Genomic DNA, 57671 nt, shown 5'->3' with positions numbered 1-57671 from the left:
GTAATCGATGTGAATTCCAGTCCCACAAAGCTCAATCAAAAGGTCATTCAAGATATACTAACGGAAGCCTACGAGAAAAGCCAGCGTGATCAGAATTTAGATTCACAAGAAGTCGTGAATGAAATGGTCAAGCAATTAAAGCAAGCTATGTATCATGCAGGCAGAGAGCATTCATTAGTCTAGGGTGCATTTCGTCAACTGTTGATGATGGTAGTCTCTTTTCTTTATCAATTTTAATTGCTCCGTCTCATCCAGACAGCTGTCTATGAGATTTTGGTGAAACTGCCCCCAAAAACGATGCCATGTGTGGTGAATGGTTGTAAAGATCTCCATCATTAACATCTCCTATTCAAGTGTAGATAAAATCTCATTATAGTCTATTATATTTTGTAAGCGCTTCATATTCAATGGGACAATGTTCTCAAAGTTACCATAAACATACATCTGCATTCTTATGTGTAAAGATACAGGGAAAGTTCTTATGAAGGGCAATCTTCCCGGGTAGATCAGCCCACAGCCCAAACCGCTTCAGCCCGACAAGCCCTAGAAAACGAGCTAGAGCTACCACGGCACTTTATCCCATTCATCCCCACGTACAATCGGCAATATTTTGCTTTTTAACGGTTCTGGAACCTCTTTTAATTTCAACTCTTCCATGTTTAAAATCTCCATATGATCCATCTTCAGTTTAAAAGTCAATTCCTTCGTCGTATATCCCATATCCTTGCGCAGTTCTTTTATGGTTCGATTTCTGTTGCGAAATGGCCAAAACATAATTGACCTCCCCATCGTATTTATCTATACCTTGTCTTATAGGTGAGTTCCTGATCCTGCTGGGTAGTCTTTTGAGAGCCAACTATAACTCGTTGGCTCTCTTTTTTTCTACCCGTTCTTCTTTATTGAAAATCCGCTGCAGCCTTCTTGGCAGGTAAGCCATGTCTTCGGCATTGATTCCATCTTTATAGACCAGCAATCCAAAGTAAATCGGGAAGCCCACCAGCGCTGCAGCCAAACAGATCAGACCATAACGGACAAAGACGGGCCATGCGGAAGAAATCCAGGCTTCTAGACCCAGATGAACGAATCCGACGGAGACCATTAACCCTATGGCAGACAGAAGAAAGCCTGGCCAGCGTTCGGATAAGATCTTCAGAGGAACCAATCTTTGTATAGCCATCCAATTCAGCGAAAAAATGATCACAAAGCTTACGGTCGTAGAAAGGATGATGCCATAGATGCCTAGCCAAGGAGCAAGTGCTAGGTTGAGTCCCCATTTGACTATGATCGCGGCAAAGACGTGCCACATCGGCAGCGTTGTTTTTCCTAAGCCTTGCAGGATGGCCATCGAGGTCATCATCATCATTTGAAAAATGCTCCCCAAACAAAGTGCGGCAATGACCCAGGACCCTTCCAGATTTCCAAATAGCAACCCATTTACGGGAAAGGCTGCTGCCGTTAAATACAAAGCCAAGGGGGCTCCTGTTACTAAGGTCAGCCTTAGGGAAAGGGAGCTCATCTGGCTGACCTGGTCCATGTTCCGATTCGAATAGGCGGAGGCTACAGCCGGCAGAACCGCTGAGCTGAGCGCAATCGCTAAAATCGGAGGGATCGCTGCTAAGGCTTGGGCTCTTCCTGTTAGGATCCCCAGGGTGTTTTTGGCTTCCAGGAAACCCATATGGGGTTTCAATAGCGAAATGACCGTAGAAGAGTCGATAAAATAAATAAACGGAATAGCCGTCGAAGCTAAGCTGATCGGTATGGCGGTACGAAGCAGCTTCTTATAGATTTGCTTTCGGGACAATGTGCTGATCGGCTCCTGCTGGGCTAATTCCTCTTCGCGTTTAATTTTCGTTTTTTGAAAGAAATAGATCATCACCGCAATCGCTCCAAAGCTGCCAGCCACCGCGCCGAACGAGGCCCCAGCGACGGCTACTTCCCTGGAGTACCCGGCAGAAAGCAGGTACAAGGGAAGGAGTAAGGCCACCCCGACACGCAGAATTTGCTCGGAAACCTGGGACAGTCCCGTAGGAGACATAAATTGCAGACCTTGAAAGTATCCCCGCATAATCGAGATCAAAGGAAAAAGAAGCAAGGCGGGGGCGATCGCACGAATCGCTAACGCGGACTCGGGATCATGGCTAATATACATGGCGTAATAGGGAGCAATGGCATAGAGCAATAGGGCAGCTGCTACACCGGCCACGATGGAGAAGTCCCGCGATGCCTGATAGGTTTGCCTGGCTTCATGAAATTGCCCTAGGGCATGGTATTCGGCAATTTGCTTGCTTAAGGCACTAGGAATTCCCACCGTCGCGATGATCAGTAGAATCCCGTAGATGTTATATGCGATGCCATAGGTGGCCATCCCTGCATCATCTAAGATGCGCTGCAAGGGAATTCGTTGGGCGACACCCAAGACCCTTGTAACCAAAGCAGCGGCAGTCAAAATTAACGTTCCCCGAATCAGGGCGTTTTTGGACATCGGTCTTCCCTCTTCTTTCTGACTAAGATGCATGTGTAAGATGATTTATTATAACATACTCCGTCGGGACTTCTATGAAGAGCGTAACCCACCGTTTTCGGTTTTTATGCCTCATTTTCTTATGTTAGAATGAATAATACATTATGACAGGAATGGTTGGTGTTAGAAAACGTGAAATCGATGCGAACGGTTGTACTGATCGTCCTCGTGGCCATCCTGGTCGGAGGGCTTATGTTTGTTGTAAAAAAAGAATATGGGGAATACGTGTATATCAAAGAACATACGGTCACCTCAGTAGAAGAAACAGAGGGGCTTCCCTCGTTTCAAATCCACTTGATGAATGCCGACTTTAGGCTGAAGGAGCAAAAGGAACAACACCTGAAGGAGGAAAAGCCTCAGTTGAAAAGAGAAGCCAAGTCCTGGATCGTCAGACATGGGGAGCAGGACATGGGAAAGCTTACCTACGAGGGAATATGGTTTGAAACCACAGGCGACTACTATTATTTTCTTCGCTATGAGCCCATGGTCGCTTACAGGCAACCGATCACCCTGCAAGCTTCCATTGCTTCGACAGCTCGATCTGTGACGGGCCGTCACCTGGTTTATCCGTCGGTTCCCGAACCCTTGTCCCCTTTCTCAATCGGGAATAGTACCTGGACGGAGCCATTTCGCTTAGGCAACGAGGGCGGGCTTCCCAAGCATAGCCTTTATCTGGAGGCAGAGGATTTCAGCTTCCATGCGAACCTGATCAACAGCTATGAGCCTTTAGGGAATGGGGTAAGAAAAGAACATTATGAAGAAGCCCCAGCGATGGTTTACAAGTCGGGGGAAACGGCAAAGCTCCTGACCATCGAGCTTCCGCACCTCGAGGGAAGGCAAATCGAGCAGTGGGGAATGGTGGGAAAGGAAGGGCTATTCGATTGGGAGGACGAGGGACAAAAGGAACTCATGACACGAGCGAATTTGGATCGCATCCGAAAGTGGACGCCCGGCGGTGTGCAGTATATTCCGGATCCCTCCTACGTTCCTTACGATGAATGGGGCTTCTGGATCGTTCCTGCCCAGCATGTCGGGAGCAAATTCCTCCTATATGGAAAAACACGGTTTGCCGAGAACTTCTCGATGATGTCTTTAGAAGGAGCGCTTCATACGCAAAACGAGCAGGGCTTTTGGAACACGGAGCCCAAATCCTCTTGGCTGGAAAAGGATTACGGGATTAAGGAAGGGTTTTATGATACCCGCTTCAGCACCGATGCGGCTTTGTTTCTTCTGGAGGGCTATCGAAAGTTTAAGGACCCTGCCTATTTGGAAGCGGCGAAAAATTATGCGACTTTTTTCTTAGATTATGCCAGGCAGCATCATGATTCAACGAAAAACGGGGGTTACCTGGTCTATGACTACCGGCAAGGAACTGGCGATGAGCAGAAGATCAAAACCCACGTGTCTTTAAACCATCTCGTCGCTGAAATGAATTTTCTCTATGAACTCTATTTGGAAACGAAACAGGAAAGCTATTTACAGACGGCGGACAAACTGAAAGTTGCGGTATGGGACACGATCCCCCATTGGGTGAAACCGGAAGACGGGGATCTCTGGTATGCTTATATGCCTGATGGGGGCTTTGGGATGAAGGACTACATGCATCTCACCTTAAAGGATCTGCGCTACAGCCAGGAGATATTCAAGCGACTCAATCAAGGTGTGGATGAAAACTTTCAATATTTAATTGATACCAAAGAAAAATATCTGAGTAAAATGGGCTATCCCCTCTATGATTGGGAAGATTTGATGTTTCGCATAGAGGGGGCTTCCCTCGTGTCAATAGAAAAGTAATGGTATAAAAGTAAATAATACACACTAGTTCTAGTAATATGGAACTAGTTATAATAAGAAAATCAAAAGGTGGACACCTAAACGTTTTTCCATCTTCAACCATGACTTCAAATTTGCAGGAAATTGATGAATCTCCGGAGGTAATGTCGTATAATGTAAAAGTGGTTTTTCTAGGCAGAAATACATAGTATAAGGAGACGGTCATGGAAGAGACAACTATTGAGCTTAGAGAGTATTTTGAAATCCTGATGAAGCGGATATGGATCGTTGTAATGGTCACTCTCATCGCAACGATTACAAGTGGAATCATCAGTTTTTTTGTTATAACACCAACTTATGAATCCTCCACTCAATTATTAGTGAACCGCAGTGAAAGCAAGAGCGAATTTGTCGTCCCGAATATGGGGGATATTCAAACCAATTTGAAATTAATAGAAACGTATAATGTGATCATCAAGAGTCCGCGGATCCTTGAATCAGCCATCACCAACATGGGTCTTGATATGACAGCAGGTCAACTGGGAAGCAAGATTAAAGTAAATGCGGTACAAAATTCCCAAGTCATGTCGATCACAGCGACGGATCCTGATCCAGCCATGGCGGCGAAAATTGCTAATGGAATCGCAAACACGTTTAAGCAAGAAATCGTCAGCATTATGAATGTGGACAACGTACAAATCTTAGCGGAAGCCAAGGTGGGAGAGAATCCATCGCCAGTGAATCCTAAGCCGTTATTGAATATGGTCATCGCCTTTGTTGTGGGTCTCATGACATCTATCGGAATCGTCTTCCTTTTAGAATATCTCGATAATACCATTAAGACGGAACAAGATGTGGAAAGGGTACTAGGGTTATCTGTACTCGGTACGATCGCGAAAATAGACCCGAAACAGGAAGGCAAAATAGAGAAGGATCCATCGACGAGTGCAGTAGGAGGGAAACAGCTTGAAATCTAACCTGCAGAAAACGCAAAGAAGTGTTATTACTTTCACCAATCCGAAATCGCCGGTTTCCGAAGCTTATCGAACGCTTCGTACGAATATTGAGTTTTCTGGAATCGATCGGGAGTTAAAAACGGTCATGGTAACGAGTACGGGGCCTTCAGAAGGAAAATCGACGACTGTTGCCAACCTAGCTGTCGTGACAGCACAAACGGAAAAGAAAACCTTGCTCGTAGATGCTGATCTAAGAAAGCCAACCGTTCATCATACGTTTGATTTAAATAACCGTCAAGGACTGACGACCTATTTAGCTGGACAGGGAACGCTTGAATCTGTCATCCAAAAAAGCCATGTCCCTCATTTGGATATTATCACAGCAGGGCCCATTCCCCCGAATCCTGCTGAGATGCTTGGTTCGAAGGTGATGTCGAGGTTCATTGAATTGGTGTCCGAGCAATATGACCAAGTGCTCTTTGATTCACCTCCTGTCATTGCTGTAACGGATGCTCAGGTTTTGGCTTCTAAGCTAGACGGAGTGATTCTCGTCATCGATTCCGGAACAACGAATAAGGATGTTGCGGTAAAAGCCAAGGGTCAATTGGAGAATGTAAAAGCCAATATTTTAGGTGTCGTATTAAACAATAAAAAAATGCAAGGCGACAGTTATTATTACTATTATTATGGAACAAAAAAATAAGTAGAAATAGAAGTTTCTACTTATTTTATATTCATATAAGATATGATTTTTATCGAGCTGCTTGGCGGAAGCCAAGTTTTCTTTGGACCTATCATTTTACAAAAAACTACAAACTAAGCAAAAAAAGTATTGTTAACAAATGTTGCGCAGACTATAATGAAAATGCAGGACAAAAATCATAGATAGGACTTTTGGTTTATAGGGGAGGGGTAGAGTGATAGATTTGCATTCGCATATCTTGTATGGAGTGGATGATGGAGCGCGGAATTCAGAAGACACCTTGGCCATGGCTCGACAAGCAGTCGGTGATGGCATTCGGACCATCGTCGCTACTCCCCATCATAAGGACGGAACGTACTTGAATCCTCCAGAGAAGATACTCACCCGTTGCCAGGAAGTTCAATCCTTATTGGATGAGCATGAGATACATATTGAAATTCTGCCAGGCATGGAGCTTCATGTCCATGGCGGTGTAACGGAAGACCTAGTGGAAGGTCAGATCATGACTTACAATCAGCAGCAGCGATACATCCTTTTGGAATTGCCGCGAGATCATGTTCCGCGATACATAAATCAATTAATCTTCCAGCTTCAGATGAAAGGGGTCATTCCAATTATCCCTCATCCTGAGAGGAATAAAGAGATTAGTGAAAACTTAAACGCCCTGTATGGCTTGATTAAGCAAGGCGCCATGGCTCAATTGACGGCAGCGAGCGTCTGTGGGAAATTCGGAAAGAAAATCCAAAAAGCCTCACAGGAAATGATCAAACATCATCTTGTCCATTTTGTTGCAACGGATGCGCATAATACAGGCAGTCGAGGTGTCGTGCTAAGTGAGGCTTACGACGAAATAGCTAGACGCTTCGGCATGGATTATGTAGAGCTCTATCAAGGATATGCCAAGAAAGTGATAGAAGGTAAGGATTGCGAAATTATTCCGGCTGAGAAAGTCAGAAAGAAGCTTTTCGGAATTTTTTAAGGATTAAACAAAGTACCAGGTGATGTCTACTAACCTTTATCAATGTAGGCACTCGATCGAGCTGTGGGTGTATGAGACACCTTAGACTTGGATTGTCGATGGTTTGATGTGAGGTTGGGTTAGATGCCCATTATAAAAAAGGGTGTAGAAAGGGTGTGAAAACCCTTTCTTTTTCTCTATTTTCTTACAATGGTCAACTAAAGTCAATGTGGAAATGTGCCTAAAAAAATGAACGAGTGAAGATTTGGTTTGAAGGGGATGGATAGACTTCTAAAGATAGTAGGGAAGTTGCTAGTTTTAGAAGGAGATTTATCTTCTTAATTTTTATATCAATTTTATACATATCATTCAGAAACAAAAAGAGACAGAAATCTATAGTGAGGAGGGATGAATGTTGTCGTACCAAAAGAGAATAGCGTTCTTGATGATGATCGACTCGATTATCGTAATAACATCCATTTACGTATGTAATTTCATTTTGGTTCCATCTCGAACCGTCTTTACCGCCACACTTTTAATTAGCTCGATTACTTTATTCGTTAGTCATCATATTTTAGCTCATTTTTACAAGCTGTATAAAAGAGTATGGAAGTATGCAAGTGTGGGTGAATTGATCTCGATCTTCAAAGCGATCACACTGTCTATCATGATCACGGCAGCGATGCAATTTGTGGTTACCGGTGGTGTTTATTATCGAACCCTTGCTATTACCTGGATGATGCACATTATCCTGATTGGTGGAGTACGTTTCTCCTGGAGGTTATATCGAGATAATCATGTATCCAGGATGGATGGCATTAATAAGAAACGAGCCCTGATCATTGGGGCAGGTGCGGCCGGCACCATGGTGGCCAGACAGCTAAGGCATAATCCGGATACGGAATTATTCCCTGTGGCCTTTATCGATGATGATCCAGGGAAACAAAAACTAGAGATATTAGGTCTTCCCGTATTAGGGGGGAGAGAGAAGATTGAAGATGTAGTAAGAGAGTTGGATATCAAAAACATCATTATTGCCATACCGTCACTTAAAAAGAAGGAATTAAAACAAATTGTCGATGAATGTAATAAAACCAAGGCCAAAGCCCAGATCGTCCCTATGATCGAGGATCTGATGACAGGTAAGGTCTCGGTGAGTGAATTCCGTGATGTTCAGGTGGAAGACTTGCTAGGGAGAGAACCTGTAGAGTTGGATTCGGAGTCCATTGCTTTTTACTTGACTGGTAATGTCATCTTAGTTACTGGTGCAGGAGGCTCTATTGGTTCTGAGGTGTGTAGACAAGTATCCAAGTTTAATCCCCGTACCGTGATTTTGCTAGGTCATGGCGAAAATAGTATCCATTCCATTGAATTGGAACTCAAAGCTAATAATGTTAACGGCGGCATAGAATACTTTACCGAAATCGCGGATGTGCAAGACCGAGACAAAATGTTCAAGATTATGGAGAAGCATCAGCCTCATGTAGTGTTCCATGCTGCTGCACATAAGCACGTTCCGTTGATGGAGAGAAACCCGGAAGAGGCTGTGAAGAATAACATTATTGGGACGAAGAATGTGGCAGAAGCCGCAGATCATTATGGAGTAGAAACATTTGTGATGATCTCCACGGATAAGGCCGTGAATCCTACGAATGTGATGGGGTCAACAAAGCGTTTGGCTGAGATGATTATCCAAGATTTAGATAAAAAGAGTGAAACAAATTTTGTGGCTGTTCGTTTTGGGAATGTTTTAGGTAGTAGAGGAAGTGTGATTCCTCTATTTAAGGAGCAACTTAAAAAGGGTGGTCCTTTAACCGTAACGGATCCAGAGATGCAGAGATACTTTATGACGATACCGGAGGCTTCCAGATTGGTGCTCCAAGCTGGTGCTTTAGCAAAAGGTGGAGAGATCTTTGTGTTAGATATGGGAGAGCCGGTTAAAATCGTAGATTTAGCCAAGAACTTAATTAGGCTGTCAGGTTATACGGAAGAGGAGATTGGCATCCAGTTTACTGGGATTAGACCTGGTGAAAAGCTGTTTGAAGAATTATTGAATGAGAATGAAGTTCATGAGGAACAGGTGTATCCGAAGATTTACATAGGGAAGACGGCGAATCTCTATATTGAACATATCTATGATATTATTGAAACTTTAAATGAAATCGAAAAAGAAGAGTTAAGAAACAGGCTGTTAGATTTAGCGAATAACAGAGTAGAAGCTAAAAAACTAGTGTCGATAGCAAACTAGATGTTGAGGAGAGATCAATCATGAAAGTAAGAAAGGCAATTATTCCAGCAGCTGGACTGGGAACCAGGTTTCTTCCTGCAACAAAAGCGATGCCGAAAGAGATGTTGCCGATTGTAGATAAACCGACCATTCAGTATATTGTAGAAGAAGCGGTAGAGTCCGGGATTGAAGATATCATTATTGTTACGGGAAAAGGTAAACGTGCTATTGAAGATCATTTTGATAACTCTTTTGAATTAGAGCAAAATCTATTAGAAAAAGGGAAAATGGATCTATTAAATGAAGTGCAAAAGTCTTCTCAAATGGTAGATATTCATTATATCCGTCAAAAGGAAGCCAAAGGCTTAGGACATGCGATTTGGTGCGCACGAAAGTTTATAGGGGATGAGCCGTTTGCTGTACTATTGGGTGATGATATTGTCCAAGCGGAGAAGCCTTGCTTGAAACAGATGATTGAACAGTATGATCGCTATAGAGCATCCGTAATCGGGGTTCAGCATGTGGCTGATGAAGAAGTTTCAAGATACGGGATTGTGGATGGTAAAGAGATTCATGAAAGATTTTATAGTGTGAGCCATTTGGTAGAGAAGCCGAAAAAAGAGGTTGCTCCTTCCAACCTAGCTATTATGGGAAGATATATTTTGAGTCCGAAGATTTTTGATATCTTGGATAACCAGAAGCCTGGAGCTGGAGGAGAGATTCAGCTAACAGATGCGATTGCCGAGTTAAACAAGATCGAAGCGGTGTATGCTTATGATTTTGAGGGGACCAGGTATGATGTAGGGGAGAAGTTGGGGTTTATAAAGACGCAGGTGGAGTTTGCTTTAAAAAGAAATGATTTAAGGGCGGAATTATTAGAGTATCTTCATGGGATTGTGAATGAGAGTTTGGTTAAGTAATGGGTGAGGAGTCTCTTTATTTGAGGCTCCTTTTAATTAGTTTGTTTAGAGGGTTATTAGTTAAAATGCAAACGAAGAAAGAGGTCTTAGCACAATGGGAGATAGAATCTTTCTTTCATCACCACATATGAGTGATGAAGGGTTTGAGATGGAATATGTTAAGGAAGCTTTTGATACAAACTGGATTGCGCCTCTTGGGGAAAATGTTAATGGATTCGAAAGAGAATTGGCAGCTAAAGTTGGATCTAAAGCGGCTGCAGCCTTAACTTCTGGTACGGGGGCCATCCACTTAGCGCTAATAGCAGCTGGTGTTGGTGAAGGAGATATTGTTTTTTGTCCAACACTCACTTTCTCAGCTACAGCAAATCCCATCATCTATCAAAATGCCGTTCCTGTTTTTATAGATAGTGATTACAAGACTTGGAATATGTGTCCTAAGGCATTAGAAGAGGCTTTTAATAAGTATCCAAATGTGAAGGCTGTAATCGTAGTTCATCTCTATGGAATGTCAGCCGATATGGACAAGATAGTAGATTTATGTAGAAAGTACAATGTAGCTTTAATTGAAGATGCTGCCGAGAGCTTAGGTACTTATTATAAAGGGAAACATACCGGTACTTTCGGAGATTATGGTGTCTTCTCCTTTAATGGAAACAAGATCATTACCACATCAGGTGGTGGGATGCTAGTTTCTGATAATGAAGAGAGAATAGCCAAAGTAAGATTTTGGGCTACACAAAGCCGAGATCAAGCCAGACATTATCAGCATAGTGAGCTAGGCTTCAACTACCGTATGAGCAATGTGGTTGCTGGGATCGGAAGAGGACAGCTTAAAGTATTAGATCAGAGAGTGGCAAAGAAAAAGTACATATTTGAGTACTATAAAAGAGAATTAAGGTCACTTGATGGTGTGGAGTTCATGCCGATCAATGAGTGGAACGAGCCGAATTATTGGTTAAGCTCGATGACGTTGAACGGGCCGGTTAGACCGTTTGATATTATGGTAGCTCTTGAAAAAGAGAATATTGAGTCAAGGCCTATTTGGAAGCCGATGCATATGCAACCGTTCTTTGAAAAGTATGATTTTGTTGGCACGGATGTAGCGGAGAAGTTGTTTGAGAATGGGGTTTGTTTGCCAAGTGATACGAAGATGATGGATGGGGATTTGGAGAGGGTTGTAGGGATAATTAAGAAGTTGTGGTGTGAATAATGTATAGAAAATATTTTAAAAGGCCAATGGATTTTATATTGTCTTTGGTTGCTATTTTAGTTTTAAGTCTAGTACTTTTGATAGTAGCTATCTTAGTTAAAACAAAGCTAGGAAGTCCAGTGATTTTTAAGCAGCAAAGACCTGGGCTTAATGAAAAGATTTTTATGATGTATAAGTTTAGGACAATGACGGATGAGAGAGATGAGAATGGGGAGTTGCTTCCTGATAGTGTTAGGTTGACGAGGTTTGGGAAATTCCTACGTTCTACGTCACTGGATGAGCTACCTGAGCTTTTTAACATTTTAAAAGGTGATATGTCCATCATAGGTCCTAGACCATTATTGGTACAGTATCTGCCTCTTTATAATGATCATCAAAAACGTCGCCATGAAGTAAGGCCTGGTCTATCGGGGCTAGCACAGGTAAATGGAAGAAATGCAATCAGTTGGGAAGATAAGTTTGATATGGATGTAGAGTATGTTGATAGCGTGAGTTTTATTGGGGATTGGAAGATTATTTTCCTTACAATTAAAAAGGTGTTTGTAAGGGAAGGGATTAATTCAGAGACTTCTGTAACTATGGAACCATTTAAAGGGAATTAATAGAAAATATGCGGAGGAAAGTATATGAATTCGTTTTACTCTGAGATGGAATTAAAAGAAATTGGATTTAAATCAATAGGGAAGAATGTTATGGTTAGCCGTAAAACAAGTATTTACATGCCAGAAAATATTAAGCTCGGTAATGATGTACGTATAGATGACTATTGTTGTTTAGTTGGAGGAAAAAAAGGAATAGAAATAGGATCGAATGTCCATATTGCATTCCATTGTATTATCTTAGGGAATGGTGGAGTTATAATTAATGATTTTGCAGGTTTGTCCTCGAGAGTAAGTATTTATAGTGCTACAGACGATTACTCAGGAGAATCACTTACTAATCCAACTATCCCAAGTAGGTTCAAAATTATAACTGAAGGTGAAGTTTGTTTAGGGAAACACGTAATCATTGGTACTAATTCAACGATACTACCTAATGTTAGTATAGGTGAAGGGTGTTCAGTTGGAGCTAATTCATTAGTTACGAAAAGCTTGAATGAATGGGGAGTATATTTTGGCTCCCCAGCTAGGAGAATTAAAGATAGGAGCAGAAAAATGCTTGAATTAGAAAAAGATTATATCGATTATAAAGAATTAAAGTAAATTGTAAGTTTGTGATAAAGTGAATGGTAGATAATGTTTGTCATCACAACTCACATGTGGTCGTAACATAGAGAAAGTCAGGGGGAAATATATACAATTTTATGGGGTTTATGGTCTTTAATGGATAAAGAGCGGATATAGTGAGTATCAATTGAATTAAAATCAGAAAAGAGGCATTATTAACACGGATGCTGCGATTAGGTCATAGAAATAATTTGTGGTTTTGTTTATATAGCACTTGATATAAAAATTGATGAAACAGTATAAGTGTGATAAAGGTCTTGTCTTGATTAGATATTTGTAGTGTAGTAAATAATAAATTAAATATTATTGGCGAGTGCAATTAGGTTACAGGTGTTGTATGTGTTAAGGATAACTAAAGCTGAAATTTGTGTAGGGGTTTCGACAGGGAGAGTAAAAATGGCAAAAATTCTGATATTAACTAATAATGATGTTGGTTTATATAAATTCAGGAAAGAACTCATAAAGGAATTAGTAAAGAAATATGAAGTGTATGTGTCGCTACCGTATGGTGATTTAATACCTAAACTAGAAGAATTGGGCTGTAATTTTATTGAGACACCCATTAGCAGGAGAGGAACTAATCCAATAACTGATTTTAAATTGTTAATGAATTACAGAAAAATAATTAAGAATATTAAGCCTAATGTGGTTTTAACATATACGATAAAACCTAATGTTTACGGTGGTTTGGCTTGTAGGATGAGTGATGTCCCTTACATAGCGAATATTACAGGTCTGGGAACGGCAGTTGAAAATAAAGGGGTACTCCAAAAAATTACTTTATTTTTATATAAGGAATCATTAACAAAAGCGAATTGTGTCTTTTTTCAGAATAGAGATAATGAAGCTTTTTTTTATGAAATGAAGATTACTAGTGGCAAACATAGGTTAATACCAGGATCTGGTGTAAATCTACAACATTACTCGCTATTAGATTATCCATCAGATAAAATCATCAATTTTCTTTTTATTGCTCGCGTAATGAAAGAAAAAGGAATTGACCACTATTTGGACGTAGCTAAATATATAAGAGGGAAGTATCCAAATACAGCTTTCCACATCTTAGGTTTTTGTGAAGATGTGTATGAAGAAAAACTGAGAAGTTTGCATGATAAAGGCATTATTCAATATCATGGAATGCAGAATGATGTGAGAAAATTCCATGAATTTTCTCACTGTACAATTCATCCCACATATTATCCTGAAGGTATGTCAAATGTATTGCTTGAAAGTGCTGCTTGTGGAAGACCAATTATAACAACTAATAGAGCAGGATGTCGAGAAATAGTTGATGATGGGGAAAATGGATATGTTGTGGAACAGCAAGACAGCCAAGATTTGATAGAGAAGGTTGAGAGGTTTTTAAAATTAGATCAAGAAACTAAAATGCAGATGGGCTTGGCTGGTAGAATAAAAGTTGAGAATGAGTTTAATAGACGGATTGTGGTGGATGCATATTTAGAAGAGATAGTTAAGAGCTTAAGTGTTTAATAACTTATGACATTAATGCAAAGGTGATATCTATGAAAAGAAAGAGAGAAATAACTGAAAAACTATCAGGGTTAATAAGTATCATTATAAGTATATCAAAAATTCTACCCAAAAGTTTTTATCTTTTTTTGTTGAAATTCACAAGACATCATGATAACTATATAGCAATGTTTGTGAGATATATATGCCTTAAAAATTGTGCGAAAAATTGTGGAAATAATGTAGCGATATTTTCAAGTGTATATTTGTATAGAGTTCATCAACTGGAAATAGGTGATAATGTAAGTATTCATCCAATGTGCTATATCGATGCTTCGGGAGGTATTAACATTGGTAGTGATGTTTCTATAGCTCATAGTAGTACAATTATATCTGAAGAGCATAGATTTTCAGATCTTAATTTAAATATTAGAGATCAGGGCTGTGAAATGAAACAAACAGTAATTGAAAATAATGTATGGATAGGTGCGGGATGTAGGATACTAGCAGGTAGTACAATTAAATCAGGTAGCATTGTTGCTGCAGGAGCTGTGGTAAAAAATGAGGTTAAACGGAATACGATAATAGGAGGAGTTCCTGCTAAAATTATTAAGGAAAGGAGATAACTATGAAGCTTATATTTGCACATGATCATATTTTTTATAAGTTTAATAATCAATATTATAGCACTGGTGGACTTTCTAAAGAAATGTTAGAGAGATACACTTCTGTTTTCGAAGAGGTCATCGTTTTAAGCAGACAAAAGCAAATAAACACAAATAATGAAAAGCTTACATTGGCTTCAACTGAGAGAGTTAAGTTTGTAGAGATCCCAAATTTTAAATCAATTAGAAATATGAGCAGAATATTTGAAGTTAAAAAAATTATCAACAAAGAAGTTAGTGGTTGTGATTCATTAATAGCGAGATTGCCTAGTTCTATAGGATCATTAGCAGTTTCTGCAGCTAAAAGAAATAGGAAGCCCTATTTGGTAGAAGTTGTTGCTTGTCCATGGGATGCACTTTGGAATCACAGTCTCAAAGGAAAAATAATTGCCCCTTTTGAGTATTTTAAAACAAAAAAGCTTATTAGGGAAGCAATGTATTCTGTATATGTAACAAATAAATTTTTACAGAATAGATATCCTACTAAAGGAAATTTTGTAAACTGTTCTAACGTGGCATTGAAAGAGTTTAACGACTCTATTCTTGATGTTCGATTAGATAGAATTCGGGATAATAAAAAAGATAGTAAATTAGTTATTGGTACAACTGCAGCAATAGATGTAAGGTATAAGGGACAGCATTATATTATTGAGGCACTTGGTAAGTTAAAAAAACAAGGAAATATGAAATTTGAATATCAGTTAGTGGGTGGGGGCGATCCAACGTATTTAAAATCCATAGCTGAGAAATACGGGGTTACTGAGCAAGTTAAGTTTTTAGGTTCTCTCTCACATAATAAAGTTTTTAAGTGGTTAGATACAATTGATATATATGCTCAGCCAAGTCGACAGGAAGGGTTACCTCGTGCATTGGTTGAAGCAATGAGTCGTGCGTTACCCGCATTCGGAGCAGATACCGCCGGAATTCCTGAATTATTAGAAAATGAATATATTTTTAGTAATACAAGAAAAAATATAGATGAAATATGTATGATATTAGGAAAGTTTGATAAAGAGGTTATGAAAGTTCAGGCGGAAAGGAATTATTACGAATCCAAGAAGTATGACAGATCATTAATTGAAGGGCGACGAAGAGCTTTTTTTCAAACATTTAAGACTTTGGAGAATTAGACTACTTGATTTTTTGAATATGTATTCTCTTTGTATTAGTCAGGTAACCTGGGAGATATTACTATGTTAAATTCGTACTTGTTTTATGTAACAATTGTATTGTCATCAACAGTTTTCGCAGGGTTAGCGCAAAAATTTTCCAAACATAATAAGAAGGGAAAAAGAGTCCCAAATATTTTTTTTATGGGATTATCTTTAATTACTTTAATTTTTGTTATGGGTTTTAGAGATATAAGTATAGGAGTAGATGGACTTAGCTACTTAGAAATTTATTATTTTGCTAACAGTGTCGGGGTTTTGGAGTTCTATCAAACAAGGGTAACTGAACCTGGTTTCTATTTGTTGAATCGGATTTCATACATTCTTGGTGATGAACAATGGCTACTTATCTTATCATCTATTATAACTATTTTCCTTTTTTATAAAGCCCTAAGTTATGAAATAGATAAAATAAATCTTTCTTTAGTAGTTTTTGTTTTTTCAACAACACAATATTTTTATTACTTTGGAATTATGCGTATGGGAATAGCAGTCTCTATAATTGCTTTTGCATATAGGTACATTATTGAGGGACATAAAAAGAAGTTTATTCTATTTGTATTTCTTGCAACAATGTTTCACTACTCTGCATTATTTGCTCTAGTATTACTTTTCTTAGGTAAGGACAACCAAAATTTCTTTAAAAGAGTAAATTTACTTAAGCTCATGTTTTTAATACCAATTGGCTTTTTAACCGTAAGATATTTAATATTTCCATTTATAACAGCTAGTCGCTATCAAGGATATATTGATTCATCTGGGTTCATAGGCACGAGTTTTATTACATCGTTGCCTTTATTAGGACTTTTTTTACTTTTTTATAATAGATTTAGCTTTATTAGTAAAAATTATCAGTTTTACTTTTTTCTTTTTGTTGTAAAAGTAATAACAGAGGTTTTCTCGCCGATAATTGGGATTGGTAGAATGGTTTGGTACGCTAATTTGAGTATTTGCTTTTTGTTTCCTGCTACAATTAGATTAAACAATGACAAAGGGATAAAAATCATTCTGACTTTTATAATAATTTTGTATTGTTTTGTATACAGTTTTTATGCTTATTTTGGTGAATCGTTTAGAGGTCAGTACATGCTACCTTATAAAAGTATCCTCTTTGAATTAGATAGTTAGATTAGTAAAGAGGATATTATTTGCGTGATAAAATGCAATCTTGATTCTAAGGAGTGTCAACAATTATGAAAAGAGTTTTAGTCTGTGGTGTAGCAAACTCAGGAAACCTCGGAGATCGAATAATTGCAGAAACTATAAATTATATTATTCATCTTACAAATGATCAATATGAAGTTTTGAATTTTGATTTTACTGTAGGAAAAGTGGAAGATTTCGAAAATACTACTCGTATAAAGCTAAACTCTACTAGTATGATTAAACAACTTATTCCAGATTTCATGAGAAGTTTAAAAGTGTATAGAAAATATAAAAAAAACATCAAGTTAGCAACCGAACTGAAGGAAAGTATTGCTAAAGTAGATATGGTTGTTATAGGTGGGGGGCACTTATTAATTGATAATTACTTAAATTTTCCCATAGGTATAAATAATATTATTAAAGAGGCTCGTTTGAGTAAAACCCCTGTGATCTTTGCTTTAGTTGGAGCTAAAGGTCCGTGGAGTAAAGCTGCCAAAAAGGTGTTTTTAGAAGCGCTTGAGTACGCAAAATATATTTCAGTAAGAGATTCTGACTCAAGAGATTTCTTGATTTCTATAGATCATAACTTGAAGGATAAAGTAGTCGCGCTCTCAGACCCCGCTTTATTTGTAAATGAAATGAACAGATATGAAACAAAGAATCATTCTCAAAAGAAAGTTGGTTTAGGTATAATGGATCCAAATGAGATGAGAAGACATAGTAATTTCCATTGGAGTAGACAAGATTCTACAACTTGGTGGACTACTTTAGCAAAAAAGCTAACTGCGTTTGGGTATAATGTCAATATATTCACAAACGGTGCACCTACAGATAATGGTTTTGTCGAATACTTTATTAAGAGGGAATTAGCAAATGTTAAAGGTATCTCTTTCTTAGATTATCCAACTAATTATAAGGATGTTCTTGCAACGATTCAACAGCAAGATTTAGTAGTTGCACAAAGGTTACATGCGTGTTTACCATCAATTTCGTTAATGAAAAATACTTTCGGAATAGTATGGGATAAAAAACTAGAAAGTAACTTTAAAGAGTTAGGATTAAATGATTATATCATTGATTTTAATGAAGAAGTAGAAGTAGTTGTGGAAACTATTTTAAAAAAAATAGAAAAAAACTGTCAATTAGAAGATGAGATTTTTGACATCATTAATGTAAAGAAAAGGGAGATGTTAGATTTTGTTGAGAAAGGACTCAGAGAAAAAGATTAAAATATTACATGTAGTTGGCGCAATGAATGCAGCAGGTTTAGAAACACTTATAATGAATATTTATAGAAATATCGATAGAAATAAAGTTCAATTTGATTTTGCCGTTCAAACAACAGATAAGTGTTTTTATGATGATGAAATATTAAAATTGGGTGGGAGAATAATTCCCCATCCTAAACCAAAGAATAGCTTGAAGAAATACAAAAAAGCGCTTGAATCAACGATAATAGAATATGGACCCTATGACGCTATACATAGTCATGTTCTTTTCTTTAGTGGAATAGTATTGAGTGTTGCAAATAAACATAGTATACCTATTAGAATTGCACATAGTCACAATACTAGCGATAGCAAAGATAATTCAATTTTCCGAAAAATATATAGACAAATTATGAGACAGAGAATATTAAAAAATGCCACACATTTAATTGGTTGTTCTAAAGAAGCTTGTGAATATGTATTTGGAAAATCAACATACAAGTCAGGGGTTTCTAAGCATTTTCCGAATGCTATAGATTTGAGAAAGTATAAAAACTTAACAAGAGATAAAAGTTATCTTACTGATGAATTGAAATTATCTAATAATAGTATGTTAATTGGGCATATTGGTCGTTTCACAAAACAGAAGAATCATGTTTTTGTTGTAGAATTATTCTCTGCTTATTTGAAAAAAGAACCTAACGCCCACCTAGTATTAGTAGGTGAAGGTAATGAACGAGAAAATATAGAAAGACTAGTTCGTGAAAAGAATATAGAAGATAAAGTACATTTCCTAGGTCTCAGAAATGATATTGAGTATATTCTTTCGTCTATCGACTTATTTCTTTTCCCATCTCTTTATGAAGGATTGGGTATCGTTTTGGTTGAAGCACAAGCAGCAGGAATACCATGTCTTATATCAGATGTGATACCTGCGGAGGCAGATTTGAATATTGGATTAATAAAAAGACAGAGCCTATCTGATGGAATACAGTATTGGATAAGAGCGATTGAAGGGTCAGTTATCTTAGATGAGAAGAAGTGGGAAAGTATAGAACCAGCACTAATTAATAGTGGCTATGATATTAAAGCAAGTTCGAATACGTTACTTAAAATATATAGTGGTGACGAATAATGAAGGTAAATTCAATCAAAATTGGCACAATGTGGTCTATGGTAGGTCAATTGGTGAACTTAGTTTTTGGGTTTGCTATATTAATATTAACAACTAGATATTTGGGGCCGAATCAATATGGTCTCTTACAAACAATACTTACATTAACTGTATTATCAGTCATGGTTGCAGACTTTGGTTTTTCTTCATCTGTCGCAAGGTATGTTGCTGAACACCAAGATAATCCGTTCCGTAGATCGGAGTATATTTTTAATGGGTTAGCAATAAAAATAGGTAGTTCATTAATAATAATCTTGTTATTGGTTAATGCACTACCTTTTATAGAAAATCTTTTAAAGGTTGAATTAGATGAATATAGTCTTTTGTTGATAGCCATAACTCTCCTTAGATCATTTAGAGAATTTTTTTTAAAAGTTTTCCAAGGGTTAAGAAGACTTGATTTAAGTACAAAGTTTAACTTATTTTATAATGTTGGAAATATGTTACTAATTGCTGTTTTATTAATTGGGGGTTTTGGAATCGCCGCGGTATTAATATCAGAGGTTGTAATAACCTTATTATTCTTAGCTGCAATTATTTATTCTAATAAAAGATTAAAGATATTATCTTATCCTGGATTTGATTCGAATACTCTTAAAAGTATAATGATATATTCAATTCCTATGTTTTTTATTTCTATGAGCTTCTACCTTTATATGAAAACAGATATTTTAATGGTTCAATATTTTATGGATAGTCAAGCAGTCGGTTTTTATAGCTTGGCAACCATGATAATTGGAAAAGTGCATATGCCAATGGTATCGATAGGTCATGCAACGGCTCCAGCACTTATATCAATAGATAAAAGTAAAAGGTCATTTCAGCTAGTAAAAGTATTGAGAGTAACTTTATTACTAACATTACCAATATGCTTGGGTTTGTTTTTAGTGAGTAGGGAGCTTACTGTGGTTTTTTTTGGAGAAAGGTTTTTACCTTCTGTTCAAATTTTACAATTAATGACTATCTTTCTTTTTTTCTACAGCTTAAATTCTGTCCTTAGTCCTATACTAGATTACTTAGGGTTTGCTCGTAAAAGAGCTATAATGGTTGGTATATCCGCTAGTTTAAATATATTTTTAAATATTGTTTTTATACCTAAGTTCGGGACTATTGGTGCGGTATACAGTACTTTATTCACATATACTATTTATTCAATTGTTATAATAAGTACAGTTTATATACATGTAATAGAAGATAAATATATCTATCTGGAAATAAACAGAACCTTCCTTAAGTTGCTAGTATTGACTATGATAATGGGGGTTATTGTATATTTAAGCCAATTATTTGTTCAGGAAGAATTAATTAGCCTAATTCTATCTATACTAGTAGGAATTATGAGTTATCTATTATTAGTAATCAAGTATAGAGTTATTACGAAAAATGAAATTCTAAATTTGTTTCGAAAAAAAAATCGTTAAAGTTATACTGAATCTCATCCTGAAATTTTAGGTCTAATGAGTTAATAACTTAAATTCCATCTTCCTGTTGTGAAATACAATTTGTTAATTTGATATAAATAAAGAATAATAGAAAGGAAAATTGATTTATGTATAAAATAGCAGTAGCAGGAACAGGCTATGTCGGTTTAGTTGCAGGTGTATGCTTTGCCGAAGTTGGCCATCAAGTAACTTGTGTAGATATAGATGAGAAAAAAGTAGACATAATGAAGTCTGGGGTTTCACCTATTTATGAAGCGGGTTTAGAAGAATTGATGCAGAAAAATTATGCAGCTGGTAGAATTGATTATACGACTGATTACAAATCAGCCTACAAGGATGCAGATGCCATATTTATAGGTGTGGGTACTCCAGAACAGCCGGACGGTTCTGCGAATCTCTCCTACATAGCAACCGTGGCAAGGCAAATCGCTGAAAACGTAGAGAAGGATTGTTTGGTTGTTGTTAAATCTACCGTTCCAGTCGGAACGAACGATAAAGTGGAGCAGTTTATTCATGATTTTTTAGTTCATGATGTGAAAGTGGAAGTGGCCTCCAACCCGGAATTTTTGGCCCAAGGTTCTGCCGTACGTGATACCCTGCATGCGGATCGGATTATTATTGGAACAGAGAGCAAGTGGGCGGAAGCTCTTTTGACCAAGCTTTATGAGCCGTTTCATTTGCCGATTGTTTCCGTCAATCGAAGATCCGCAGAAATGATTAAGTATGCATCGAATGACTTCCTTGCTCTTAAAATTTCCTATATGAATGATATCGCCAATCTTTGTGAATTGGTTGGTGCAGATATTCAGGACGTTGCCAAAGGGATGAGCTATGACGAGCGGATCGGAAGCAAGTTTTTAAATGCTGGGATTGGCTTTGGCGGTTCATGCTTCCCCAAGGATACAAAGGCTTTGGAGCACCTGGCGAAGCAGCATGGCTATGATTTAAGAACGGTGACGGCGGCCATCGATGTGAACGTCGATCAAAAGACCATGTTATATAAAAAAGCGAGGAAAAGGCTCATTACCTTTAGCGGCCTGAAGGTAGCCGTACTAGGGTTGACTTTTAAGCCTGGAACGGATGATTTGCGGGAAGCACCATCCCTTGATAATGTGCCTTTATTATTAGAGCAAGGGGCAGATATCTATGCGTATGACCCTGTGGGTGCAGAGAACTTTGCGAAATTGTATCCAGAAGGTGATAATGTCAAAGGCAGAATCACATATGTTCAGAATATCGGGGATGCCTTAGAAGGGGCGAATGTCTGCTTTATCTTTACCGAGTGGGGAGAAGTGAAAGCCGTAACGCCTGAAACATATAAGAAGCTGATGAGAACGCCTTTAGTCTATGACGGAAGGAATATTCATCGGGTAGAAGAGATGCAAGATGCAGGGGTAGAGTATCACTCGATCGGAAGAAAACCTGCGAGTAGAGATGGTGTAAAGGAGTCGAAGAACCTTGAGTTACAAACCTCTTGATCCTAGCAAAACCTATCTAATCACCGGAGCAGCAGGCTTCATCGGATATTTCTTATCCAAGAAACTATTGGAACAGGGCTGCACCGTGATTGGGATTGATAATATCAATGATTACTATGATGTGAACCTGAAACATGCTCGTTTGGAGCAGCTGGAGCCTTATGAGAGGTTTACCTTTATCAAAGGGGATATTTCTGATAAGGATATGGTGATGAAGACCTTTGAAGCGTACAAGCCGCATGTGGTCGTGAATCTAGCGGCCCAAGCTGGCGTACGGTACTCGATTGAGAATCCGGATGTTTATATTCAAAGTAATGTCATTGGATTTTTTAATATTCTGGAAGCCTGCCGGTACCATCCAGTGGAACATCTGGTTTACGCATCATCAAGCTCCGTTTATGGGGCGAATAAGAAGGTTCCTTTTGAGGAAACTGATTTTGTCGATCATCCGGTATCCCTTTATGCATCAACGAAGAAATCCAATGAATTGATGGCTCATACATATAGCCATCTATACAAGATTCCAGCGACAGGACTTCGTTTCTTTACCGTGTATGGTCCTATGGGAAGACCGGATATGGCGTATTTCGGGTTTACCGATAAGTACTTTGCTGGAGATTCCATTAAGATATTCAATAACGGTGATTTTGATAATGATCTCTATCGTGACTTTACGTATATCGATGACATCGTGATTGGAATTGAGCGGTTGATAAGTAATCCGCCTACTGGTTCTGATTCAGTACCACATAAAGTTTTTAACATTGGAAACAATAGTCCGGAGAAGCTGATGGTGTTTATTGGTACATTAGAAAAATGCTTGAGCAAGGCTTTAGGTAGAGAGGTACTTTTTGAAAAAGTATTTGAGCCGATTAAGCCTGGTGATGTGCCTGCAACATTTGCTTCGACGGATTTGCTGCAGGAAACTGTGGGATTTAAGCCGGAAACGTCGATCGAGGAAGGATTGCAGAGGTTTGCGAATTGGTATGTGGGGTATTATGGGGTGGAGTAGAAGGCCCTTTGATCGATAACGGCGAAGTGCTTTTGCCCGCATCGGGGGTGGTACCCCCTCAGGTAGGGGTCTGACCCCAGTCGAAAAATGTCGTTGATTACAAGGTTATCTAGGAAACGAAAGGTGATATAAAACAAGGTCTGACGGTATAAATTTCAGGCCTTGTTTAGTATTTTAGTTTTTCAAAAACCAATGATAGGAAATTGATTGAACGCGGTATAGAAAAAAAGGGCAAATATTTTGGAACGGAGTATTAGGTGTAGTGTAAGCGCCAAATAGCCCCCACCTAGTCTGTTTTTGCTAGGCTAAATTGTCTAAAAGCTGACGGTATTGCCTGTCCATGAATTGACGAATATAATGACCATATCATAGAAAAGGAAAAGGATGTCTCTAGTGATCCTGCGCCAACAGGTTCACTAGAGACATCCCCAAAAAACAACGTATGGTTATTGTAACAGAGTATGAGCTGGTTGAGAAGATCACCGACGTTTTTTGTTCGGTGTGCGGAAGTAGTTGCTTGCCCATGCTGTGAAGAACAGCTTATTTGTATTGGAAGTCGTAGGCGGAAGTGTATCAATGAGTGTGGAGAAAGTTAAGGTTTTGGTGATCCGTAGGCTACGTTGTACCCAATGCCGTTGAATTCATCATGAATTACCAGATTGCTTAGTCCCATATAAACGTTACGAAATGAATAGCATCGAGCGGGTGGCTATGGGGCCTGCTGCCTATGAAGATATTGCGGCAGATGACTCAACCTTGTATCGGTGGCGAAAGTGGGTTCATACCCTCCTTCCCTACTGGCTGGGTAGCCTACATGCGATTACTATCCGTTACCAGCAAGATCCTGTGAAGGAGGGGTCCGTCCCTTCACAGTCTGCACACCATCCTTTTGGACCCTATGTTGGAGATGCTCCCGGCTGGCTGGCGAGAATTGTCCGAACTCTAGCTCATTTAAATTTATGGGTACATACCCGTCTGCATTCTTGTCCATGTTGGAGCAGTAACACTAGTCAACTAAATGAGGGCTTTATTTAATTTGCGTATTCTTTTTAAAGACACGGCAGGTTAGTGGTAAACTCTCTGACCAAGGGAGCAGCTGATCTAACGTATCCTTGTTTGGCGTGTCAACATTAGGCAGTTGTTCAAAGAGACAAGTTAGATAGAGAAGTGCCGCCTCGGGGATACCCCCTCAGGTAGGGGTCTGACCCCTATCGGATTAAAGAATAAGCGTCTTAAGTTGTGCCCCCTTAATGGAATAAATGTTTGGAAACTGTCCTTTCAATAAATCCACGTAACGAAAACAATTCGAATGCAAGAATTACCTTGTGCAAAAATTTCGTTACCCTTTTATCTCCCCATCATATCTCCAAGATGCCATTATAAAACTCTAGATAACCATCCACATTGCGATTCATAACATTAGTCAATACTCCAATTTCGGAGCTCCTTTGGTCGATCATCAGTAAATGCAGCAAAAAATAAATAGTCATAAAGCAAAAGTGATTGTGTGCATATGTTCTTAATGATGCCTTACTACTTTTGAATGAAGAGGAACTCGCACCATGAGCACGGTCGTTTCTCATTGTGAACAAAATTCCATTAACCAACAAATGTAACTTATCCCTAGTTTCGATGGTAAAATCTTTTTCATTCCCGTTTTCACCTGAAGGTAATTTTACTAAGTCTTTATTGAAATATCTGTAGAAAAATCTACTTCCTTTTCTAATAGTGTCACTATAGTTTTGTTCGTTAAACCCAAATTTTATGAATGCTAGTTCTATAATTTCTTTCATTTTTGTGTCGTGAATAATAAAATTGTTCCTGTTAAGCTTTTCGATTCTCAAGAGCCTAAATAAGAGCAATCCAAGTTCACCTTGGCTCTGTTCCTCAGCAGGTTTAGTACCATCGAAGTTCTTAAATATGCGGGAATATAGGTATTGACATGTTATTTGGGGGATATGTTCCAAGAGTTTATTAAACAAACTTTTAACTTGTTCGTTATTCTCTATTATCCTTTCCCACGTGTCTATACTTCTTTCCAATTTATCTTTCAAAGTGGAAACACTAAATAAATTACCTGAGTAATTATCAAATGCACGAAAAATAAAATCGAATGCAAAATTTGGATGCAACGGCATTACATCTAATGCATCTATTAAAAAGGAAACAGCGATATTATGATAAGTATCTGATGAGTGACTTATCGGGTGCGGCAAAAATAATTCCTTACCTTGTTCCTTAAAATTAGCAATTTTAGTATTATACTCTTTCTCTACTACAAACGGTTGAGCATTCGGCCAATCCTTAATATAGTCATGCCTCATTTGGCTATACGATTTACCATTGTTTGTCATCTAAGTGAGTCACTCCTTATTAGTTTTATGATCATCGTTCTATAAATTAAGGAAGGAATTATCCTCCTAAATATAATAATTAGATAGCTAAATACAGACCTTTTAATAGGTGCATTATATTAATATCTTAATGCACTTGATATATTCAATGAATTAAGGTGTATAGCATTGCGGACTGTGGTAAGTTCAAAAAAGAGCATATGTATCCTTTTTTACAGAGGGATTATTTGATCCCATAAATCTGGATGAATATCGATATTCATTATTAAAGAGTTAAGAAAAATAAGCTCAACCGCTAACGTGCTATAGCAATTTTATCCAACGCCAGCCAAGCCACACAGGATGCTGGATATCATAGTAATGAATCTACTAGAGTGTCTGATGCCAAATAGTGTATACTTGCTGTTGAGATCCTACCCACAATTAATTGTAATTAATCCCCACCTACATCTCCCCCTTTTTAATCAAGATTGTCTCTAATACTCGAAGTTCATAACATTATCTCTCATTGAACACGAATGTCGAGGACGTACCCAATTTCTACTATTATAACAAAAAACTACCCACTTACTGTTGTTCTCTTATGTATAAATGCTCGCCTCGGAGATACCCCTTCGGGTAGGGGTCTGACCCCAGTCGAAAAATGTCGTTGATCAAGGTTATTTTAACTCGAGTTTGACACCATGCACTTCAAAGAAGCCTGAAACCATTGGGATTTCAGGCCTTTTCCATTATGCGTACCACTACATTATTCAGTGGCAGGCTCTTCTATAGATTCCCCGCCCTCTAAGATACGTGGAGGAACTTGAGTTCCAAGTGCCTTGAAAGCATCAAAAGCTTGTCCAGTCAATTCGTTGCGAACAACAACTTCTTTTCCCTCTGTCAGAACTTTACTTACTTTCAGTTGCTCTAGATCATGCATGACTTGAGAATAGGATGAAGTAGATCCAGATTCCTTCAACTTCAATCGCATGAAAGACTCTAGAACAAGGGCTAGGAAGCAAATCATGATATGACCGCGAACCCGATCTTCCGTTCGATGGTACATCGGCCGGAGATCGAGATTCTGTTTCAAATCTCGAAATGCGGCTTCGACCCGCCACAGTTGTTTGTAGGCCAAGGCAATCTCTTGGGCAGAGAGAGAACTGTTGGATCGAACGGCATATTTTCCATCAAACCGTGCGTCCTCTTTGATCTTCTCTTCATCAATGGATGCCGCTGCTTTATCTATGGTGAGAAATTTGGAATACGCTCGGTTCTTGACCAGCCCAGTAGGACCAAGTTCCGTTATTTTTTTCCGCAGTTTTTCTAATACGATGTCGCGTGAGATCTTGTCTCGTTCTGCTCCATCCGGATTGTAACAAAGGACATACGTATCCCCATCGATCTTTGCACTTTTGATCTCCAAATTCTTTTTTACTTGCGTGTACCGACCACGAATACTCAGGAGTTGTTGGGCTTTCTTAGATTTACGAAGCTTAACCCCAACAATGTATTCCATATCCAGTTTCCGAATTTCTTCGAGATTGGTTTCACTCACCATCCCACGATCACCCACGAGAATCACCTTGTCTACCTGGAACCTGGATTTCAAGTCCTGAATGACAAGGGAAAACGTTTTGGTGTCATGGAGATTCCCTGGAAACACTTGGTGGGCCACCGGAATGCCTTGCTTCGTCATCAGCAATCCAATGACCACTTGTTTTCGATCTCCCCGGTGATCCTTGGAGTATCCATACTCCGCCAATTCTTCCGGGCCATCACCTTCAAAGTAACTACTGGTCGTATCATAGAACACCAAATCCACCTCCAGATTCAGTAGATCCGTGAGTTGACCAAACAGATGCTGTTCCATTGACTCTTTTTGCTCCGTTAAAAAGTCAAGGGCTCGATAATAGTGATGAAGTTGAAGTTCCGACAATCCTTGGGCATAGATGGTCTGCACCCACTGACGGAAGAGTCCATATTTGCTAGAGGGGGCCATGAGACGATTCAACACCATGGCAAAGATGGCCTCATCGAGATGAGACACAATGTGGGTATCTTCTATGGCACGTTGAAGAAAACCCTTTAAGTTCAACTTCTCCCAAATCTTACGGAAGATAAACGCTGGGCCAAAATCTTTCGTCCAATGAATAGAGATGGGTAGATTCCCCTTTCCGTGAATTCGCTCAAAATACCGATCTGAGAATTTGGCAAGTCCCTCGATAAGAGTATCAAGGTCGCCCTCTTGTAAATCTTCTAACCTCCCTAAGGTACAGAGGGTTTCTTGGCGAACTTGTTTCTTATTGACTCGGAAAGAACGAGCTACCTGAATATATTGACGGAGCGAGCCGTCCTTGTTTTTCTGCTTGTTCACTTTAATATACATGGTAGTTATATTTTACCATAAAATGACCACATATGAATACAATGAAGTTATCCACATAACACTACGAAATCGCCATATTATCCACAAAAAACGGCCCTTATCCCATGAAGGACAAGAACCGTTATCCACAATTGTAGGGTGTTGCTGTCAAACTCGAGTTTAAATAAGGAATTGAGAACTAAAAAAAGGTCTAACTGTTTAAAGCGGTCAGGCCTCATTTAGTATTTTAGTTTTTTGAAAACCAATGGTAGGAAATTAATTGATAGGAGTAGAGAAGAAACGGGTAAATATTCGGAACGGATGGAGTAAGAGGTGCACTGTCACCACCTGGATTTTGTCGATGATGAGATGGATCTGAAGGAGAAATCTTGTCAGCGGGAGATTGTTAACCATGGCTCACTTTTAACGTGATCACACTGGCTCAAATATTTATTGACGAATACAGAAATGATATTAGATTAAAAAATAATCCAATTTTAGTCTTTAAATTTTAATAATGTTATAACTTTTTTATGATGTAATGAAGATGATTCAAAAATATAACTAACAAACCAAGTTGGGGTCTAAAATGTCCTTCTAAAGTTTAAAGTGTGAAAATAAATGAGGTATAAAGAAGTGGGGCTTAACTAGCTGGACCATCACAGAGCGCTTAGATTTTTAATTCTAAAGTTTTTTGAAAACCAATGTTAGATAATAGATAGATAGGAGTAGAAAAAATGGGTAAATATTTTGGAACAGATGGAGTAAGAGGCGTAGCAAACAAAGGCTTAACTCCAGAATTGGCATTTAAATTGGGGCGATTTGGAGGATTTGTTCTTACGAAGGATAATCAGGAAAAACGATCAAAGGTCCTTATTGGTCGAGATACGCGTATATCTGGACAAATGTTGGAAGCTTCATTAACAGCTGGGTTACTTTCTATTGGAGTGGACGTCATAAGAGTAGGTGTTATTTCCACACCAGGTGTTGCTTTTCTAACTCGTTCATTAGATGCGGATGAAGGGGTGATGATCTCGGCCTCTCATAATCCATTCCAAGATAACGGGATTAAGTTTTTTGGTGGGGATGGATTTAAGCTGTCGGATGAACTGGAAGCTGACATTGAGGCATTAATGGATGCAGAAGAGGATCAACTTCCTCGTTCAGTTGCAGCGGCCATTGGTACGGTTACGGATTATCGTGAAGGTGGACAGAAATATCTTTCTTATTTAAAAACGACGGTGAAGAATTCTTTTCACGGTTTGAAAGTCGTATTGGATTGTGCAAATGGTGCAGCTTATGCCCTTGCTCTTCAGCTTTTCCGTGATTTGGGAGCGGAGACGATTGTTTTTGCACATCAACCGGATGGTTTAAATATCAATGAGGGTTGCGGATCTACTCATCCTGAACACCTACAGAAAGTAGTTGTTGAGCAGAAGGCCGATTTGGGACTGGCTTTTGATGGGGATGCGGATCGTCTGATCGCCGTAGATGAGCAGGGGAATATGGTTGATGGAGACCAAATCCTATTTATTCTTGGCACTGCTATGTCTAAAGATTGTCGTCTGAAGCACAATACCGTCGTCTCTACGGTTATGAGTAATATAGGCTTCTTTAAGGCTTTGCAAACCAATGGACTAAAAGCAAAGCAAAGATCGATATGTGATGGAGGAGATGATCAGCGGAGGATATAACCTGGGTGGCGAGCAATCCGGTCATATTATTATGCTAGACTATAATACCACAGGGGATGGCATGTTATCCGCAATCCAGTTGTTGGATGTCATCAAGACGGAAGGGAAGTCATTGTCCCAACTCGCCTCTCAGATGCGAAAATATCCCCAACTCTTAGTTAACGTACGAGTGGAAGATAAAACGGGATGGGATACTAATGAAACGATCCAAGCAGCCATCCGCTCTGTTGAAGAAAAACTAGGGGATAGCGGGAGAGTCCTCGTCCGCGCATCAGGAACCGAATCCCTCATCCGCGTCATGGCCGAAGGCCCCAACGAAGATGACCTCAAGCAATACGTAAATGGAATCGCCGACGTCATCAAACAACAACTCACCCCCGCCGTTTTAGTATAGAGTGCCTGTCACCGCCCGGATTTTGTCGATCGGTGGAGAAAGAAAAAGCGCCCAATCTTTTATACAGATTGGGCGTGTATTAGGCTTTAGATTATTAAAGTTGTATTCTAGTAGAATGCAGAGTGTAGATCTCAGCATAGATCATGCTATATCTTTTACATGAACAAGCAGTAACTCTCATGTAAAAGATATGGCATGAATAAGAGAGTGAAGAAACATAAATGGGGGAGTTAATAGTGAAGTGTTTTGATGATTATCCTAAAGCATTAAAGAAAACCATCCGCTATATTAACCAGGATGAATTAACCATTGAACAACTAGAAGTCATGCAGAAGATGTTAAATTATCATATTAATAAGCGTAAGAAAGAGCTTTATATGAACCAGGACATGAAGAAGATTGTTTGATTGATCATTTTCAGACTTGATGCTCAAACCCTACATTTATGATGTATTGGGAAGTATGTTGGGAGAAGAAAAAGAATGAGAAAAGCAAAAGTATGGTTGGTTGTATTCTTTTCCGTAGTGCTCGGCTTGATTCTAACCAAAAATATTATCTTCCGAGCGATGGCGGATTATCTCATCTTAAACGAACAGTTGGAGAAGAGTGATGTCATAATTGTATTGGGCGGAGAAACACAAGGGGAACGAACAGAGAGAGCGGTAGAGCTTTACCAAAACGGTTTGGCTCCCAGGCTGCTCTTTTCGGACGGAACGTCTCTGTCATGGCGGACGAAAGCTGTAGATGAAATGACAGCTTTAGCCACAAAGTTAGGGGTCCCCGAACGGGATATCTACAATGAGGAATCATCCCGAAGTACTTATGAGAATGCTCTTTATACGAAAGAAGTTCTTCAGAAGAACCATTGGAAATCCGCTGTGGTTGTCACGACGGACTGGCATTCAAAACGAAGCCAATATATTTTCGAACAGCTTTATCAAGACACCGGGATTCACCTAACATATGCCGGGGCAAAGGACAAGCGCTTTGATCATCTGCAGAACTGGTGGCAGGATGGGGAGAAACAGGAAGTCGTTCTCAGTGAATGGGCTAAGCTCATCGTGTATTGGCTTAAATATTAGTGAGCTTATCAGCGAGATATAGACGATTTAAGATCAACTCTAAATCAAATGGCGTCTTGTTTATCATGAACTTTAAACCTAGTCTTTTTTTTCGTCTAAGATAATGAGTTTTTGGATCTCGATCCTATTCATTTCGAACGTTTTTCTATTAAAAGTATTTTTTTAGTCATAAGAGAAGGGTTGAGATACGAACAATATAAAGGGATAGAGGAATAATGAAAGTCTATGATTATCCTCATTAGATCAAGAAAAGCAACCGGTAAAGACCAATAAACGATGGCCATTAGGATGAGCGGATGTTTAACGTTCTATTACTTAGCAGTTGGAGATCGAGAAAGGCCGTGATAGGATCATTTTGCTTTGACTGGATGTCCTCCCACGGCCTTAATTATAGGAGAACCATGGATGAAACTTGAGGATTCGACCATGAATAAGAGAAATCATTCGAATAGGTTAAGCCGGTATAAAATGATGAGAAGGAAAAAGTGGCAAATGCATTACCGATGGGCTGCTCTTCTCCTTTCTTTAGCTATCTTTCTGTTTGCCGGAACTTTTCTAGTCCTCGATGAAGAACCAAAGAAAGTGGATGCCATCATTATCTTGAGCGGAGGATCGGAGCGATTGGATAAGGCCATGATGTTATATCAAAAAGGTTATGCCGATCATCTAATCCTTTCCAATGGATTAGAAACAAATCTGGAGGAAAAAGCTAGAAAGCATCTTCCTTCCTCATCCATCATCATGGAGGATAAAGCTCGTAGTACGCTAGATAATGCTATCTATACTAAAGAAATTATGATTCATCATCACTTTCGTTCAGCCATTGTCGTTTCCTCTGACTATCATATGAAAAGAGTAAAATATCTCTTTGAAAAAGCCTATGAAGAAACAAACGTGGAATTAACATACATATCAAGTAAGAGCGGCTTCTTTAAACCTCTTTTATGGTGGACATCCAAGTCCAGCATAAGAGTAACCGTAAACGAATACCTGAAACTCGCCGGCAACGCTTTAGGCTGGCATGGCCCTAAAGCCAAAGCCCCCCTCAACGCCCTCAACCACCTCCTTTTTTAGAGGAGTGCCTGTCACCACCCGAATTATGTCGAGGGTGGTGTAGAGGCTCTAAGAAAGAAAAACTAAATAGGGTCACCCAAGCTATGCTAATATTGCCTGTCCAGAGATTGACGCATGTAATGACTGTATCATAGAAAAGGAAAAGGATGTCTCTAGTGAGCCTGCTGCAACAGGTTCACTAGAGACATCCTCTAAAAAACAACGTATGGTTATTGTAAAAGAGTATGAGTTAGTTGAGAAGATCACTGGCGTTTTTTATTAGGTTTGCAAGTTTTCATTACCCTATAAGGCAGAGGAAAAAGGGGTTTCGGTGGCTCATGAAATTACAGAAGAATATACCTTCCAAACGTGTGCTTGTTGCAAAGAAATGCCTTCCAAGTAAAGTGAATCGTAAGTATCGAGGATTGTATATTTGTAAAGAGTGCCAACCGGTGATCAATGCCGATGTAAATGGGGCCATTAATCTTTCTGAAAAGAATCTGGAAGCCCTCGAAAGGGTATCAGAAGTGGTTTTGGGCACGCTCAAGTTATATATATGTTCTACGGACATCAGTTCGTGGCGTAGAAACTGAAGCTCGGCTTTTTCAAAAGGTCAGTAGTTCACCGAGTCTACAACGGATGAACAGTTATTGGAGGTTTGCCACAAATTTAAAGCGTTAAAGGGGCTTACCCCAGTAATTATTGATACTCAAGCAGGACTTAATTTTTCAATGCTTAAGCGACTTTAATTATTTTTAGATTCCATGAGTCTACGTTTGAATAATAATTATGGACAAAATCACTATCTAATGTGGCTAAGTATTGGTATCCGTTCATTCTAGCAATTGCTAAATGGAGAGAATCCGTCGGGTCTAGCTGGGTGATACGCATATGTACTTTGGCCAACTGATAATCGTCGTCAGTAGAATCTAAGATATCTACTGTAAAACCAAGATCTTGTCGTAAGCTGCGGATGAAGTTTTCAAATATGGTAACAGATAAGTTGTAGAAAACATCAAGCTTGTCCCGATTCACTTCATTCTCTTTTGCTCTTTTAATTAATTCATTGATATTAGCGGATAATTCTTTATTGTAGAAGCGAAGAATCTCCTCTTTTTTGGCAATGCGGTATAAATACTTAGCTGATTCTAGTTCTACTAACATTGCTTTCTCTTGAGGTGTGAGTTTATCGTAACCATTATTGGTTTGATTTAATAACTTATTGTTTTCATGGTAAACCTGAAGGGACCCTAACACGAGCCCTTGGAATAATCGGTTAGTCACTTCAGCGAAGGTATGGTTGCTGATTCCTAGAATGACATTATTTTCAGTCCATAGGTCAAGAGCATCAGCAACATGAGTCAGATCTAGGGTCAGTTTTATCTAAGAAAGACAAAATAAAACAAGCATCCAGATAAATGGATGCTTGTGAAAAATCCTCTGTATCCATTTGTTCAGTGTTAATAATAAATTCCATATTTTTACCTGCCTTGGTTATGAAGATCAACAAGAGTACGACCGAACGAACCATAGATACCAATTGAATGTTGGATATCCCGTGCGCTTACGTTCTTTTTATTTTTTACAGCGAATTTTTCTTTCTTTACTTTCCGGACTGTTGGACTTTGATGTACGGTAATCATGTGTATCACCTCATCTTCTTTGAATTTCTTTATACTGTATTTCTTATTTCTATATTCATCCATGATATTCCTTCTTTCAAAACTATTTGATATTCTCATTTTTTACAAAGATTGGTTTTATTAAACGCGAGTGCCTGTCACCACCCGACTTTTGTCGATGGTGGTGTAAAAGGTTTATGCAGGGAAAACTGCTCATCTTGTTGAATTAATATTTGGAACTCAATTAGAAGAGGAGTGGTGGAACAGAACATAAATTTGAGGAACTTCTATGTGGGTCTACATCTATAGACCATAAAAATGAGGAAGGAGCCAAGGATGGGACGAAAACCGAGAATATGGCACCCGGGCGTAGCCTATCACGTGACCGGAAGAGGAAACCAAAGGGCAAAACTGTTTAAGGATACCTTAGACTATGAAGTGTTTTTGCGCATTATGAACCTCGCCAATGAAAAGACCCCCTACCAACTCTATGCTTACTGCCTGATGCCTAACCATTATCACTTATTACTCTCATCAGAAACCAATACTATATCCCGAGTAATGGCACGAATCAATAAAGGATTCGCAAATTATTTTAATAATCGCTACGGTGTTTCAGGACATGTATTTGAAAAACGATTTTATAGCCAACCCGTAACGGAAGGCCATGGACTTGCTTATGTCAGCCGCTATATTCATAACAATCCCGTTGTCGCCCAACTAACAGTAACCCCCGCAGAATACCCCTGGAGCAGCTACCCTCAATATCTCACCGACCTAAGAAAAACATCCCTATGCCCCGTCAACGTAGTTAGAATCCTAAAACTCTACCCAGGAAAAGCCGAAGAAAAAAGACAATACTACCAACGCTTCGTCGAGGATTAGAGTGCCACTGTCACCACCCGGATTTTGTCGAAGCGATAGAACCCAATTCATATCCTTTTTCGGATGTGAATCGGTAAGCGTCTAATAAGTCAGTGTATGGAAACTTCCCTAAGTCTTTGAGACAATTCTCTAAATTAGAGTTTGTAGAGTTTTTCGACTTTAATCGAAAAACTCCAAAGGGAGGTTTAGAGTTGAATACCAGGGAACAACCTGGCAGAAGCGGCAAATACCCTCAGAAATTCCTAAAAGGTTTCAAAGGGTACCTTCACTCGGATGCATACGCGGGGTACAAAAAGATTCCAGCTATCACAAGGTGCCTATGTTGGACGCATCTTCGAAGGAAATTCGTAGATGCCCTTCCGAAAGATATACATAGCCCGGAAGCGACCCTTCCAAGCCAAGGTATTACATTCTGCAACAAACTTTTCGAAATAGAAAAGACACTTGAGAACCTCTCGAGCGAACAGCGTAAATCGGAGCGTCTGAAACGAGAAAAACCCGTTTTAGAGGCCTTTTGGGCATGGGTCGATTCTACCAGAGGGAAGATTTTGCCCAAATCCAAACTAAGTGAGGCTTTGACTTATGCGCTGAACCATAAGGAAGAGTTTATGAATTATCTTAAGGACGGCAACTGCTCCATTTCAAACAACCTTGCAGAAAATAGCATTCGTCCCTTTACCATCGGACGTCGAAATTGGCTTTTTAGCGGAAGCCCGAAGGGAGCCTCGGCCAGTGCGGCCGTTTACAGCATCATCGAAAGTGCTAAAGCAAATGGTCTTAATCCATATAAATATCTTCAATTCATCTTTAGCCAATTGCCGGGAGTACAGTTCGGCCAGCACCCAGAATTTCTTGACGATTACCTTCCGTGGAGTCCAGAAGTTCAAGAAGCCTGCAAATAGAGCAAAACTCAGTTTACTTGAGATTTTGCTCTTTTTCTATCCACCAAGTTATTAGACGCTTACGTTTTAATTGAATTGATAGGTAGAATCTATCCATAAAAGCGAGGGACGAACATCAGGAGAAACCATTTCGACAAGATTTGCGATACAACCAGAAATATCATACGGTAAATTAATACTATATTTACGTTAGCAACCGTAAGGGTAGATGGGAGTCTGATCATATTGGAAAATAAAAAAGCAGAAACCATTAAGTATCTGGAAGATACGATAGCTAAAAAAGTATGGGATCAAAGAAGTGAAGAAAGCGTCAAACGGATCATTGCGATGATAAAATCATATTGATGATTGAACTAGTAACCTTTATTGATTACCCCTTACCAAAACAGGATATATGTACTGCGCAGAAAACAGGGATAGAGCTAGAATGGTATAAGAAAAGGGAAATATAGGAAGGGTTGGAAAAGATGTGTATAATCTGCGAGCCATACTATCATCCAGTCTGCTAGGGGTTATAATAGGGTTATTTCCGCTTGCGATGGAAGGGCAGACTACACCTGCTGTGTACAAAAATGAAATGATCCCTGCCGTTTTTGTTCCAGAAGAGCAAAAGGCCGAAACACCTGCTTCCTCTTTGCCTATTGCAGATAAAGAAACCTTAAACGAGAAGCCAATGAATCAGGCAAGTGAGGAGAAAGTGGTAGACCAGCCAAAGGAGGAGCCAACGGTTCATGCAGTACCTGAGCAGGAGAAGAAGATGCCAATGGATTCACCGGCTTCGGTAGAGAAGAAAAAGCTACCTGTAACTCCACCTCCAAAGCGACCTGAGAAGTCGATAGAGAAGGTATCTTACCTCCGGTTGTAACAGTACCAAAAAAGAAGGAAACCATTGCCCCTCCAGCACCATCAGCACCGGAACCAGCCGAGTCTGTCCCTGCTGCGGTGACAGAAAATACCCCTTCGCCTGAAAACGACACCTCGCCGGTGGAGCATAAGGAACCGGAAAGTGTAGTAACTAGTACTTACTCTATTTCACCAGATGGAGAGATTCGATTCCATGAGCAGGAGCTTGGTGATGGTGAAGAGAGTGAGGATATGATAGATCCATAAGAAACTGATGAAGCAAATAATTGAAGTGAAATTATGAAGAAAACAGCAATCTCATTACTACTCACCTTCCATCTAAAAAAGACTGGAGTTAGTTCTCAATGTAACTGACAATATAGCGCCTATCGCCACCAGGAAAGCAGATGTTCCTTACTATTCATTGAGGGAAAAGAAGTGCAGAATAGAAACTAGAAAAAATCATATATGATGGTGAATACTGCTCTAACACTCAACTTCATTTTTTAATTCCCAATTAATATTTTCATGATATCATGTACCATAAGTAAATGATAACTTATAGGTGGAGATGACGATGAAGAAGAAATGGTTTTGGGCATCGATTACTGTTTTGGTAATTATTTGTGCGGGGGGATTTGCCGGTTATAACTATGTTATTAACAAAGCATCGGAAAAAATAGCTGAAGAACTATCGAGTAACGAAGAAATCATGAAAGATCTTAATAAAATAGCTGGTTCCAATGAATTATCTAATGAAATATCTAATGAAATATCTAAAGCGGAACTTTTGGCGGACGTAGATCAAGAAACTGATACACAGGACAGTATGGAAAAAGAAAGCCCAAAAACAGGTACATCAGACGGTACGACTAATAAATCCGATCAAAGCACAAGCAATCAAAACAGTAAAGGTACTAACCAATTCGCTAGTAAACAGGATGCAGTTAAATTTGCGATGAGTCGGTTTTCAGCTGCAGAAATTAATCGTTTTAGAAAAATGGCTAGTGATGGTTTGACTGTAGAAGAAAAGAAAGAGCTAATAGCAATCGCTTATTCTAAATTCTCTGCTGCAGAGATTGAGGCTGTGAAACAAGCGGTTTCTCAATAATCAATTATTAGAAGGTTATTCATTTTTGAATGCCTTTTTATTTTTGCCCGCCTCCGGGGGTGATACCCCTTGGGTAGGGGGTCTGACCCCAGTTGATTTTACCCATGCACCATTCCTTTCAATGAAAAAAGCCCCTTGGAATCCCAGAGGCTTTTTATGATATCAAACCAGTTGATACTTCTGTTTTATATACCACCAGAGGATCATAGTTGTTACAATAGGTAAAAGGACTATTGGATGAAACATTGCATATACCAACAACACTACTGGAGCCAATAGGACTCTAACCGTCATTTTTAACATTTCACTGTCAGCAATGAGCTGAGCAATTGGCGGAGAATATTTATAATACAGCTTTACAAAGCCTTTGGGCAACAGGCTATTGATGAAAAAATAGTCTTTGATGTCGATAAGGATCAAGACATTGATATATTTGATGTAGTGGCAGTAGCTAGAAATTTTAACAAATAAGAGAGATAACACAAGCGTTCATAGGTTGTGCTGTACCAAAAAGAAGGCCTGAACTCCTCCCGTACGGATGAGGATCAGGCCTTTTTGCTTTTCGTTCGACCAGTGCCCTGCTGAATAGGCTTTGGGTTTCCGCCACTCTATGTTTCCTTCCACCCATGGATCGCTTTGGTCATCTCGGCAATCGAGGTGGTCAAATTATCCATCTTGTTTTCCACCCTTGTGAGCAAATACCAGGAAACAAAAATGGGGAAACCCAGATTGCCGATCAGTGGAATGAGGTCCAACTGTTCCATAGGGTCTCCCTCCTTTGGGTTATTCGACAGGTGCCTGTCACCTGTCGAAACCGGATTACTCTTCAACGCTAAAGTCAGTGACGGTCCGTTCCGTAATTCCAGCATCTTTAATGGATGCGATGTCGAACAATCCTCCAATGGCTAGAACCGCTTCCATCTGGGCTTTCACCGTTGCGGATGTAAGATCTGCTTTGGGAGCGGGGACGTCCAGCTTTAAGGTTTTTCCGTCCAATTTGTTGAAGTACAGAGAGATGAGGGATTCGTTAAGTTCACGAGGCATGAGGTACACCTCCTTTCATTAGGGGATCAAATCGAGGAACTGTCTGGGGAGTCAAGATGAAGATTAGCCAAGAACTTCGATGATTTCTTGATCCGTGGAGAGAATGACTTGATCGAGAGGCCATTCGGATAGGGCTGCCATGGCTTGTCCGAACGCGTGGGCGTTCTCCAGGGTAGCATTTGCAGCATTGACGTTCTTGTAGATGCGGGTCTTGCGGATGGCCTTGCCATCGGGGCTCATTCCGCTGATGAAGACGAGCTTGATTTCCTTGATGTCACGGGTCATTAGCATGTGGTTCACCTCCTTTCTTTGATACTTTTATACTATCATCTTTCTTTTTTTTGTAAACAATAAAATATAATATTTTATAGTTTTTGAGTACAAAGTTATTTTCTAGGAGTTCCCGTTAAATTCACTTTAAAATCCAGCTCATCCCATTCTACGGTGTAGCCCAAGGCCTCGGCTACCTTTCGAATGGGGGCAAAGGTCGTTCCTTTATCAATATAGCCCATGGCAATCGGATTTCCGTTTCGGCAGATGGATACGTGACGGTGGGGGGATTCGAGGTCTTTCATTAGGCGGGACCAAGGAAAGAGAGGGCCAGGACAGTTGGGTTTATTCACGGAGTCTATTTCATAGTGCCCAATAATGTACTCACGGGTCATAGGGATGTTCCAGCGACTAGCGATTTGGCGGATAAGCCAGAGCCCGGCTTGATACTGTGCTTCGTCAATGGCTCCGCCTCGATCTTTTCCTTCAAATTCAATAGTGATGGTATAACGGTTGGGGTTGCTGCCACGAAGAAGGATTTGTTTAGCTGAGGGCTTTAAGATCCGTCCATTGGTCCAGGCGCCATCGGTTTCCTGGACGTACTGGTGGATCTCTCCTTTCTTGCCCACTCCATAATGGCTGCTTACTTTGCTGTTGGGGTGTTGGAAGTGCGCTAGAGTTCCCGCTAGCGACCCGGCCATCGTATGTAGCACGATGAGCGCAGCAGCGTGCCTGTCACCACCCGGGTTTTGTCGAACGTTAGGCGTGAAGTGAGGGCTGGGTTTACATTCGATATTAAACATGGGAAGTACGCTCCTTTTTAAATTGATGATAAAACTGGGTAGCCGCGGCAATGTGTCCCGGGGGAAAGATCCCTTTCCAAAGCTGGAAGAGGGCTGGATCATGAACTCTTAACAGGACTTGACCTATCCTTGTCATCATGATCAAGGCCAGCTTTTTCTCGACCACCATGAAAAGGTCGGTATGGAAGGATAGATCGGTGAGAATTTCTTCAGTTTGCGCATTTACAAGGATTGCAATTGGACCCGTATGGGCGAGGTGAAAGGGAGCGGAAATGAGTTCGCCTAACTCGTTATGATATGTAAAGGTGCCAGCGTGAAAATAGCACATGGTCTCTCCCATCTGTTCGATATGTGGCCAAGTTGAACGAGGGGAATGAGGTTTCAAGAGTTCAAGAGCTAATAGATTCATGAGAAAATATCTCCAAGGGTCATTTTTCGATAGTCCTTCGGTATGCTCGTTCATTTCTATTTGGTTCATTTGTCTTTACCTCCTAGAGAGATGGTTTGGATTCGTTGTACTGTCTGAATTTATAACTGCGTTACATCATTTGGACAGCACGAGGAAAACTTGTTGCTTGGCGCGAGCCAAGTTTTCTAGGAAGCATTCATGATGATAGGATTGGAGGCCTGATTCTGGTGTAGAATACAGTCCCCCATTGAGGAATGAAGCGACCGTAAGAGAACAGGAGACGCACATCTGTCTACCATATTGTTTCAGTCTAATCATGCTAAAGTTCCCCCAATGCTTTTTTCAGATCATAGAGTTGGGCTTCTTGCTCAGGTGTTAGCTTACCGGGATCTTTCGGAGGGCAATGGATCTGTCTCCAGACATAGATAGGGACATCGGGAGGACAAGGCGGAATACCGTCTGGGTCTTCATAGGGATGTGGTGCTGGAGGAGGAGAAAGAGGAGTGTTCCACTCGTTCTGGAGAGCTTTATGAAGATAAGCGGCAAATCGTTCTTTGTCTCGGGAATATCTTATGCATGTCCGGATCTTATTCAAGTATCCTTGGTCCGTGTAGCGGGGGTGATCTTTCCACTTCATGTATATCGTTTCTATGCTTTCCTTACGGAGGAGAAGTTCGGGATTCGATTGAATGGCTTGATAGAGGATCGGTGGAAGGGAGAAGATCGGTAGATCGGTTGGTTGCTTAGGCAAGGTCGTGATGGGTGAGCGTGAATCAGGCTGAACATCGTTATCCGGTGGTTGTGGCTTGTCTAAAATGGGGGCGTTAATCTGTTTGCCATTAGGAGGATCGACTTCCCGTTCAGGAGCGACCGTATCCTCTTCAATAGGGAGAGACTGTGGTGAGCTAGAGGTACAAGGAACAAAGTCATGGTCGTAGTCTCGGAGTGCGGTCAGTGGCAGGAGTGCTTTTTCCGGACAGTTTTCGGGGTAGAGGTAAACGGTAACGAGACATTGGTTCGTTCCGGGTGTTTTTCTTAAATCGATCAATCCATAGTTCCATAATGGCCGGAGAATCTGATTGTAAAATGTAGAGTTACCGACTTTAAGTCGCTTCGTTAGTTGAGTCAGGGAAAAGGGTAGAACGGTGGGGGCTGTCGAGTGGAGCTGATCTTTCCAGCTGTGGAAGTTTAGCCAAGCTAAGAAGGCTTTTTCGCCTAACTTGGGGAGCCAATCGGACAGGGTAAACGGATAAAGGGGAAGATAGGGGAAAGTAGAAAGCGTGGACATAAGGTAACCTCCTGAAAGTGGGTGTTAGGGGAGTGGATCTTCTTGGACAAGCTTCTTGAGCGTTTGGATGATCTGGCGACGCTGTTCCTCATCTTTGGCTTGGGCTGCATAAAAGTACAATTGCTCGAGAAAGTCTTCGTGATTGAGAGGCAAAGGTATCCAAAAGTCGGGAAGAAGAAGCTGAGGCGCTGTATGTAGGGGGTGAGAGAACTTAATTAGGGTCTTCAGAGATAAAGTTCCTTGCTGTTCAATTTTTTGGACATATTGAAGACTGTTGTTCAAGCTTTTTGCGAGTTCTAGCTGCGTATACCCTCGTCTTTTTCTTAATCTGCCAATATTCTCGCCAATCATTCGACGCTCGTCCATATGAATCACTCTCCCCATTTCACTTTAGAAAAAAGATGCAGAATTGAAAACCAACCAAATGGTAGTATTCTGTGTGAAGGGATTCACAATGATAGAGTGAGGTTCCTACAGGAGCCGTCCCCGATTGGGAGAAGAGATGATCTGATCATCAAGATCTTTTAATCTATCTATTATTTAAGTCTTTTAAATATATATTTATATAAATAGACTCTCCTGAAGGAGAGATTAGCTGTTTATAGATTCCCATAGGAGGAGAATAGAGATAAGAGAAAGGGTCCCCAGTGAGGAAAGTTGGGGTCATTCCTTATTGGGGAGAATCGGGAGGTAACCAGTCCTTCTCCTGAGACAGGAGAGAAAGTGCCTTATTGTGTTAGGGCGTTTCGTTAAGAGAAGTAGTAGATGGGCAAAATCCGCTCTCCTAGGTGGGGAGTGATATCCATTGAGTGCCTGTCACCACCCGGATTTTGTCGAGAAACGGAACGATCCCAGAACGGGAGAACGTGCTAAGTAAGGGGACCGTTCACAAAGAATAGTCCTTCTAGTTGGGAGATGTATTCCGTTTTAAGAGTAGCCTTTAATATAAGAGAAACTCTCCTAAACGAGGAGGAACTTCGGGGGAAAGAAACAAGGGTAACTATGAAAAGACTCTACGCACTATTACTATTAAAATTAAGTCTTAATGACTACCCATAAGAATAAAAGATAGGACGAATGGGATATGTTCTTATAGGCTTAGGTATTGGTAATATCTTCTATAGAATTCGACAAAAATATAAATCGTACGACAAAGGCAAAATCATTGAAAGATGATGACGCAAAGCTAGAGGGGCTAACCCAGCCACACTGATATGCCAGCCAGCTGCCGATAAAACGGCCTGTTCGATTTATTTTTCAAAATAATATAAGGAGGGCCGTTAGTGATTTGATCGAACTCATTGATTTTTCTTACTCAAATCGATAAAGGCAAACCTATGGAAACTTAGGGACGCAAAACTAAAAGGGGCTAAATCCAGAATATCAGGATAAGCCAGCCAGTTACCGAAAGGAGAACCTATATGAGGTTTACTAAATTAATTATGATTTCAGCGCTAGCAGCAGCGATCTCGTTTAGTGGATTATCTGGAGAAGTGTATGCTAAAAATGAGACTACCAATAAACAGCAACAAAAAGTTGTGACTGAAAATGATATAAGAACAAAATACTTTCCCTTGTTTAAACAGCTAGAAAGTGAAGCGAAATCAAGTCTAAACAAATTAGTTTCAGATGCATTATCAGGAAAAGGTAGTTTTTCAGAGATAATAGCTAAAGGAAGACAGCTTCGGGAAGATATAACTTTAAAGTTTAACCAGTTGTTGGAAGAGATGGAGAATGAACTCGTAGCTGCTGGTTTAAACACGGATTTAGTGTCCGAAGCTGAAGAAGAGTTTAGTAATCAAAGCCTTATTCAGAAAGAGAAAATTAGAAAGAAATTTGATCAGTGAGATAGAAAATTAATTCTCGATTATTAGCCGTCCGAAAGGACGGCTTTCTTTGTTGATTCTGACTCTGTACTATGTTTTCTTGAAGTTGAAAGAATAAGCAGCAATTGGAAAGCAAACATAGAAGATGAAGGGATACATTGAAAATAATTAGAATAGGATTATTAATTACGTTCACATAAAAAGGTTACTTTGAATTGATAATATATGTATTAGGTAATGGTAATATAGTATAATTTTACTAGAAATTTATACTCACTCAAGGGAAAAGGTTTAAATATAGTAGAAAGGAACTAGCTATATGAAAAGAAAAATCATTATTTCTGTACTTTCTTCAATATTTGTATTATCAGCCATAGGAGTAGCAAGCGCCAATCATGGCGTAATTAACGATCATTCATACAGTTATTGTAACGGAGGAGTTAAAGGTAATATAAGCAATAAAGGAGAAAGGATATACCACGTTCCTGGTGGTCAGTTTTACAATAAAACAAAAGCGGAGTATTGCTTTAAAACGACTGAACAAGCACGTAAAGCTGGATTTAGGGCTTCAAAGAAGTAGGATAAGATTTAGATTGTGAATGTCCGCCTCTGGGGATACCCCCCCTCAGGTTAAGTAACTTGAAAGAAGTTGAGACTTTAGGTTAGGTCTGACTATCTATAAGTGATCAAGCCTAATTTAGATTCAAGTGATATTCGTATGGAGGTGTTACATGGAGGGAGATGCTAGGGTTACAAAGGGTAGTTCCTTTGTTAGCCTATCGTAATATATAACCAACTTTTATCGGAACTTTGCCCGCTTCGGGGGTGATACCCCTCGGGTAGGGGTCTGACCCCAGTCGAAAAATGTCGTTGATTACAAGGTTATTTAAGTAACGAATGGTGATATAAAACAAGGTCTAACTGTATAAAGCGTTCAGGCCTCATTTAGTATATTAGCTTTTTGAAAACCAATGGTAGGAAATTAATTGATAGGAGTAGAGAAAAATGTATAAGAAAATGAGAAGAAGGAAAGCAGCAGCTCTTTATTGGATGGGCAGCATCTTTCTTTTGTTTGGCTATCTTTCGGTCTGCTGGATCTTTTCTAGTACTTGAGGAAGAACCAAAGAACGCGGATGCCATTATTGTCTTAAGCGGAGGATCGGATAAGGCCATGATGTTTCATCGCCAACTATATTTTTCCTATTTTGAACAAACAATAGATGTTACGTTTGTATCCCCATAAAGCTGCGTGTGCAGCTTTTTTTGAATAAGGTTATTAACTTAGTAGAATAACCCATACACAATAAAATAGAAACGAATATACTGAACAGAATTTTAGATTATTAATTTTAATAAACCAACAGGCTCTATGGTCACATAACCAAAAGGAGATCACATAATGCCATTTACCCATGATGGTTTTGTACTGATATTTCATACGAAAAGGTGATAAAATGGGGACAAGAAAGAAAACTGCTAGTAATAAGAAAAATAAGTGTGTAATCGGGCCATTAAATGAACAAAAGCGTAATAGGAAGGCATTTCTAGTTCGTTTAAAAGCAGCACGCTCCCAAATGAAACGTCCGCTCCTTAATCAACCATGCAATAGCGATGAGCGATTGTTTTTAAAGAAAATCGGGAATTTTTCAAAGGGGTTGCCGCATAATAGACTTGGCGAGGTTGACCTCTGTGCCTACAACGCCTATATTAAGGCGTTAAAGACGGGTGACCCGAAAGACTTTGAATCCATCCCTCTAGGTGGTGTTGCCAAGCTAGCCAATCCACAAGCCGCATATGTATTTGATCTTATTGGTCCAGATTGTCACCATTTGGGTCTCGATGTTCCGCCGGCCTTCAGCAGTGCTTGGGAGGCAAGTGAAATGGCTGAAATATATTGGCAGGCCCTGACCCGCGATGTACCTTTCACAGATTACGACACTAATCCGCTCACCCAGGCGGCCGCTGTTGACCTCTCTAGATTTTCCGATTTCCGTGGACCGAAAGTGAATGGAGCAGTCACTACGGGGACCTTGTTCCGTAGTGCTACTCCTGGTGATATCGTTGGGCCTTATCTCTCACAATTTCTCTGGAAGGACATACCGTATGGAGCCACAACGATCATTCAGAAATATCATACTACAGTGTCCGGTTCGAACCACATGACCTTGTATGAAGAATGGTTGAATATCCAGAACGGCTCATCTGCAAGATCCCCATTATATGACCCCACTCCTCGATATATCCGAAACGGCCGTGATTTGGGCGAATATGTTCATCAGGACTTCACCTACCAGTGTCCTCTTTCCGTTTGTTTGATTCTGCTCCATTTTCCCAAAGAAGCACTATCTTTAGGCAACCCATATAGGAATTCAGCCACGCAGATCGGTTTTGTTACCTTCGGTGCCGCCCATATTCTTGATTTGGTTGCTAAGGCGGGTCGAGCAGCACTAGGAGCGGCCTGGTTCCAAAAATACCTTGTTCATCGCAGACTTCGGCCTGAGGAGTTCGGAGGACGTGTTCACAACCATTTGATATTGGCTGCCAATTACCCGATCCATTCAGAACTTCTTCATTCTCAGGCGATTTCCCAAGTGTTTAGCAAGTATGGCAGCTACCTTTTGCCTATGGCGTATCCGGAAGGCTGTCCTACCCATCCGGCCTATCCCGCAGGTCACGCTTGCATTGTTGGGGCAGGGGTTACTATACTTAAGGCATTTTTTAACGAATCATTTGTTATCCCCAATCCGGTGGTACCCAGTTTTGATGGCCTCACGTTGCTTCCTTACTCAGGCCCGCCTTTAACGATAGGCGGGGAATTAAACAAACTTGCCGCCAATATCTCTATTGGTCGCGATGCAGCGGGTGTTCATTGGCGCTCTGATGGGATCGAAGGTCTTAAGCTAGGGGAAGCTGTTGCAATTGGGATCCTTCGGGACTACCGGAAAACCTACAATGAGGAGTTTAACGGTTTCTCTTTAACTAAGTTTGATGGGTCTTCGATAACAATTAAATAGTTACACGGAATAATTAAAACGAAATAAAACGTGTATTTTTAACATTGGGGATTTGCTGTAAGCGTCAAATACTACCCAGCGCGCCTAGCAAAGCTAGCATAACTAGCTGATGAAAGTTCAGCCGGGGTAGGGACCAAGCCGCCCCGTAGCTAGTAGGCAGACGTCGGCGAAATCCGGCGGCTGAAGCCCTGTGCCCGCCTCGGGGGATAACCCCTCAGGTAGGGGTCTGACCATGGTTGAATTTTGTCGAAGCCCTCTCAAGAGCCTTGTTCTTGAGAGGGCTTCTTTTTCATTTAGATAATCCCCTAACAAAACCTGCATTTTGTTACTCTATTTTAATTTCCTCATTTTTGCCAGGATAACTCATGGGGTATTTATATTTTAATATTAAGTTTTTTTGCCTTTTTAACGACAGTGGATTGGTCAATTTTTAATACTTCTGCTACTTTCCTTGTGCTTTTATATTGGTGAAAAGCAGATAGAAGCAAGCTCCTTTCTAATTGCTCAACCGCTTCTTTTAAAGGGATAATCTCTAGTTTTTTGTCTTCAGCTGTTGGTTCGATCACTTCATGGATTTTTGAACTTTCAATGGTTTCGCCAAAGGTATTTATAACTAATCTCTCAATCATATTCTGTAATTCTCTGATATTTCCGGGATAATCGTATTTATGTAACAGTTTTAAAGCTTCATCTGATAACGTTTTTTTCGTTCCGTATTTATTATTGGTTTTCTTAAGCAATTTACTTATGAGGGGGAATAGATCTTCTTTGCGATCCCTAAGTGCAGGAATGGTTATGGGGACAACATTTAATCTATAAAATAAATCTTCTCTAAACTTACCAACTTTTGCAAGTTCCTTTAGATTCTTGTTTGTTGCTGCGATTACTCTTGCTTTCACTTCAAAGGTTGTAGATCCACCAATTCTCCGAACTTTTTTCTCGTCCAAGACGTGAAGAAGTTTGACTTGTAGACTTAAAGGCATATCTCCAATTTCATCAAGAAAAATGGTGCCGTTTCCGGCTATCTCAAAAAGACCTTTTTTGCCATCTTTTGAAGCGCCGGTAAACGATCCTCTCTCATACCCAAAGAGTTCAGATTCGAGAAGGTTTTCGGGTATGGCTCCACAATTAATCACGATAAAGGGCTCGTCTTTCCGTCCACTATTAACATGTACCATGTTGGCCATAAACCCTTTTCCGACACCGGTTTCGCCCAATAATAAAACGGTTGCATCAAGATTGGCAACGTGGTTAATTTGCTCCATTATCTTTCTCATAACCGCACTGTTATAGAGTCCCTCATGGTCTTTTTCTCTACCGATTCGTTTATTTAATTCATGTTTGAACCATTCGAGTTCAGTTTCCAATAGTTGGAGTTCCGTTTCCAACTTTTTTGTTTCTGTAATATCTCTTGAAATATTGATGATCTTGTCTATTTTCCCGCCCTTATCTAATATCGGCGTGCCTGTAACTAATATGATTCTACCTGCCAATGTTTTTTGTATGATACTTACTCTTTTTTTGGTTTTAATGACCTCACAAGTAACGGATACATCGAAAATCCCTTTTTCCTCTAATATAAAAGCACTGTGTCCAATGATTTCAGACCGTTTTACACCAAATAGTTCTTCACAAGATTTACTGATTCTTGTAAAGACTCCATCCCCGTTGGCAATGGTAATGCCATCAAAGCTGACATCAAGGATTGAATTAAACTCTTCAAAAGCCAGCTTGTAGATCTCCAGTTCATCATCTCTCATCAGTAGACCCCCTTACCTTATATACCCTAAGTTTAGCAATCTTGTTGATGAAAAATTTCATCGGGTTTTGATGAAAATATTCATCAAAAAACACAAACAACTCTGAATAATAGCCTAAACCTTACTTTTATAGAATAAAAAAGACTGGCATGAATATTGCTTTAGTTATTGGGTGTAATATTGGAACTACTGAAAATATTATATCATTTGGATGGTGGTTGTTTGTAGGGGGCAATAAAAAAGGAAGGAAAAGAGACATGGAGATTAATATTAAGAGAATGATGAATGATTTTGAAAATATTATTAGGTACACAAGAACTCCGGAGAATGGCTGTACAAGGTTTTCCTATAGCTATGAAGATAAACAGGCAAGGGATTACCTGCTCTCCCAGATGGAGCAGCTAGGTCTTTCGATCAAGGTAGATGCAATAGGAAATATTAGAGCCAAGTACGGCAAGGAATGGGAGAGGCCCTCCATTATGATCGGTTCCCATATTGATACCGTTGAAAATGGCGGGAAATACGACGGACTAACGGGTGTTTTAGCTGGTTTAGAAATTATTCGAGTATTAAAGGAAGAGGAAGTTGAATTAAGCAGGCCTATCGAATTGATTATTTTTGCAGAGGAAGAAGGCTCGAACTTCGGGATTACCATGCTTGGCAGCAAAGTACTGACAGGAAAATACAGTTTAGAGGAACTCCAATCGATAGTCAATCCAGAGGGTATTTCGGTTTGCGAAAAAGTAAAGATATTTGGTTTAGATATAGATCAAATGGAAAAGAGCAGGCTTGGAAATGATGAAGTAGATGCCATGATTGAACTGCACATTGAGCAAGGGGCAGTTCTTGAAACACGAAATCAGTCAATCGGGATCGTACAATCCATTGCAGGCATGAAGACGTATAAAGTTATCCTTGAAGGAGACTCCAATCATGCGGGGACTACTCCGATGGATCTTAGATCTGATCCCATGGTAGGGGCAACAAGAATCATTTCTCATATCCGGAAAGCCGCAAAAGAACTAGCTCTCCCAACCACTGTTGCCACTGTAGGGAAAATAGCCTGTCAGCCCAATATGCCGAACGTCATCCCTAAGCTTGTAGAATTCTATGTAGATATAAGAGATGTAGAGGAAAAAGGAATTGAAATCGTGTCAAAAGAACTTAAGGAAATCGTCGATACGGTATCTCTAGAGGAATCTCTAAAGAGTACCATGGAGTTAATTGGGGCTTCGAACACAGTCAAACTGTCTTCAAGGATCATCGAAAACATTGAAGAGATGGCCAAAAAACGAAACGTTGATTATATCAAGATGCATAGCGGTGCGGTCCACGACGCAGCCATGCTCCATCGTTTGACAGATGTAGGGATGATTTTTATTCCAAGTGCGGGTGGAAAAAGCCACTGCCCAGAAGAATTCACAAGCGAGAGTGATATTCAAACAGGTTGTAATTTATTGCTTGACGTCGTGATCACTCTAGCGGCCAAGAAGAATGAAACGCAGAAGATTTGATTTTAAAAAATTTCTTTGAAAGGAGCAGTTAACAGATGCTAGAAAAGACTTTTGAGAGATTAGAAGAGATTTACCCCGAGATGATAAACATTAGAAGAGATCTTCATATGTATCCAGAGCTCTCACATCAGGAGGAAAATACACCTCAAAAAGTTGCTGATTTCCTACTCAATTTAGGACTAGAAGTAAGAACAGGCGTTGGCGGAAGAGGAGTTGTAGGGTTGTTAAAGGGAGGAAAACCAGGGAAAACGGTCGGGTTGCGTGCTGATTTTGATGCGCTGCCTATCCAAGAAGAAAATGAGGTAGAATATAAATCTCGGATTCCGGGTGTTATGCATGCATGCGGTCATGATATTCATACGGCTGCATTGCTTGGAGTGGCTAAGGCCTTGACGGAAGTGAAAGACAAGATTCAGGGAAACGTTGTATTCATTCATCAATTTGCTGAAGAAGTGATCCCTGGAGGGGCTAAGTCCATGATTGAAGACGGATGCCTCGATGGTGTAGATGTGGTTTTTGGAGCGCATGTATCTTCGATTCATCCGCTTGGCAAGATCGGAGTAAAAGAGGGATACGCCATGGCAGCGGGTGACACGTTTGAAATTGATATTTTGGGGAAAGGCGGGCATGCCGCTACCCCTCATTTGACAGTGGATCCCATTACGGTTGGAAGCCAATTCATCGTAAACTTGCAACAAGTAGTTGCAAGAAAGGTAGATCCTGTTAAACCGGCTGTGGTTTCTGTTGCAGCATTTCAAAGCGGTACAGGATTTAATGTTATACCAGATAAAGCAAAGATAACGGGCACAGTCCGAACTTTCCATGAGGATATTCGGGATATGATCGAAAATTTAATTGGCGAAATCGTGAACTCTACCTGTCATGGTGTTGGGGCGACCGCCAACTATCAATATGTCAGAGGTTATCCTGCTGTGAAAAATCATCCAGATGAAACCAAGAGGGTCGAAGAGTTGGCTAAAGGTCTTTTTGGAGAGAAAAATGTCCTTCAGATGCCGGCTCAAATGGGAATGGAGGATTTTGCCTATTATTTGCAAAAAGTTCCCGGCACCTTCTTTTTTGTAGGAGGGAACTCTGATCGAATGGAGGAGTATCCGCATCATCATCCTAAATTTAATGTGGATGAACGTTCAATGATTGATATCGGGAAATTGTTTGTTTCCGTTGTTTTTGATTACTTGTCAAATGAAACCTCATCGAATGAACAGTGGGCTTGAAAGAACGGTTAAGAGATAGACAAACTTACTAAGTTTAGAGGAGGAATAGGGTATGGAAGAGGTTATGCGTTTGGCTAACAGTACACCGGTTTGGATTATCTCTAGTATTGTTGTATCGATCGTCATCTTTCAAGCTTTGATTTTCCTAAGAATAGCGTCAAAAACAGCTCCGAGTATCGGAATGACGCAGGAAGAGACGAAAAGAGCCGTTAGGACAGGATTTATTAGCAGTTTAGGACCTTCATTCGGAATCGTTGTTGTGATTATTTCCTTAATCGCCGTACTCGGCGGTCCATTTACATTAATGAGAATCGGGATTATCGGTTCTGCGGCTACGGAGTTAACGGCTGCTGGAATAGGTGCCAATGCTTATGGCACTGAATTGAATTCACCGGATTTTGGAATGCAAGCGTTTACTACAGTTATCTGGACGATGTGTCTTGGCGGTACGGGATGGTTATTTTTTGCTGCACTAGCAACAAAATCGCTAGGAAAAGTTGAAAAGAAGATCGTTAGCAAAAATGCCAAGATGATGACCATCGTTTCAACTGCGGCTATGTTAGGCGCATTTGCCTATCTTGCCAGTCAGCAAATGGTAAAAGGTTACGGCGAGGCAGTGACTGCCATTGTTTCAGGGTTAACCATGATGGTGATTTTATCGTTTGCGAATAAGAGAGGAATAAGATGGTTATCGGAGTGGGCACTCGGTATTTCTCTAGTATTAGGCCTGACGATCGGTTATCTTTCGACATAATAAACTAAAATAGGGGGGATGTTTCATGGCTCATGCGAATCAGGCTGAAGTGACAACGACAAGTGTAGAAGTGGGTTCTCAATCCATCAGTATGGAAGAGTTTCATAGCAAGTCAGATTTTTGGGGACGTCTAACTCTTTGGATGCTTATCATCATGTCGTTTGTCCCTCCCGTATACTTTTCTTTCGTTTTGGGTTATCATCCCGGCTGGGGGGCAATTATAGGCGGACTGATCGGCTATGCGGCCTTTATTGGTATTATGTGGTTTCTGGAACCTATTACTTATTATCCGGTATTGGGAAAATCCGGAACCTATATCGCCTTCTTAACTGGAAATATAGCCAATATGTGTCTCCCTTGTTCTGCTGCAGCACAAGAATCAATAGGTGCCGAACCTGGTACAAAAAAAGCTGAAATTGCCGGTACATTAGGAATAGCGATTGCTTCATTAACGAATATAATCGTTATAATTGCAGTTGTTTTAGGAGGTTCATACATTCTTACGATTATACCTCAATCCATTCAAGATGCTCTCAAGTATATTCTTCCAGCGATATACGGTGGTGTATTAGGACAATTTTCTCTTAAAAAACCTTTATATGGGTTAGTAGCCTTTGTGATCGGCCTTGCCGTCTTTTTCTCTCCCATTTTTAGTTTGATTAAGATTGTTGTTTGTGTAGGTCTTACGATTACTGTAGTTCTATTCCTTGAAAAATTAAGATCGAAAACAGATTAATCGGCGCTTATCCCATTTAAAGCGAGTATTCGAGGAGGAGTTGCTCTGAGCATGAATAAGGACATCTGTTTTGCTGCTGCAAGAGATCTTGCTGATGCTATTCGGTCTCGTAAACTATCAGTCCGCGAGGTAGTCGAGACACATCTATCACAAAAAAAAAGAGTCAATCCGCATGTCAATGCCATTGTTTCACTTTCAGAGGAACAGGCTATGAAGGAGGCCTTCCAAGCAGATGAAAAACTGGCCTCTGGAGAGGAAGTGGGGCCATTTCATGGACTCCCCATTGCGATTAAAGATACTCACAATGCAGTCGGTTTCCCTACTACGTGCGGATCCCCGATATTGCGTGAAAATTATCCGGTTAAGGACGATATTATTGTTGAACGATTGCGGAGGGCAGGGGCTATTATCATCGGAAAAACCAATGTACCGGAATTCGCCACAGGAGCTCATACCTTTAATCAAGTTTTTGGGATAACCAGGAATCCGTATGAACTGAGCAAGACAGCAGGAGGTAGCAGTGGCGGTGCAGCAGTTGCGGTTACATGCGGCATGATTCCTTTCGCTGATGGCAGTGATATGGGAGGATCTTGCCGTTATCCCGCCAGTTTTAACAATGTTGTAGGCATGAGAACTTCTCCAGGCCGGGTGCCATACACAAAGCCTGCACTTTACTCTCCGTTAGGCGTCCAGGGGCCAATCACACGAAATGTGGCAGACGCATTCTTTATGATGTCGGTTATTGCGGGTCCTGATGATCGGTCACCACTTTCCATCGAAGAACCCGGATCAAAGTTTCTTCAACCTTATGACACGAGTCTAAAAGGGAAACGCATCGCATTTTCCTCTGATCTCGGCGGCATCCTTCCCGTAGATTCCGCCGTAAGAAGGAACCTTGAGGAACAGGTCAAAATCTTTAGTGACCTTGGATGTCATATTGAAGAGGCGTGTCCGGATTTGATGGATGCAGAGGAGGTTTTCCACGTATTGCGGGCTTGGGAGATTGAAATGTCCTATTCTGAACTTTTTGATAGATTCCACCAATTAATGAAACCCAGTTTCGTCTGGAATCTCGAGAAAGGACGGAGGCTTCGCGGCATAGACATTGGCCGGGCGGAAAACCTTCGCAGTCAAATATACCTCCGGATGCGTGTTTTCTTTGAACAGTACGATGCGCTCATCTTGCCAGTTAGCCAAATTCCTCCATTCGATGCAAATATTGAATATCCATCTGAGATTAATGGTGTACAAATGGAAAACTATATTGATTGGATGCGATCCTGTTATTATATTTCTGCTACAGGTAATCCATCCCTATCTGTACCTTGTGGATTCACTGAAGGCGGACTTCCTCTTGGCCTCCAAATCGTTGGTCCGCATCGGGCGGATTTTGAAGTTTTAAGAATTGGCTATGCGTTTGAACAGACTACAGGGTATGGAAAACAACGTCCAAAGATATCAATTGCAAATGATATATAGACGACCGTGGTAGAGTAAAGTCGCGAAAGTACTAATGGACAAAATTCGCAGAAAACTCAGCGGGTACTACCGATTCTATGGAATCACGGATAACGGACCGATGATGGATAAATTCTATGAGGAAACCAGAAACATCCTATATAAATGGTTGAATCGTAGGAGCCAGCGTAAGAGCTTTGATTGGAATAAATTCCTGCTGTTCTTACGCAAGTTCCCATTACCTAGACCTAGAGTTTTCGTAAACATCTTTGATCTCCCACACAATCTAGTAACTGACTGTAAATGGTAATGACGAGGAGCCGTGTGCGTTAATTGCGCATGCACGGTTCTGTGAGGGTTGCAGGTCGAGAGACCTACTTCTACTCGACCCAGTCGGAATTTGTCGATAGTCTATGTATGTAAATTTCTTTTTCGTTAAAGCCTAGAAGCTCTGTTTCTTAATGTGAGAATCAGGGCTTCTCACATATTTGGTTTAGTTTGGAAAATTGTTTGTGATTTTAATTTGTGAATTTTAATAAGAGGGGATCCAACTAATACATTTAAAAAGGAGTTTCTTAATTATTGGAGTTGATAAGTTATGGCTATATTAGTCACTGAGGAGCCGGCTATATTGGCAGTTACACGTGTATTGAATTATTAAATGCCGGTTACAAGGTCGTTGTTGTAGACAACCATTCAAATAGTAAACCTGAATCTTTGAAGCGAGTTCAGGAAATTACTAATGCCCACCTCGGGGTGATACCCCCTCAGGTAAGGGTTTGACCTCAGACGAAGTTTGTCGAATACACTCAAGAGCGTTGTTCTTTCTTTTTCAATTAGAAAATCCCCTAACAAACCCAATCTTTTGTAACGATAGTTTTCTATTATTAACATATCTCCCTAATGGTGCAAAATAAAAAACCAACTCTAGTTGGTTCCTAATTCCTTTTCTATAAATTTTTCAATTTCAAGGTTAAATTGCTCTACACCCTTTAATACTTCTTTAGCTAAATTTCTATCATAGAAAACCTCACTATTATAATCTGCATCTGATCGATAATCCATTAGTTTATTATATAATTTGGCAGATTCTTTGGTTATAAACCCTTTGTTAGCTAGTTCTTTATTAACAAAGCCTCTAACATGAGTATGTTTATTTATATATTCACCTCTGATAATTAACAGAGCAGATACTGTTTGAAATGCAGAGTGATATAAATTACTAATGCAGCTATCATACCTTCCGCTCTTATAGTCATCTTTAGCCGAGGACAATTTTTCTTTTGCTTTTCGCAACATGGCCCTGCTTGCTTGTTCACTGTAGGACAATTTCTATTCCCTCTCTTTCAACATTAAGTTTTAGTAAGGGATTTACATACTCACCCGATTCCCAATCTTTATCATTAAAATACAGACAGCTTAATGTAATGCCATAATCAATGCTTATATCGGCTGATATATCTGACAATTTTGCTCTATCATTTATTGTTTTTGGTTTTTCTGTGAGGACCAACAAATCAATATCTGAATACTTTTCATCGTTGCCTCTTGCTTTTGATCCAAATAAAATGATCTTTTTTACCTTTAAGTCATCTTTGATTTTTTGATATAAGCTTTGTATTGCTGTTTTTTCAAGTTCAGAGATGTTTGTAAGCATGTCCACACCACCCTTAACAATATTATTATTTAGTCAATACCACCATTATTATAACATAGGGTACAAGTTATTATGGAAATAATATTCCTTTTCTTTACAATTTCCTGATTGTCAACGGCTATTTCAAAAACAGCTGTTTTAGAAGTAAAATACCTGAAAGCTGACTTGATTGCCTGACTCGTGCGTATTCCGGTCACTTTGACCACTCAATGGTAAGTTATTACCATCTAGTCCGAAAATCTTTGCTCGCCTCGGGGATCCTCCCTTGGGTAGGGGTCTGACCCCGTATCTGGATTTGAAAGAACGTTTATATTTCTCCTGTTTTAAAATCAACGATTTTATTGAAAAATATGAAACAGGTATTGAAAATTTCACCTATACCCTCATTTTTTTAACAATGGGAGCCAGACCATAAAGACTCCTTTTTAGTGGATTTCGTATGGAAGAGGTTTTTACTTTTTTTTTCATCTGGAGGTTGATTTATCCGTGCGTGGCACAACTCGGGATTTTTTTCGATGGTGAAAGGCCTGATCCCATCCATATCGGATGAAGGATCAGGCCTTTTTCTGCTTATCGGGTTTCCGAGATTTGTTCGAGTGATTGATGATAAAACGGTCATGTATCCGGATAAAAAAGATCGTAACACCGGGCTTCTGCTGCAACGGATTACGGTCTTTTCAAGTTAGGGTTCTTGATCGAGTGGAAACTTTCGCTTTTACCCACCCAACACTTCTTGCCATACCTCAGCCAGCTCTTCAATGGCTTTTTTACCGTTGCCAGAGAAGGAGGAACCATGCATGGTTGCAAGCGTTTTTGGACGGAGTTCGGCAAGGTCACGTAAAATTCGATCCGTTTTTGAATTGTATGGAATATAGCCAGCAAGCGGTCCTTGTTCAAATCCTTTCAGGGTTTCGCGGCAGCGGTCCGCCAAACTTTCTGTGGTTAAAGGTTCAACGTCACCGTTATGATGGAAGAGGTCAGAAGTTAATAAAGTCCGGTCTCCTTCTTCATAGAACAAACCAGCATCCCAACCGTGTGGGACGTGAGGTGTACTTATATAACGCAATTGTTTCTTGCCGATGCTGAGTGCTTCATTATGTTGAAGCATACGAGCAGGACGGAGGGCAAAATCATTAATATTGACCATTCCTCCCACAAACCCCGTGACAGCTTCTGATTGGGGGGCTAATTCCAGCCACTGGTTAAGGGACCCGCATTCGTCCGATTCGAAATGGCTGAAACCAATCCACCTTAACCGGGTCGGGTCAATGAGACGGGCCACAGCCTCTCGCATTTCTGGAAAGAAGGCTTTCAATCCAGTTGTAAACAAAAGAGGTTCATCATCCCGAATGAGAAACTGATTAAACTGCATCTCAATTTGTGGTACAAAGATAGAAATTCGAAAGATATCAGGAGCAATTTCATCGATTTTTGACATCTCATGCCCTCTCCTTTCAATGATCTAACAATACTTATGAGTGACAGTGCTCCCTTTCACAACTAGACTTGGATTTCAATTCCATATTGGGCAGCGATCGAATTCAACTTTTGCACATCTTCAGGACTTGGGGGACCGATAGGAACTGGTGGCATATGTTCCGGAAGAGGAACACTCAGTTCCTTTACAAAGTTTTCAAAGCCAGATGGGTAAGCAAAAACCAGGACTTTAGCTTGTTCCGTTTTCAAGGAAAAGGTGTGTTGGATCCCACTAGGGGCATAAACATAGGTTCCTGGACTCGCATCGATAGCTTCATCTCCAACATAGTAGGTGACTTCACCTTCAAGTACATAAAACGCTTCATCCTCACGAGTATGAATGTGGGGCGGTGGCTCTAAACCTTTCCGTTCCTCCATTTGAACCACAGCGTATTGACCTTGGGTATCGGCACCATCTACTAAAAAAGAGGCCTTTATCCCGCCTAAGAATAAGAACGTGTTGTCTTTAGAAGCCTTTCGAGCAAAAGGTACATGAACCATCACAATCCCCCAATCCTTAAAGAATATAGCAGCTAGAATCATTTTATGGCACGTCAAAGTATTTATTCTTAATAACCGTTCGACAATAAGAACGGGAATCTTTAGCGAAGGAGCGGCTGTCAAGGCTGCTCCTTTTTTTACTGAACTATAGGCAACAATAAGGGGATCTTGTTCTATTATTTTTTAGCTAAAAATAATTTAGGTAAATATTGGGGGTAAGGTTGAATTCGCAACCATCCGTAAGATTTGGGAGAAGTTGAACTTAAAGGGTTTTCTTCAACGTGCCCTAGAAGATACCAACATTGTGTCTCATCTCGATGAGACCATCTTTGCCATGGTGTTGAATCGTCTTATGGCCCCATCTAGCAAATATGGACT

Annotated in this window: 59 protein-coding genes, 3 pseudogenes and 2 riboswitches (1 of these 64 running past the window's edge); of the genes and pseudogenes, 40 read left to right on the top strand and 22 right to left on the bottom strand. The window is 40.1% G+C overall.

Annotation, left to right across the window (positions count from 1 at the left end):
* Positions 1–39, bottom strand: partial view of a primase-like DNA-binding domain-containing protein gene (locus ABLT31_RS21370; RefSeq protein ID WP_367755774.1) — the beginning only. It extends 291 nt beyond the left edge of the window; the window shows 39 of its 330 coding nt (coding positions 1–39); the start codon lies at positions 37–39; its stop codon lies beyond the left edge, outside the window.
* Here ABLT31_RS21370 and ABLT31_RS21365 point away from each other — a divergent pair.
* A complete protein-coding gene (locus ABLT31_RS21365) occupies positions 10–183 on the top strand; it encodes a hypothetical protein (protein WP_367755786.1) in 174 nt (57 codons plus the stop codon). The two genes, ABLT31_RS21370 and ABLT31_RS21365, sit on opposite strands and share 30 nt — an antisense overlap.
* Here the strand turns inward: ABLT31_RS21365 and ABLT31_RS21360 are convergent.
* From ABLT31_RS21360 to ABLT31_RS21350, 3 genes are all read right to left on the bottom strand, one after another.
* Entirely contained in the window at positions 175–333 is a 159-nt protein-coding gene (locus ABLT31_RS21360; protein ID WP_367755479.1) for a hypothetical protein, read from the bottom strand. The two genes, ABLT31_RS21365 and ABLT31_RS21360, sit on opposite strands and share 9 nt — an antisense overlap.
* Positions 334–561: 228 nt before the next feature.
* Positions 562–774 (bottom strand): hypothetical protein, encoded by a 213-nt coding sequence (locus ABLT31_RS21355; RefSeq protein WP_367755477.1) that lies wholly within the window; start codon positions 772–774, stop codon positions 562–564.
* An 82-nt stretch (positions 775–856) separates the two neighbouring features.
* Entirely contained in the window at positions 857–2482 is a 1626-nt protein-coding gene (locus tag ABLT31_RS21350; protein ID WP_367755475.1) for a putative polysaccharide biosynthesis protein, read from the bottom strand.
* Between the two features lie 180 nt (positions 2483–2662).
* Here ABLT31_RS21350 and ABLT31_RS21345 point away from each other — a divergent pair, with 180 nt between their 5' ends.
* The 19 genes from ABLT31_RS21345 (at position 2663) to ABLT31_RS21255 (ending at position 24293) form a co-directional block, all read left to right on the top strand.
* Positions 2663–4315, top strand: a complete 1653-nt coding sequence (locus tag ABLT31_RS21345; protein WP_367755473.1) for a glycoside hydrolase family protein — start codon at positions 2663–2665, stop codon at positions 4313–4315.
* A gap of 203 nt (positions 4316–4518) precedes the next feature.
* On the top strand, positions 4519–5271 hold the full coding sequence (locus ABLT31_RS21340) for a YveK family protein (RefSeq protein WP_367755471.1): 753 nt from the start codon (positions 4519–4521) through the stop codon (positions 5269–5271).
* Entirely contained in the window at positions 5261–5953 is a 693-nt protein-coding gene (locus ABLT31_RS21335; RefSeq protein WP_367755469.1) for a CpsD/CapB family tyrosine-protein kinase, read from the top strand. The genes ABLT31_RS21340 and ABLT31_RS21335 overlap by 11 nt, the downstream gene beginning before the upstream one ends.
* Before the next feature lie 214 nt (positions 5954–6167).
* Positions 6168–6932 carry a tyrosine-protein phosphatase gene (locus ABLT31_RS21330; protein WP_367755467.1) on the top strand — a complete coding sequence of 255 codons (765 nt, stop codon included), beginning with the start codon at positions 6168–6170 and terminating at the stop codon, positions 6930–6932.
* 394 nt (positions 6933–7326) lie between these two features.
* Positions 7327–9159, top strand: coding sequence for a polysaccharide biosynthesis protein (locus ABLT31_RS21325; protein WP_367755771.1), 1833 nt, complete (start codon positions 7327–7329; stop codon positions 9157–9159).
* A gap of 20 nt (positions 9160–9179) precedes the next feature.
* Positions 9180–10058, top strand: coding sequence for a UTP--glucose-1-phosphate uridylyltransferase GalU (galU, locus tag ABLT31_RS21320; RefSeq protein WP_367755465.1), 879 nt, complete (start codon positions 9180–9182; stop codon positions 10056–10058).
* A 94-nt stretch (positions 10059–10152) separates the two neighbouring features.
* The gene (locus ABLT31_RS21315) at positions 10153–11268 is read left to right on the top strand and encodes a DegT/DnrJ/EryC1/StrS family aminotransferase (RefSeq protein WP_367755463.1); all 1116 of its coding nucleotides are present in this window, start codon (positions 10153–10155) and stop codon (positions 11266–11268) included.
* Complete coding sequence (locus ABLT31_RS21310; protein ID WP_367755461.1) at positions 11268–11870, top strand: sugar transferase; 603 nt, start codon at positions 11268–11270, stop codon at positions 11868–11870. Before ABLT31_RS21315 ends, ABLT31_RS21310 begins: the two co-directional genes overlap by 1 nt.
* Positions 11871–11894: 24 nt before the next feature.
* A complete protein-coding gene (locus tag ABLT31_RS21305; RefSeq protein ID WP_367755459.1) occupies positions 11895–12470 on the top strand; it encodes an acyltransferase in 576 nt (191 codons plus the stop codon).
* Between the two features lie 420 nt (positions 12471–12890).
* Positions 12891–13985 carry a glycosyltransferase family 4 protein gene (locus ABLT31_RS21300; RefSeq protein ID WP_367755457.1) on the top strand — a complete coding sequence of 365 codons (1095 nt, stop codon included), beginning with the start codon at positions 12891–12893 and terminating at the stop codon, positions 13983–13985.
* A 32-nt stretch (positions 13986–14017) separates the two neighbouring features.
* Positions 14018–14590, top strand: coding sequence for an acyltransferase (locus ABLT31_RS21295; RefSeq protein WP_367755455.1), 573 nt, complete (start codon positions 14018–14020; stop codon positions 14588–14590).
* A gap of 2 nt (positions 14591–14592) precedes the next feature.
* Positions 14593–15759: a glycosyltransferase gene (locus ABLT31_RS21290; protein WP_367755453.1), complete on the top strand. Its 1167-nt coding sequence runs from the start codon at positions 14593–14595 to the stop codon at positions 15757–15759.
* Positions 15760–15822: 63 nt separating this feature from the next.
* Complete coding sequence (locus ABLT31_RS21285; protein ID WP_367755451.1) at positions 15823–16926, top strand: EpsG family protein; 1104 nt, start codon at positions 15823–15825, stop codon at positions 16924–16926.
* 65 nt (positions 16927–16991) lie between these two features.
* Complete coding sequence (locus ABLT31_RS21280) at positions 16992–18173, top strand: polysaccharide pyruvyl transferase family protein (RefSeq protein ID WP_367755448.1); 1182 nt, start codon at positions 16992–16994, stop codon at positions 18171–18173.
* Positions 18142–19287, top strand: coding sequence for a glycosyltransferase family 1 protein (locus tag ABLT31_RS21275; RefSeq protein WP_367755445.1), 1146 nt, complete (start codon positions 18142–18144; stop codon positions 19285–19287). The genes ABLT31_RS21280 and ABLT31_RS21275 overlap by 32 nt, the downstream gene beginning before the upstream one ends.
* Positions 19287–20747, top strand: coding sequence for a flippase (locus ABLT31_RS21270; RefSeq protein WP_367755443.1), 1461 nt, complete (start codon positions 19287–19289; stop codon positions 20745–20747). Before ABLT31_RS21275 ends, ABLT31_RS21270 begins: the two co-directional genes overlap by 1 nt.
* Before the next feature lie 128 nt (positions 20748–20875).
* The gene (locus tag ABLT31_RS21265) at positions 20876–22246 is read left to right on the top strand and encodes a UDP-glucose dehydrogenase family protein (protein ID WP_367755441.1); all 1371 of its coding nucleotides are present in this window, start codon (positions 20876–20878) and stop codon (positions 22244–22246) included.
* Entirely contained in the window at positions 22227–23258 is a 1032-nt protein-coding gene (locus tag ABLT31_RS21260) for an SDR family NAD(P)-dependent oxidoreductase (protein WP_367755439.1), read from the top strand. The genes ABLT31_RS21265 and ABLT31_RS21260 overlap by 20 nt, the downstream gene beginning before the upstream one ends.
* A gap of 687 nt (positions 23259–23945) precedes the next feature.
* Entirely contained in the window at positions 23946–24293 is a 348-nt protein-coding gene (locus tag ABLT31_RS21255) for a hypothetical protein (protein ID WP_367755437.1), read from the top strand.
* Between the two features lie 323 nt (positions 24294–24616).
* Here ABLT31_RS21255 and ABLT31_RS21250 read toward each other — a convergent pair whose 3' ends face one another.
* Together ABLT31_RS21250 and ABLT31_RS21245 are read right to left on the bottom strand one after the other, a co-directional pair.
* The gene (locus ABLT31_RS21250; RefSeq protein ID WP_367755435.1) at positions 24617–25612 is read right to left on the bottom strand and encodes a hypothetical protein; all 996 of its coding nucleotides are present in this window, start codon (positions 25610–25612) and stop codon (positions 24617–24619) included.
* 748 nt (positions 25613–26360) lie between these two features.
* Positions 26361–27983 carry an IS1634 family transposase gene (locus ABLT31_RS21245; protein ID WP_367755433.1) on the bottom strand — a complete coding sequence of 541 codons (1623 nt, stop codon included), beginning with the start codon at positions 27981–27983 and terminating at the stop codon, positions 26361–26363.
* A 716-nt stretch (positions 27984–28699) separates the two neighbouring features.
* On the opposite strand from ABLT31_RS21245, the pseudogene glmM reads away from it, so the two are divergent.
* The 4 genes and pseudogenes from glmM (at position 28700) to ABLT31_RS21225 (ending at position 32206) form a co-directional block, all read left to right on the top strand.
* A pseudogene (gene glmM / locus ABLT31_RS21240) lies at positions 28700–30050 on the top strand (phosphoglucosamine mutase).
* 236 nt (positions 30051–30286) lie between these two features.
* Positions 30287–30457 carry a LytR family transcriptional regulator gene (locus ABLT31_RS21235; protein ID WP_367755431.1) on the top strand — a complete coding sequence of 57 codons (171 nt, stop codon included), beginning with the start codon at positions 30287–30289 and terminating at the stop codon, positions 30455–30457.
* Positions 30458–30532: 75 nt separating this feature from the next.
* The gene (locus ABLT31_RS21230; protein WP_367755429.1) at positions 30533–31132 is read left to right on the top strand and encodes a YdcF family protein; all 600 of its coding nucleotides are present in this window, start codon (positions 30533–30535) and stop codon (positions 31130–31132) included.
* A gap of 405 nt (positions 31133–31537) precedes the next feature.
* Positions 31538–32206: a YdcF family protein gene (locus ABLT31_RS21225; RefSeq protein ID WP_367755427.1), complete on the top strand. Its 669-nt coding sequence runs from the start codon at positions 31538–31540 to the stop codon at positions 32204–32206.
* Positions 32207–32920: 714 nt separating this feature from the next.
* Here ABLT31_RS21225 and ABLT31_RS21220 read toward each other — a convergent pair.
* Positions 32921–33442, bottom strand: coding sequence for a type II toxin-antitoxin system VapC family toxin (locus tag ABLT31_RS21220; RefSeq protein ID WP_367755425.1), 522 nt, complete (start codon positions 33440–33442; stop codon positions 32921–32923).
* A gap of 224 nt (positions 33443–33666) precedes the next feature.
* Entirely contained in the window at positions 33667–33891 is a 225-nt protein-coding gene (locus ABLT31_RS21215; RefSeq protein ID WP_367755423.1) for a hypothetical protein, read from the bottom strand.
* A 252-nt stretch (positions 33892–34143) separates the two neighbouring features.
* On the opposite strand from ABLT31_RS21215, the gene ABLT31_RS21210 reads away from it, so the two are divergent.
* The 5 genes and pseudogenes from ABLT31_RS21210 (at position 34144) to ABLT31_RS21190 (ending at position 37548) form a co-directional block, all read left to right on the top strand.
* Complete coding sequence (locus ABLT31_RS21210; protein WP_367755421.1) at positions 34144–34692, top strand: REP-associated tyrosine transposase; 549 nt, start codon at positions 34144–34146, stop codon at positions 34690–34692.
* 206 nt (positions 34693–34898) lie between these two features.
* Positions 34899–35594 (top strand): annotated as a pseudogene (gene tnpC / locus ABLT31_RS21205) (IS66 family transposase); the annotation flags it as partial.
* Between the two features lie 469 nt (positions 35595–36063).
* On the top strand, positions 36064–36459 hold the full coding sequence (locus ABLT31_RS21200; protein ID WP_367755419.1) for a hypothetical protein: 396 nt from the start codon (positions 36064–36066) through the stop codon (positions 36457–36459).
* A gap of 119 nt (positions 36460–36578) precedes the next feature.
* Entirely contained in the window at positions 36579–36704 is a 126-nt protein-coding gene (locus ABLT31_RS21195) for a hypothetical protein (protein WP_367755417.1), read from the top strand.
* Between the two features lie 310 nt (positions 36705–37014).
* Positions 37015–37548 carry a hypothetical protein gene (locus tag ABLT31_RS21190; RefSeq protein WP_367755415.1) on the top strand — a complete coding sequence of 178 codons (534 nt, stop codon included), beginning with the start codon at positions 37015–37017 and terminating at the stop codon, positions 37546–37548.
* A 162-nt stretch (positions 37549–37710) separates the two neighbouring features.
* On the opposite strand, the gene ABLT31_RS21185 is transcribed toward ABLT31_RS21190, so the two are convergent.
* The 9 genes from ABLT31_RS21185 to ABLT31_RS21145 form a co-directional block, all read right to left on the bottom strand.
* The gene (locus tag ABLT31_RS21185; protein ID WP_367755413.1) at positions 37711–38031 is read right to left on the bottom strand and encodes a CFI-box-CTERM domain-containing protein; all 321 of its coding nucleotides are present in this window, start codon (positions 38029–38031) and stop codon (positions 37711–37713) included.
* Positions 38032–38156: 125 nt separating this feature from the next.
* Positions 38157–38312 carry a YvrJ family protein gene (locus tag ABLT31_RS21180; RefSeq protein WP_367755411.1) on the bottom strand — a complete coding sequence of 52 codons (156 nt, stop codon included), beginning with the start codon at positions 38310–38312 and terminating at the stop codon, positions 38157–38159.
* Positions 38313–38367: 55 nt separating this feature from the next.
* Positions 38368–38592: a DUF2922 domain-containing protein gene (locus ABLT31_RS21175; RefSeq protein WP_367755409.1), complete on the bottom strand. Its 225-nt coding sequence runs from the start codon at positions 38590–38592 to the stop codon at positions 38368–38370.
* 63 nt (positions 38593–38655) lie between these two features.
* A complete protein-coding gene (locus ABLT31_RS21170; RefSeq protein WP_367755407.1) occupies positions 38656–38883 on the bottom strand; it encodes a DUF1659 domain-containing protein in 228 nt (75 codons plus the stop codon).
* 95 nt (positions 38884–38978) lie between these two features.
* Positions 38979–39665: an N-acetylmuramoyl-L-alanine amidase gene (locus ABLT31_RS21165; protein WP_367755405.1), complete on the bottom strand. Its 687-nt coding sequence runs from the start codon at positions 39663–39665 to the stop codon at positions 38979–38981.
* Positions 39658–40143, bottom strand: coding sequence for a hypothetical protein (locus ABLT31_RS21160; RefSeq protein WP_367755403.1), 486 nt, complete (start codon positions 40141–40143; stop codon positions 39658–39660). Before ABLT31_RS21160 ends, ABLT31_RS21165 begins: the two co-directional genes overlap by 8 nt.
* 66 nt (positions 40144–40209) lie before the next feature.
* Positions 40210–40392 carry a hypothetical protein gene (locus ABLT31_RS21155; RefSeq protein ID WP_367755401.1) on the bottom strand — a complete coding sequence of 61 codons (183 nt, stop codon included), beginning with the start codon at positions 40390–40392 and terminating at the stop codon, positions 40210–40212.
* A gap of 1 nt (position 40393) precedes the next feature.
* The gene (locus ABLT31_RS21150) at positions 40394–41362 is read right to left on the bottom strand and encodes a hypothetical protein (RefSeq protein WP_367755399.1); all 969 of its coding nucleotides are present in this window, start codon (positions 41360–41362) and stop codon (positions 40394–40396) included.
* A 24-nt stretch (positions 41363–41386) separates the two neighbouring features.
* Positions 41387–41728 (bottom strand): helix-turn-helix domain-containing protein, encoded by a 342-nt coding sequence (locus ABLT31_RS21145; protein ID WP_367755397.1) that lies wholly within the window; start codon positions 41726–41728, stop codon positions 41387–41389.
* 779 nt (positions 41729–42507) lie between these two features.
* Positions 42508–42595: riboswitch (cyclic di-GMP riboswitch) on the top strand.
* Between the two features lie 85 nt (positions 42596–42680).
* A riboswitch (cyclic di-GMP riboswitch) is annotated at positions 42681–42771 on the top strand.
* 12 nt (positions 42772–42783) lie between these two features.
* On the opposite strand from ABLT31_RS21145, the gene ABLT31_RS21140 reads away from it, so the two are divergent.
* The 4 genes from ABLT31_RS21140 to ABLT31_RS21125 all read left to right on the top strand — a co-directional run bounded on the left by ABLT31_RS21140 (position 42784) and on the right by ABLT31_RS21125 (position 46202).
* Positions 42784–43209 carry a hypothetical protein gene (locus tag ABLT31_RS21140; RefSeq protein WP_367755395.1) on the top strand — a complete coding sequence of 142 codons (426 nt, stop codon included), beginning with the start codon at positions 42784–42786 and terminating at the stop codon, positions 43207–43209.
* Positions 43210–43507: 298 nt separating this feature from the next.
* Positions 43508–43768: a sunset domain-containing protein gene (locus tag ABLT31_RS21135; protein ID WP_367755393.1), complete on the top strand. Its 261-nt coding sequence runs from the start codon at positions 43508–43510 to the stop codon at positions 43766–43768.
* 492 nt (positions 43769–44260) lie between these two features.
* A complete protein-coding gene (locus ABLT31_RS21130; protein WP_367755391.1) occupies positions 44261–44431 on the top strand; it encodes a hypothetical protein in 171 nt (56 codons plus the stop codon).
* Positions 44432–44642: 211 nt separating this feature from the next.
* Positions 44643–46202: a vanadium-dependent haloperoxidase gene (locus ABLT31_RS21125; protein ID WP_462976519.1), complete on the top strand. Its 1560-nt coding sequence runs from the start codon at positions 44643–44645 to the stop codon at positions 46200–46202.
* A 374-nt stretch (positions 46203–46576) separates the two neighbouring features.
* Here ABLT31_RS21125 and ABLT31_RS21120 read toward each other — a convergent pair whose 3' ends face one another.
* Positions 46577–47962 (bottom strand): sigma-54 interaction domain-containing protein, encoded by a 1386-nt coding sequence (locus tag ABLT31_RS21120; RefSeq protein WP_367755384.1) that lies wholly within the window; start codon positions 47960–47962, stop codon positions 46577–46579.
* Between the two features lie 257 nt (positions 47963–48219).
* Between ABLT31_RS21120 and ABLT31_RS21115 the strand changes: the two genes are divergently transcribed.
* The 6 genes and pseudogenes from ABLT31_RS21115 to ABLT31_RS21090 all read left to right on the top strand — a co-directional run.
* Positions 48220–49476 carry a M20 family metallo-hydrolase gene (locus ABLT31_RS21115; RefSeq protein ID WP_367755382.1) on the top strand — a complete coding sequence of 419 codons (1257 nt, stop codon included), beginning with the start codon at positions 48220–48222 and terminating at the stop codon, positions 49474–49476.
* Between the two features lie 35 nt (positions 49477–49511).
* The gene (locus tag ABLT31_RS21110) at positions 49512–50711 is read left to right on the top strand and encodes a M20 metallopeptidase family protein (RefSeq protein ID WP_367755380.1); all 1200 of its coding nucleotides are present in this window, start codon (positions 49512–49514) and stop codon (positions 50709–50711) included.
* Between the two features lie 52 nt (positions 50712–50763).
* Positions 50764–51465 carry a DUF5058 family protein gene (locus tag ABLT31_RS21105; RefSeq protein ID WP_367755378.1) on the top strand — a complete coding sequence of 234 codons (702 nt, stop codon included), beginning with the start codon at positions 50764–50766 and terminating at the stop codon, positions 51463–51465.
* Positions 51466–51490: 25 nt separating this feature from the next.
* A complete protein-coding gene (locus ABLT31_RS21100; protein ID WP_367755376.1) occupies positions 51491–52201 on the top strand; it encodes a small-conductance mechanosensitive channel in 711 nt (236 codons plus the stop codon).
* A gap of 51 nt (positions 52202–52252) precedes the next feature.
* The gene (locus tag ABLT31_RS21095) at positions 52253–53680 is read left to right on the top strand and encodes an amidase (protein ID WP_367755374.1); all 1428 of its coding nucleotides are present in this window, start codon (positions 52253–52255) and stop codon (positions 53678–53680) included.
* Positions 53681–54257: 577 nt separating this feature from the next.
* Positions 54258–54412: pseudogene (locus ABLT31_RS21090) on the top strand (NAD-dependent epimerase/dehydratase family protein); the annotation flags it as partial.
* A 174-nt stretch (positions 54413–54586) separates the two neighbouring features.
* On the opposite strand, the gene ABLT31_RS21085 reads toward ABLT31_RS21090, so the two are convergent.
* Together ABLT31_RS21085 and ABLT31_RS21080 are read right to left on the bottom strand one after the other, a co-directional pair.
* On the bottom strand, positions 54587–54958 hold the full coding sequence (locus tag ABLT31_RS21085; RefSeq protein ID WP_367755372.1) for a HEPN domain-containing protein: 372 nt from the start codon (positions 54956–54958) through the stop codon (positions 54587–54589).
* 16 nt (positions 54959–54974) lie between these two features.
* Positions 54975–55316: a nucleotidyltransferase domain-containing protein gene (locus ABLT31_RS21080; protein ID WP_367755370.1), complete on the bottom strand. Its 342-nt coding sequence runs from the start codon at positions 55314–55316 to the stop codon at positions 54975–54977.
* A 515-nt stretch (positions 55317–55831) separates the two neighbouring features.
* On the opposite strand from ABLT31_RS21080, the gene ABLT31_RS21075 reads away from it, so the two are divergent.
* Positions 55832–56002: a hypothetical protein gene (locus ABLT31_RS21075; RefSeq protein WP_367755368.1), complete on the top strand. Its 171-nt coding sequence runs from the start codon at positions 55832–55834 to the stop codon at positions 56000–56002.
* 29 nt (positions 56003–56031) lie between these two features.
* Here the strand turns inward: ABLT31_RS21075 and ABLT31_RS21070 are convergent, their stop codons facing one another.
* Entirely contained in the window at positions 56032–56754 is a 723-nt protein-coding gene (locus ABLT31_RS21070; protein ID WP_367755366.1) for an oxygen-binding di-iron domain-containing protein, read from the bottom strand.
* Between the two features lie 62 nt (positions 56755–56816).
* Complete coding sequence (locus ABLT31_RS21065) at positions 56817–57416, bottom strand: cupin domain-containing protein (RefSeq protein ID WP_367755364.1); 600 nt, start codon at positions 57414–57416, stop codon at positions 56817–56819.
* Positions 57417–57671 lie beyond the last annotated feature (255 nt).

The sequence above is a fragment of the Ammoniphilus soli genome (assembly GCF_040813775.1).
Note: the sequence above shows the minus strand (reverse complement) of the source record. Positions and strands in the feature narration are given on the sequence as shown.

Excerpts from the sequence above, each read along its gene's own strand:
- ABLT31_RS21360 (WP_367755479.1), bottom strand. The coding sequence starts at position 333 with ATGGAGATCTTTACAACCATTCACCACACATGGCATCGTTTTTGGGGG.
- ABLT31_RS21355 (WP_367755477.1), bottom strand. The coding sequence starts at position 774 with ATGTTTTGGCCATTTCGCAACAGAAATCGAACCATAAAAGAACTGCGC.
- ABLT31_RS21350 (WP_367755475.1), bottom strand. The coding sequence starts at position 2,482 with ATGTCCAAAAACGCCCTGATTCGGGGAACGTTAATTTTGACTGCCGCT.
- ABLT31_RS21345 (WP_367755473.1), top strand. The coding sequence starts at position 2,663 with ATGCGAACGGTTGTACTGATCGTCCTCGTGGCCATCCTGGTCGGAGGG.
- ABLT31_RS21340 (WP_367755471.1), top strand. The coding sequence starts at position 4,519 with ATGGAAGAGACAACTATTGAGCTTAGAGAGTATTTTGAAATCCTGATG.
- galU (WP_367755465.1), top strand. The coding sequence starts at position 9,180 with ATGAAAGTAAGAAAGGCAATTATTCCAGCAGCTGGACTGGGAACCAGG.
- ABLT31_RS21315 (WP_367755463.1), top strand. The coding sequence starts at position 10,153 with ATGGGAGATAGAATCTTTCTTTCATCACCACATATGAGTGATGAAGGG.
- ABLT31_RS21310 (WP_367755461.1), top strand. The coding sequence starts at position 11,268 with ATGTATAGAAAATATTTTAAAAGGCCAATGGATTTTATATTGTCTTTG.
- ABLT31_RS21305 (WP_367755459.1), top strand. The coding sequence starts at position 11,895 with ATGAATTCGTTTTACTCTGAGATGGAATTAAAAGAAATTGGATTTAAA.
- ABLT31_RS21300 (WP_367755457.1), top strand. The coding sequence starts at position 12,891 with ATGGCAAAAATTCTGATATTAACTAATAATGATGTTGGTTTATATAAA.
- ABLT31_RS21295 (WP_367755455.1), top strand. The coding sequence starts at position 14,018 with ATGAAAAGAAAGAGAGAAATAACTGAAAAACTATCAGGGTTAATAAGT.
- ABLT31_RS21290 (WP_367755453.1), top strand. The coding sequence starts at position 14,593 with ATGAAGCTTATATTTGCACATGATCATATTTTTTATAAGTTTAATAAT.
- ABLT31_RS21285 (WP_367755451.1), top strand. The coding sequence starts at position 15,823 with ATGTTAAATTCGTACTTGTTTTATGTAACAATTGTATTGTCATCAACA.
- ABLT31_RS21280 (WP_367755448.1), top strand. The coding sequence starts at position 16,992 with ATGAAAAGAGTTTTAGTCTGTGGTGTAGCAAACTCAGGAAACCTCGGA.
- ABLT31_RS21270 (WP_367755443.1), top strand. The coding sequence starts at position 19,287 with ATGAAGGTAAATTCAATCAAAATTGGCACAATGTGGTCTATGGTAGGT.
- ABLT31_RS21265 (WP_367755441.1), top strand. The coding sequence starts at position 20,876 with ATGTATAAAATAGCAGTAGCAGGAACAGGCTATGTCGGTTTAGTTGCA.
- ABLT31_RS21255 (WP_367755437.1), top strand. The coding sequence starts at position 23,946 with ATGAATAGCATCGAGCGGGTGGCTATGGGGCCTGCTGCCTATGAAGAT.
- ABLT31_RS21250 (WP_367755435.1), bottom strand. The coding sequence starts at position 25,612 with ATGACAAACAATGGTAAATCGTATAGCCAAATGAGGCATGACTATATT.
- ABLT31_RS21245 (WP_367755433.1), bottom strand. The coding sequence starts at position 27,983 with ATGTATATTAAAGTGAACAAGCAGAAAAACAAGGACGGCTCGCTCCGT.
- ABLT31_RS21230 (WP_367755429.1), top strand. The coding sequence starts at position 30,533 with ATGAGAAAAGCAAAAGTATGGTTGGTTGTATTCTTTTCCGTAGTGCTC.
- ABLT31_RS21225 (WP_367755427.1), top strand. The coding sequence starts at position 31,538 with ATGAAACTTGAGGATTCGACCATGAATAAGAGAAATCATTCGAATAGG.
- ABLT31_RS21215 (WP_367755423.1), bottom strand. The coding sequence starts at position 33,891 with ATGGATGAATATAGAAATAAGAAATACAGTATAAAGAAATTCAAAGAA.
- ABLT31_RS21210 (WP_367755421.1), top strand. The coding sequence starts at position 34,144 with ATGGGACGAAAACCGAGAATATGGCACCCGGGCGTAGCCTATCACGTG.
- ABLT31_RS21190 (WP_367755415.1), top strand. The coding sequence starts at position 37,015 with ATGAAGAAGAAATGGTTTTGGGCATCGATTACTGTTTTGGTAATTATT.
- ABLT31_RS21180 (WP_367755411.1), bottom strand. The coding sequence starts at position 38,312 with ATGGAACAGTTGGACCTCATTCCACTGATCGGCAATCTGGGTTTCCCC.
- ABLT31_RS21175 (WP_367755409.1), bottom strand. The coding sequence starts at position 38,592 with ATGCCTCGTGAACTTAACGAATCCCTCATCTCTCTGTACTTCAACAAA.
- ABLT31_RS21170 (WP_367755407.1), bottom strand. The coding sequence starts at position 38,883 with ATGCTAATGACCCGTGACATCAAGGAAATCAAGCTCGTCTTCATCAGC.
- ABLT31_RS21165 (WP_367755405.1), bottom strand. The coding sequence starts at position 39,665 with ATGTTTAATATCGAATGTAAACCCAGCCCTCACTTCACGCCTAACGTT.
- ABLT31_RS21160 (WP_367755403.1), bottom strand. The coding sequence starts at position 40,143 with ATGAACCAAATAGAAATGAACGAGCATACCGAAGGACTATCGAAAAAT.
- ABLT31_RS21155 (WP_367755401.1), bottom strand. The coding sequence starts at position 40,392 with ATGATTAGACTGAAACAATATGGTAGACAGATGTGCGTCTCCTGTTCT.
- ABLT31_RS21150 (WP_367755399.1), bottom strand. The coding sequence starts at position 41,362 with ATGTCCACGCTTTCTACTTTCCCCTATCTTCCCCTTTATCCGTTTACC.
- ABLT31_RS21145 (WP_367755397.1), bottom strand. The coding sequence starts at position 41,728 with ATGGACGAGCGTCGAATGATTGGCGAGAATATTGGCAGATTAAGAAAA.
- ABLT31_RS21140 (WP_367755395.1), top strand. The coding sequence starts at position 42,784 with ATGAGGTTTACTAAATTAATTATGATTTCAGCGCTAGCAGCAGCGATC.
- ABLT31_RS21135 (WP_367755393.1), top strand. The coding sequence starts at position 43,508 with ATGAAAAGAAAAATCATTATTTCTGTACTTTCTTCAATATTTGTATTA.
- ABLT31_RS21125 (WP_462976519.1), top strand. The coding sequence starts at position 44,643 with ATGGGGACAAGAAAGAAAACTGCTAGTAATAAGAAAAATAAGTGTGTA.
- ABLT31_RS21120 (WP_367755384.1), bottom strand. The coding sequence starts at position 47,962 with ATGAGAGATGATGAACTGGAGATCTACAAGCTGGCTTTTGAAGAGTTT.
- ABLT31_RS21115 (WP_367755382.1), top strand. The coding sequence starts at position 48,220 with ATGGAGATTAATATTAAGAGAATGATGAATGATTTTGAAAATATTATT.
- ABLT31_RS21110 (WP_367755380.1), top strand. The coding sequence starts at position 49,512 with ATGCTAGAAAAGACTTTTGAGAGATTAGAAGAGATTTACCCCGAGATG.
- ABLT31_RS21105 (WP_367755378.1), top strand. The coding sequence starts at position 50,764 with ATGGAAGAGGTTATGCGTTTGGCTAACAGTACACCGGTTTGGATTATC.
- ABLT31_RS21100 (WP_367755376.1), top strand. The coding sequence starts at position 51,491 with ATGGCTCATGCGAATCAGGCTGAAGTGACAACGACAAGTGTAGAAGTG.
- ABLT31_RS21095 (WP_367755374.1), top strand. The coding sequence starts at position 52,253 with ATGAATAAGGACATCTGTTTTGCTGCTGCAAGAGATCTTGCTGATGCT.
- ABLT31_RS21085 (WP_367755372.1), bottom strand. The coding sequence starts at position 54,958 with ATGTTGCGAAAAGCAAAAGAAAAATTGTCCTCGGCTAAAGATGACTAT.
- ABLT31_RS21080 (WP_367755370.1), bottom strand. The coding sequence starts at position 55,316 with ATGCTTACAAACATCTCTGAACTTGAAAAAACAGCAATACAAAGCTTA.
- ABLT31_RS21075 (WP_367755368.1), top strand. The coding sequence starts at position 55,832 with ATGGTGAAAGGCCTGATCCCATCCATATCGGATGAAGGATCAGGCCTT.
- ABLT31_RS21070 (WP_367755366.1), bottom strand. The coding sequence starts at position 56,754 with ATGTCAAAAATCGATGAAATTGCTCCTGATATCTTTCGAATTTCTATC.